The sequence below is a fragment of the Streptomyces sp. NPDC090108 genome (assembly GCF_044747185.1).
GTDB lineage: Bacteria > Actinomycetota > Actinomycetes > Streptomycetales > Streptomycetaceae > Streptomyces.
Map to the genome: position 1 here is coordinate 1 of NZ_JBIVDQ010000012.1, position 55,564 is coordinate 55,564.

Annotated in this window: 55 protein-coding genes (1 of these 55 cut by a window edge); 25 read left to right on the forward strand and 30 right to left on the reverse strand. The window is 72.9% G+C overall.

What is annotated here, in order from left to right; all coding sequences use genetic code 11:
• Positions 1–363: 363 nt before the first annotated feature.
• Positions 364–1,005, reverse strand: coding sequence for a DNA-3-methyladenine glycosylase (locus tag ACIPRD_RS31575; RefSeq protein WP_401568057.1), 642 nt, complete (start codon positions 1,003–1,005; stop codon positions 364–366).
• Positions 1,006–1,105: 100 nt separating this feature from the next.
• Here ACIPRD_RS31575 and ACIPRD_RS31580 point away from each other — a divergent pair, with 100 nt between their 5' ends.
• From ACIPRD_RS31580 to ACIPRD_RS31590, 3 genes are all read left to right on the forward strand, one after another.
• Positions 1,106–1,888: a sporulation protein gene (locus ACIPRD_RS31580; RefSeq protein ID WP_401568059.1), complete on the forward strand. Its 783-nt coding sequence runs from the start codon at positions 1,106–1,108 to the stop codon at positions 1,886–1,888.
• A 75-nt stretch (positions 1,889–1,963) separates the two neighbouring features.
• Positions 1,964–2,503 (forward strand): YbhB/YbcL family Raf kinase inhibitor-like protein, encoded by a 540-nt coding sequence (locus tag ACIPRD_RS31585; protein ID WP_401568061.1) that lies wholly within the window; start codon positions 1,964–1,966, stop codon positions 2,501–2,503.
• Positions 2,504–2,671: 168 nt separating this feature from the next.
• Complete coding sequence (locus tag ACIPRD_RS31590) at positions 2,672–3,178, forward strand: HNH endonuclease (RefSeq protein ID WP_356411461.1); 507 nt, start codon at positions 2,672–2,674, stop codon at positions 3,176–3,178.
• Between the two features lie 80 nt (positions 3,179–3,258).
• On the opposite strand, the gene ACIPRD_RS31595 is transcribed toward ACIPRD_RS31590, so the two are convergent.
• The 3 genes from ACIPRD_RS31595 to ACIPRD_RS31605 all read right to left on the reverse strand — a co-directional run bounded on the left by ACIPRD_RS31595 (position 3,259) and on the right by ACIPRD_RS31605 (position 5,640).
• The gene (locus tag ACIPRD_RS31595; protein ID WP_356411458.1) at positions 3,259–4,224 is read right to left on the reverse strand and encodes an SPFH domain-containing protein; all 966 of its coding nucleotides are present in this window, start codon (positions 4,222–4,224) and stop codon (positions 3,259–3,261) included.
• A 110-nt stretch (positions 4,225–4,334) separates the two neighbouring features.
• Positions 4,335–4,766 (reverse strand): NfeD family protein, encoded by a 432-nt coding sequence (locus ACIPRD_RS31600; RefSeq protein WP_356411455.1) that lies wholly within the window; start codon positions 4,764–4,766, stop codon positions 4,335–4,337.
• A gap of 82 nt (positions 4,767–4,848) precedes the next feature.
• Positions 4,849–5,640 carry an ABC transporter ATP-binding protein gene (locus ACIPRD_RS31605; RefSeq protein ID WP_356411452.1) on the reverse strand — a complete coding sequence of 264 codons (792 nt, stop codon included), beginning with the start codon at positions 5,638–5,640 and terminating at the stop codon, positions 4,849–4,851.
• Positions 5,641–5,790: 150 nt separating this feature from the next.
• On the opposite strand from ACIPRD_RS31605, the gene ACIPRD_RS31610 reads away from it, so the two are divergent.
• The gene (locus ACIPRD_RS31610; RefSeq protein ID WP_356411449.1) at positions 5,791–6,579 is read left to right on the forward strand and encodes a hypothetical protein; all 789 of its coding nucleotides are present in this window, start codon (positions 5,791–5,793) and stop codon (positions 6,577–6,579) included.
• Positions 6,580–6,735: 156 nt separating this feature from the next.
• On the opposite strand, the gene ACIPRD_RS31615 is transcribed toward ACIPRD_RS31610, so the two are convergent.
• The 3 genes from ACIPRD_RS31615 to ACIPRD_RS31625 all read right to left on the reverse strand — a co-directional run bounded on the left by ACIPRD_RS31615 (position 6,736) and on the right by ACIPRD_RS31625 (position 8,926).
• Positions 6,736–6,975, reverse strand: a complete 240-nt coding sequence (locus ACIPRD_RS31615) for a chaplin (RefSeq protein WP_356411446.1) — start codon at positions 6,973–6,975, stop codon at positions 6,736–6,738.
• Positions 6,976–7,146: 171 nt separating this feature from the next.
• Complete coding sequence (locus ACIPRD_RS31620; RefSeq protein WP_356411443.1) at positions 7,147–7,788, reverse strand: response regulator transcription factor; 642 nt, start codon at positions 7,786–7,788, stop codon at positions 7,147–7,149.
• The gene (locus tag ACIPRD_RS31625; RefSeq protein ID WP_356411440.1) at positions 7,781–8,926 is read right to left on the reverse strand and encodes a GAF domain-containing sensor histidine kinase; all 1,146 of its coding nucleotides are present in this window, start codon (positions 8,924–8,926) and stop codon (positions 7,781–7,783) included. Before ACIPRD_RS31625 ends, ACIPRD_RS31620 begins: the two co-directional genes overlap by 8 nt.
• A 244-nt stretch (positions 8,927–9,170) precedes the next feature.
• Between ACIPRD_RS31625 and ACIPRD_RS31630 the strand changes: the two genes are divergently transcribed.
• The 3 genes from ACIPRD_RS31630 to ACIPRD_RS31640 all read left to right on the forward strand — a co-directional run bounded on the left by ACIPRD_RS31630 (position 9,171) and on the right by ACIPRD_RS31640 (position 11,990).
• Entirely contained in the window at positions 9,171–9,866 is a 696-nt protein-coding gene (locus ACIPRD_RS31630) for an SDR family NAD(P)-dependent oxidoreductase (protein ID WP_401568065.1), read from the forward strand.
• The gene (locus ACIPRD_RS31635; RefSeq protein WP_356411434.1) at positions 9,863–11,014 is read left to right on the forward strand and encodes an S-adenosylmethionine:tRNA ribosyltransferase-isomerase; all 1,152 of its coding nucleotides are present in this window, start codon (positions 9,863–9,865) and stop codon (positions 11,012–11,014) included. Before ACIPRD_RS31630 ends, ACIPRD_RS31635 begins: the two co-directional genes overlap by 4 nt.
• Before the next feature lie 280 nt (positions 11,015–11,294).
• Complete coding sequence (locus ACIPRD_RS31640; protein ID WP_356411431.1) at positions 11,295–11,990, forward strand: transglycosylase SLT domain-containing protein; 696 nt, start codon at positions 11,295–11,297, stop codon at positions 11,988–11,990.
• A gap of 89 nt (positions 11,991–12,079) precedes the next feature.
• On the opposite strand, the gene ACIPRD_RS31645 is transcribed toward ACIPRD_RS31640, so the two are convergent.
• A complete protein-coding gene (locus tag ACIPRD_RS31645; protein ID WP_401568067.1) occupies positions 12,080–14,638 on the reverse strand; it encodes an FHA domain-containing protein in 2,559 nt (852 codons plus the stop codon).
• 242 nt (positions 14,639–14,880) lie between these two features.
• Here ACIPRD_RS31645 and ACIPRD_RS31650 point away from each other — a divergent pair, with 242 nt between their 5' ends.
• Positions 14,881–17,247, forward strand: coding sequence for a streptophobe family protein (locus ACIPRD_RS31650; protein ID WP_401568070.1), 2,367 nt, complete (start codon positions 14,881–14,883; stop codon positions 17,245–17,247).
• A gap of 481 nt (positions 17,248–17,728) precedes the next feature.
• On the forward strand, positions 17,729–18,937 hold the full coding sequence (gene serB / locus ACIPRD_RS31655) for a phosphoserine phosphatase SerB (RefSeq protein ID WP_356411422.1): 1,209 nt from the start codon (positions 17,729–17,731) through the stop codon (positions 18,935–18,937).
• A 66-nt stretch (positions 18,938–19,003) separates the two neighbouring features.
• On the opposite strand, the gene ACIPRD_RS31660 is transcribed toward serB, so the two are convergent.
• The 4 genes from ACIPRD_RS31660 to ACIPRD_RS31675 all read right to left on the reverse strand — a co-directional run bounded on the left by ACIPRD_RS31660 (position 19,004) and on the right by ACIPRD_RS31675 (position 21,864).
• Positions 19,004–19,522, reverse strand: coding sequence for a SixA phosphatase family protein (locus ACIPRD_RS31660; RefSeq protein WP_401568073.1), 519 nt, complete (start codon positions 19,520–19,522; stop codon positions 19,004–19,006).
• Between the two features lie 115 nt (positions 19,523–19,637).
• Entirely contained in the window at positions 19,638–19,844 is a 207-nt protein-coding gene (locus ACIPRD_RS31665) for a hypothetical protein (protein ID WP_401568076.1), read from the reverse strand.
• Between the two features lie 197 nt (positions 19,845–20,041).
• Entirely contained in the window at positions 20,042–20,161 is a 120-nt protein-coding gene (locus tag ACIPRD_RS31670) for an SGM_5486 family transporter-associated protein (protein ID WP_356411413.1), read from the reverse strand.
• Between the two features lie 179 nt (positions 20,162–20,340).
• Entirely contained in the window at positions 20,341–21,864 is a 1,524-nt protein-coding gene (locus ACIPRD_RS31675) for a CynX/NimT family MFS transporter (RefSeq protein ID WP_401568183.1), read from the reverse strand.
• 73 nt (positions 21,865–21,937) lie between these two features.
• Between ACIPRD_RS31675 and ACIPRD_RS31680 the strand changes: the two genes are divergently transcribed.
• A complete protein-coding gene (locus tag ACIPRD_RS31680; RefSeq protein ID WP_401568078.1) occupies positions 21,938–22,630 on the forward strand; it encodes a FadR/GntR family transcriptional regulator in 693 nt (230 codons plus the stop codon).
• Here the strand turns inward: ACIPRD_RS31680 and ACIPRD_RS31685 are convergent.
• The 3 genes from ACIPRD_RS31685 to fabG form a co-directional block, all read right to left on the reverse strand.
• Complete coding sequence (locus ACIPRD_RS31685) at positions 22,608–22,952, reverse strand: hypothetical protein (RefSeq protein WP_401568081.1); 345 nt, start codon at positions 22,950–22,952, stop codon at positions 22,608–22,610. The genes ACIPRD_RS31680 and ACIPRD_RS31685 overlap by 23 nt on opposite strands.
• Positions 22,953–23,190: 238 nt before the next feature.
• Entirely contained in the window at positions 23,191–23,958 is a 768-nt protein-coding gene (gene fabI, locus ACIPRD_RS31690) for an enoyl-ACP reductase FabI (RefSeq protein ID WP_356411401.1), read from the reverse strand.
• Positions 23,959–23,963: 5 nt separating this feature from the next.
• The gene (fabG, locus tag ACIPRD_RS31695; protein WP_356411398.1) at positions 23,964–24,683 is read right to left on the reverse strand and encodes a 3-oxoacyl-[acyl-carrier-protein] reductase; all 720 of its coding nucleotides are present in this window, start codon (positions 24,681–24,683) and stop codon (positions 23,964–23,966) included.
• A 248-nt stretch (positions 24,684–24,931) separates the two neighbouring features.
• Here fabG and ACIPRD_RS31700 point away from each other — a divergent pair, with 248 nt between their 5' ends.
• The 3 genes from ACIPRD_RS31700 to tyrS are packed head-to-tail and all read left to right on the forward strand — an operon-like array spanning position 24,932 to position 29,171.
• On the forward strand, positions 24,932–26,455 hold the full coding sequence (locus tag ACIPRD_RS31700) for a TldD/PmbA family protein (protein WP_401568084.1): 1,524 nt from the start codon (positions 24,932–24,934) through the stop codon (positions 26,453–26,455).
• A complete protein-coding gene (locus ACIPRD_RS31705; RefSeq protein WP_401568086.1) occupies positions 26,452–27,846 on the forward strand; it encodes a metallopeptidase TldD-related protein in 1,395 nt (464 codons plus the stop codon). Before ACIPRD_RS31700 ends, ACIPRD_RS31705 begins: the two co-directional genes overlap by 4 nt.
• A 56-nt stretch (positions 27,847–27,902) precedes the next feature.
• Positions 27,903–29,171: a tyrosine--tRNA ligase gene (gene tyrS, locus ACIPRD_RS31710; RefSeq protein ID WP_401568089.1), complete on the forward strand. Its 1,269-nt coding sequence runs from the start codon at positions 27,903–27,905 to the stop codon at positions 29,169–29,171.
• Between the two features lie 175 nt (positions 29,172–29,346).
• Here tyrS and ACIPRD_RS31715 read toward each other — a convergent pair whose 3' ends face one another.
• Positions 29,347–29,625 carry a GlsB/YeaQ/YmgE family stress response membrane protein gene (locus ACIPRD_RS31715; RefSeq protein WP_356411386.1) on the reverse strand — a complete coding sequence of 93 codons (279 nt, stop codon included), beginning with the start codon at positions 29,623–29,625 and terminating at the stop codon, positions 29,347–29,349.
• Between the two features lie 253 nt (positions 29,626–29,878).
• On the opposite strand from ACIPRD_RS31715, the gene ACIPRD_RS31720 reads away from it, so the two are divergent.
• Together ACIPRD_RS31720 and ACIPRD_RS31725 are read left to right on the forward strand one after the other, a co-directional pair.
• A complete protein-coding gene (locus tag ACIPRD_RS31720) occupies positions 29,879–30,304 on the forward strand; it encodes a DUF3099 domain-containing protein (protein ID WP_356411383.1) in 426 nt (141 codons plus the stop codon).
• Between the two features lie 281 nt (positions 30,305–30,585).
• Positions 30,586–30,837: a hypothetical protein gene (locus ACIPRD_RS31725; RefSeq protein ID WP_356411380.1), complete on the forward strand. Its 252-nt coding sequence runs from the start codon at positions 30,586–30,588 to the stop codon at positions 30,835–30,837.
• On the opposite strand, the gene moaA is transcribed toward ACIPRD_RS31725, so the two are convergent.
• From moaA to ACIPRD_RS31740, 3 genes are all read right to left on the reverse strand, one after another.
• Positions 30,820–31,809, reverse strand: a complete 990-nt coding sequence (gene moaA / locus ACIPRD_RS31730; protein WP_356411376.1) for a GTP 3',8-cyclase MoaA — start codon at positions 31,807–31,809, stop codon at positions 30,820–30,822. The genes ACIPRD_RS31725 and moaA overlap by 18 nt on opposite strands.
• A 217-nt stretch (positions 31,810–32,026) precedes the next feature.
• Entirely contained in the window at positions 32,027–33,652 is a 1,626-nt protein-coding gene (locus tag ACIPRD_RS31735; protein ID WP_356411373.1) for a cation acetate symporter, read from the reverse strand.
• A complete protein-coding gene (locus ACIPRD_RS31740; RefSeq protein WP_356411371.1) occupies positions 33,649–34,005 on the reverse strand; it encodes a DUF485 domain-containing protein in 357 nt (118 codons plus the stop codon). The genes ACIPRD_RS31735 and ACIPRD_RS31740 overlap by 4 nt, the downstream gene beginning before the upstream one ends.
• A 303-nt stretch (positions 34,006–34,308) precedes the next feature.
• Between ACIPRD_RS31740 and ACIPRD_RS31745 the strand changes: the two genes are divergently transcribed.
• From ACIPRD_RS31745 to ACIPRD_RS31755, 3 genes are all read left to right on the forward strand, one after another.
• Entirely contained in the window at positions 34,309–35,862 is a 1,554-nt protein-coding gene (locus ACIPRD_RS31745) for a S8 family peptidase (protein ID WP_401568092.1), read from the forward strand.
• Positions 35,863–35,943: 81 nt separating this feature from the next.
• The gene (locus tag ACIPRD_RS31750; RefSeq protein WP_356411364.1) at positions 35,944–37,485 is read left to right on the forward strand and encodes a S8 family serine peptidase; all 1,542 of its coding nucleotides are present in this window, start codon (positions 35,944–35,946) and stop codon (positions 37,483–37,485) included.
• 136 nt (positions 37,486–37,621) lie between these two features.
• Positions 37,622–39,004, forward strand: coding sequence for a CoA transferase (locus ACIPRD_RS31755; RefSeq protein ID WP_401568095.1), 1,383 nt, complete (start codon positions 37,622–37,624; stop codon positions 39,002–39,004).
• 71 nt (positions 39,005–39,075) lie between these two features.
• On the opposite strand, the gene ACIPRD_RS31760 is transcribed toward ACIPRD_RS31755, so the two are convergent.
• Together ACIPRD_RS31760 and ACIPRD_RS31765 are read right to left on the reverse strand one after the other, a co-directional pair.
• Positions 39,076–40,122: a zinc-dependent alcohol dehydrogenase family protein gene (locus tag ACIPRD_RS31760; RefSeq protein WP_356411358.1), complete on the reverse strand. Its 1,047-nt coding sequence runs from the start codon at positions 40,120–40,122 to the stop codon at positions 39,076–39,078.
• 76 nt (positions 40,123–40,198) lie between these two features.
• Positions 40,199–41,053: a sterol desaturase family protein gene (locus ACIPRD_RS31765; protein WP_401568097.1), complete on the reverse strand. Its 855-nt coding sequence runs from the start codon at positions 41,051–41,053 to the stop codon at positions 40,199–40,201.
• Positions 41,054–41,420: 367 nt separating this feature from the next.
• Here ACIPRD_RS31765 and ACIPRD_RS31770 point away from each other — a divergent pair, with 367 nt between their 5' ends.
• The 5 genes from ACIPRD_RS31770 (at position 41,421) to ACIPRD_RS31790 (ending at position 46,232) form a co-directional block, all read left to right on the forward strand.
• Positions 41,421–42,407 (forward strand): DEDDh family exonuclease, encoded by a 987-nt coding sequence (locus ACIPRD_RS31770; protein ID WP_401568100.1) that lies wholly within the window; start codon positions 41,421–41,423, stop codon positions 42,405–42,407.
• 79 nt (positions 42,408–42,486) lie between these two features.
• The gene (locus tag ACIPRD_RS31775; RefSeq protein WP_356411349.1) at positions 42,487–42,720 is read left to right on the forward strand and encodes a hypothetical protein; all 234 of its coding nucleotides are present in this window, start codon (positions 42,487–42,489) and stop codon (positions 42,718–42,720) included.
• A 34-nt stretch (positions 42,721–42,754) separates the two neighbouring features.
• Positions 42,755–43,570 carry an SURF1 family protein gene (locus ACIPRD_RS31780; protein ID WP_401568102.1) on the forward strand — a complete coding sequence of 272 codons (816 nt, stop codon included), beginning with the start codon at positions 42,755–42,757 and terminating at the stop codon, positions 43,568–43,570.
• Between the two features lie 80 nt (positions 43,571–43,650).
• A complete protein-coding gene (locus ACIPRD_RS31785) occupies positions 43,651–45,471 on the forward strand; it encodes a glycoside hydrolase family 15 protein (RefSeq protein WP_401568103.1) in 1,821 nt (606 codons plus the stop codon).
• A 5-nt stretch (positions 45,472–45,476) separates the two neighbouring features.
• Positions 45,477–46,232: an SDR family oxidoreductase gene (locus tag ACIPRD_RS31790; protein WP_356411343.1), complete on the forward strand. Its 756-nt coding sequence runs from the start codon at positions 45,477–45,479 to the stop codon at positions 46,230–46,232.
• 100 nt (positions 46,233–46,332) lie between these two features.
• Here the strand turns inward: ACIPRD_RS31790 and amaP are convergent, their stop codons facing one another.
• The 8 genes from amaP to abc-f form a co-directional block, all read right to left on the reverse strand.
• On the reverse strand, positions 46,333–46,914 hold the full coding sequence (gene amaP / locus ACIPRD_RS31795; RefSeq protein WP_401568105.1) for an alkaline shock response membrane anchor protein AmaP: 582 nt from the start codon (positions 46,912–46,914) through the stop codon (positions 46,333–46,335).
• Between the two features lie 5 nt (positions 46,915–46,919).
• Positions 46,920–47,555 carry a DUF6286 domain-containing protein gene (locus ACIPRD_RS31800; RefSeq protein WP_356411336.1) on the reverse strand — a complete coding sequence of 212 codons (636 nt, stop codon included), beginning with the start codon at positions 47,553–47,555 and terminating at the stop codon, positions 46,920–46,922.
• Positions 47,552–47,974 carry a hypothetical protein gene (locus tag ACIPRD_RS31805; protein WP_401568108.1) on the reverse strand — a complete coding sequence of 141 codons (423 nt, stop codon included), beginning with the start codon at positions 47,972–47,974 and terminating at the stop codon, positions 47,552–47,554. The genes ACIPRD_RS31800 and ACIPRD_RS31805 overlap by 4 nt, the downstream gene beginning before the upstream one ends.
• Before the next feature lie 6 nt (positions 47,975–47,980).
• Entirely contained in the window at positions 47,981–48,175 is a 195-nt protein-coding gene (locus tag ACIPRD_RS31810; protein WP_356411333.1) for a hypothetical protein, read from the reverse strand.
• 90 nt (positions 48,176–48,265) lie between these two features.
• Positions 48,266–48,742, reverse strand: a complete 477-nt coding sequence (locus ACIPRD_RS31815) for an Asp23/Gls24 family envelope stress response protein (RefSeq protein WP_356411330.1) — start codon at positions 48,740–48,742, stop codon at positions 48,266–48,268.
• Positions 48,743–48,918: 176 nt separating this feature from the next.
• Positions 48,919–49,722 carry an enoyl-CoA hydratase/isomerase family protein gene (locus ACIPRD_RS31820; protein ID WP_401568110.1) on the reverse strand — a complete coding sequence of 268 codons (804 nt, stop codon included), beginning with the start codon at positions 49,720–49,722 and terminating at the stop codon, positions 48,919–48,921.
• Between the two features lie 128 nt (positions 49,723–49,850).
• A complete protein-coding gene (locus ACIPRD_RS31825) occupies positions 49,851–50,072 on the reverse strand; it encodes a helix-turn-helix domain-containing protein (protein WP_004002281.1) in 222 nt (73 codons plus the stop codon).
• A 335-nt stretch (positions 50,073–50,407) separates the two neighbouring features.
• Entirely contained in the window at positions 50,408–52,006 is a 1,599-nt protein-coding gene (abc-f, locus tag ACIPRD_RS31830) for a ribosomal protection-like ABC-F family protein (RefSeq protein ID WP_356411324.1), read from the reverse strand.
• Between the two features lie 366 nt (positions 52,007–52,372).
• On the opposite strand from abc-f, the gene ACIPRD_RS31835 reads away from it, so the two are divergent.
• Both ACIPRD_RS31835 and ACIPRD_RS31840 read left to right on the forward strand, forming a co-directional pair.
• Positions 52,373–53,260 (forward strand): neutral zinc metallopeptidase, encoded by an 888-nt coding sequence (locus tag ACIPRD_RS31835; protein ID WP_356411320.1) that lies wholly within the window; start codon positions 52,373–52,375, stop codon positions 53,258–53,260.
• A gap of 128 nt (positions 53,261–53,388) precedes the next feature.
• The gene (locus ACIPRD_RS31840; protein ID WP_356411317.1) at positions 53,389–53,805 is read left to right on the forward strand and encodes a VOC family protein; all 417 of its coding nucleotides are present in this window, start codon (positions 53,389–53,391) and stop codon (positions 53,803–53,805) included.
• 418 nt (positions 53,806–54,223) lie between these two features.
• Here ACIPRD_RS31840 and ACIPRD_RS31845 read toward each other — a convergent pair whose 3' ends face one another.
• Positions 54,224–55,564, reverse strand: partial view of a hypothetical protein gene (locus ACIPRD_RS31845; RefSeq protein WP_356398979.1) — the 3' portion only. It continues 69 nt past the right edge of the window; 1,341 of the gene's 1,410 nt are visible here — the last part of the coding sequence; the start codon falls outside the window, past its right edge — the gene reads right to left on this strand; its stop codon occupies positions 54,224–54,226.

The window sequence follows — 55,564 nt, forward strand, 5'->3', positions numbered from 1 at the left end:
CGACTCTATCAGATCGTTTTCCGATCCGATTTCCTCGGTGCTTTCCAGGTCTTCGCTCTCGCGTTTCCCTTTCCGGCGGTTCCGACTCTATCAGACCCTTTCGGCGTCCGATTCCCAGTCAGCGGGATTTGTCTGGGGCTTTCAGCTTTCGCCTGTCGGCCTTTCGACATTCACTACGCTAGCCGATTCCCCCGGCGGATTCATAATCGAGTCCCGCGGGTTCGGAATTCGGGCATGCGAGCACGCCGAATGGACCCCCGCTGAGGGATGTCGTAGGTAGTGGGTTGACCGCTTCCGGCTGCAGACGACTGTCGTACCCGGTTCAAGCGGCTCGGAGAACATTACGCAGGTCTGAGGGCCGAGTCAACGTGACCTGCGTCTCGGCACATGCGCCCGGTACGGGCTCACCGTCGGGTCGTCGGCGATCCAGAAGCGCCAGGGGTGGATCCCGCCGTCACCGGACACTCCGGTCCGGGGACCGTTGCACACCTGGTCGGCGGTGACGGGAGCGCCGGCGAGGATCCGCAGCGGCGACCCGGTGACAGCACAGGCGTCCACGCCGTCGAGGGAGCGGTCGACGTCCAGGGCCGTGGCCAGCCGGGCCGGCCCTTTGGCCAGTTCCTTGTCGCTCCGGGCCGAAAGCCGACGTTTACGGGCGGGCCCGGCGCCTTCGACGATCTCGCCCGCCCGCAGCAGCACGGCGCTCGCGTCGCCCACGGGCCCGCAGACGAGGTTCATGCAGTGCCACATGCCGTAGGTGAAGTAGACGTAGACGTGTCCGGGGGGTCCGAACATCACGTCGTTGCGGGGAGTGCGTCCGCGGAAGGCGTGCGAGCCGGGGTCGTTCGCGCCGTCGTACGCCTCCACCTCCGTGAGGCGTAGCGCGATCGGCCCGTCGGGGGTCTCGCGGACCAGCACACGGCCGAGGAGATCGGGGGCGACGTCCAGGACAGGCCTGTCGAAGAAGTCTCGGGGCAGTGGCATACGGTCCGGGGGCGCGATCATGCCCTCCGAGCGTAGTCCAGACGCGTCTCGGTCACGGCGGAACCGGTTGCGCCCGGTTCGCGTTTGTACGGACCGAGGATCCAATCGTCAAGGGAGAGTCATGGCGTTCAAGAAGCTGCTCGCGAGCCTCGGAGCCGGCGGGGCTTCGGTCGAGACGGTGCTGACCGAGGTCAACGTCGTGCCCGGCGGGGTCGTCCAGGGTGAGGTGCGGATCCAGGGCGGGTCCGTGAACCAGAACATCGAGGGCCTGTCGGTGGGCCTCCAGGCCAAGGTCGAGGTGGAGAGCGGCGACCAGGAGTACAAGCAGGACATCGAGTTCACGAGGGTGCGGCTCGGCGGCGCCTTCGAGCTCCAGGCGGGGGCGGTGCACGCGGTGCCGTTCGGCCTGGACATCCCGTGGGAGACGCCGGTCACGATGATCGACGGTCAGGCGCTGCGCGGCATGCACATCGGTGTCACCACCGAGCTGCAGATCGCCCGCGCGGTGGACTCCGGCGACCTCGACCCGATCAACGTGCACCCGCTGCCGGCCCAGAAGGCCATTCTCGACGCGTTCATCCAGCTGGGCTTCCGCTTCAAGAACGCGGACATGGAGCGCGGCCACATCCGGGGCACCCGGCAGCGGCTGCCGTTCTACCAGGAGCTCGAGTTCCACCCGCCCACGCAGTACCGGGGGCTGAACCAGGTCGAGCTGAGCTTCGTCGCGGACGAGCACGCGATGGACGTCATCCTGGAGATGGACAAGAAGCCGGGTCTGTTCAGCGAGGGCTCGGACACCTTCCGCTCCTTCCAGGTCGGCCTGCACGACTTCCACGCGACCGACTGGGCCGCGTACCTCAACCAGTGGCTCTCCGAGGTCGGCAGCCGCCGCAACTGGTTCTGAGGCCCGGTCCGTGAAGAGCGGGGAGCCGCCCCTTAGGCTCGGACCATCCAAGGGAATCGATCAGGAGGTACCCAGGTGACCGAGCTCGAGCGGCGGCCGCTCCCCCATGACTTCCATCCGCCCGTCCCGTCGTTCACGGTGACGAGCGAGGACATCGAGGAGGGCGGCATCCTGCAGGACGCCCAGGTCTACGCGGAGGGGAACATCTCGCCGCAGCTGAGCTGGGAGGGCTTCCCCGCCGGGACCAAGAGCTTCGCCGTGACCTGCTACGACCCCGACGCGCCGACCGGCAGCGGGTTCTGGCACTGGGTGGTGTTCGACATCCCGGCCTCCGTGACGGAGCTGCCGGCGGGCGCGGGCAGCGGCTCGTTCGCGGGGCTGCCCGCGGGTGCCGTGCAGGTGCGCAACGACTACGGCACGAAGGACTTCGGCGGTGCCGCCCCGCCGCCCGGTGACGGTCCGCACCGGTACGTGTTCACGGTGTACGCGGTCGACGAGGAGAAGCTGGGGCCGGACGCGGACGTGTCGCCCGCCGTCGTCGGTTTCAACCTCCGCTTCCACGCGATCGCGCGCGGACAGCTGATCGGGGAGTACGAGAACCCGCAGAAGGGCTGACGGCCCGCGGTCACCCCCGGCCGAGCGTTCACGGAACGTTTGCCCGCCTCTGGTCCTGGAAGAGATCGGAGGCGGGCACTTTTTATTGCGTTGTCCATCCCGGCGCGCCCGTACAGAGTTGATCCGTGCCCGCCGGGGGCGGGCGGTCGCACACGGGAGGTGGGCTGGATGCGTGACACGCTGGTGCTGAACGCGAGTTTCGAGCCGCTGTCGACAGTGACTCTGAACCGGGCGGTCGTCCTGGTGCTCCAGGACAAGGCCGTGGTCGAACAGGCCCATCCCGATCTGCGTCTGCGGGGCGCCGAGGTGGACATACCCGCGCCCCGGGTGATCAGGCTCTGCCGTTACGTACGGGTGCCCTTCCGAAGACAAGCACCATGGTCGAGGCGAGGGGTGCTGGTCAGGGACCGGCACCGGTGCGCGTACTGCGGGAACAGGGCGACGACCGTGGACCATGTGGTGCCGCGGTCGCGGGGCGGGCGGGACACGTGGCTGAACACGGTCGCCGCGTGCGCGCAGGACAATCACCGCAAGGCCGACCGGACGCCGGAGGAGGCGGGCATGACGCTGCTGCGCGGCCCGTTCGAACCGACGCCCCAGGACGCGATGCTGCTCGCGCTGGGGCGCGACGGCTACGACGCGCTGCCGGAGTGGCTCTCCCGGAGTGCCGCGTAGCGGATACGTGAGAGGGGCCCGCCTTCCGTGGAAGGCGGGCCCCTCTGCGTGCGGGTGCGCGGTGTCGTACGCGCGGGCCGTCAGTCGATCGAGGGCTTCTCGCGGCGCTCCGTGCCCGGGGCGTTGCCCTGGGTCGGGACGGAGCCGCCGCGGCCTCCGGAGCCGCCGGCGAAGGGGCCGAAGTTGCCCATCGCGCCGGACAGTCCCTTGAGGGCGTCGCCGATCTCGCTGGGGACGATCCAGAGCTTGTTGGCGTCGCCTTCGGCGATCTTCGGGAGCATCTGGAGGTACTGGTAGGAGAGGAGCTTCTGGTCCGGGTCGCCGGCGTGGATCGCCTCGAAGACCGTACGGACCGCCTGGGCCTCGCCCTCGGCGCGGAGCGCGGCGGCCTTGGCCTCACCCTCGGCGCGCAGGATCTGGGACTGCTTCTCGCCCTCGGCGGTGAGGATCGCGGCCTGGCGCGTGCCTTCCGCGGTGAGGATCGCGGCGCGCTTGTCACGGTCGGCGCGCATCTGCTTCTCCATCGAGTCCTGGATGGAGGTGGGCGGCTCGATGGCCTTCAGCTCGACGCGGTTGACGCGGATGCCCCACTTGCCGGTGGCCTCGTCGAGGACGCCGCGCAGGGCCGCGTTGATCTCCTCACGGGAGGTGAGGGTCCGCTCCAGGTCCATGCCGCCGATGATGTTGCGCAGGGTGGTGACGGTGAGCTGCTCGATCGCCTGGATGTAGCTGGCGACCTCGTAGGTGGCGGCCCGCGCGTCGGTCACCTGGTAGTAGATGACGGTGTCGATGTTCACGACCAGGTTGTCCTGGGTGATCACCGGCTGGGGCGGGAACGGCACGACCTGTTCACGCAGGTCGATGCGGTTGCGGATGGTGTCTATGAACGGGACGACGATGTTGAGGCCCGCGTTCAGCGTGCGTGTGTAGCGGCCGAAGCGCTCGACGATCGCGGCGCTGGCCTGTGGGATGACCTGGATGGTCTTGATCAGGGCGATGAAGACCAACACCACCAGAATGATCAGGACGATGATGACCGGTTCCATCGTGGTCCCCGTACCCCTCTCCGCCTCGGCGCATCGGCAGATCTCTCGGTTGTCGAAGATCTTGCTGGTCGAGTCTGACAGACCGTCGTGCAACTCGGGGGGCAGATGCCTCAGATGACGATCGCGGTGGCCCCCTCGATCTCCACGACGTCCACCTCCTGGCCGGCTTCGTAGGCGCGCCGGGTGTCGAGCGCGCGGGCCGACCAGACCTCTCCGGCGAGCTTGATCCGGCCTCCCGATCCGTCGACGCGTTCCAGGACGACGGCCTGCCTGCCCTTCAACGCGTCCACCCCGGTGGCCAGTCCGGGGCCGCGACGGGCGTGCCGGTTGGCGAGGGGACGGACGACGGCGATGAGGGCGACCGAGACGACGATGAAGGTGAGGACCTGGACGACGGCACCGAAGCCGAGGCCGGCGGCGACGGCGGCCGCGACGGCTCCCACCGCCAGCATGCCGAACTCCGGCATCGCCGTGACCACGAGCGGGATGCCGAGCGATGCCGCACCGACGAGCCACCACACCCATGCGCCGATGTCGTCCACGAAGGTCATGGTAGGGCGGGGCCGGGGCGGCCGACAGGGGGCGAACCGGGACGGAGCGGTACCGGGGCCGGGCCGGGGGGCGTCAGGAGAGGGGCAGCCCGTGCGCGGTCCAGCGGTCGCCGACCTGCTCGACGACGAGGGGGAGGCCGAAGCAGAGGGAGAGGTTGCGGGAGCTGAGCTCCAGCTCGATCGGACCGGCGGCCATGACCTTGCCCTGGCGGATCATGAGGACGTGGGTGAAGCCGGGGGCGATCTCCTCGACATGGTGGGTGACCATGATCATCGAGGGGGCGATGGGGTCGCGGGCCAGCCGGCCGAGGCGGCGGACCAGGTCCTCGCGGCCGCCGAGGTCGAGGCCCGCGGCGGGCTCGTCGAGCAGGAGCAGCTCGGGGTCGGTCATCAGGGCCCGGGCGATGAGGGTGCGCTTGCGCTCGCCCTCGGAGAGCGTGCCGAACTTGCGGTCCAGGTAGTCGCTCATGCCGAGCCGGTCGAGGAAGGCGCGGGCGCGCAGCTCGTCGACCGCCTCGTACTCCTCCTGCCAGTGGGCCGTCATGCCGTAGGCGGCGGTCAGGACGGTCTCCAGGACGGTCTGGCTCTTGGGGAGCTTCTCCGCCATGGCGATGCCGGCCACGCCGATGCGCGGGCGCAGCTCGAAGACGTCGACCTTGCCGAGGGTCTCGCCGAGGATGCTGGCGGTGCCCTTGCTGGGGAAGAGGTAGCTGGAGGCGACGTTGAGGAGGGTGGTCTTGCCGGCGCCGTTGGGGCCGAGGATGGCCCAGCGCTCGCCCTCCTTCACCGACCAGGAGACCTGGTCCACGAGAGCCCGGCCCTCACGGACCACGGATACGTCCTGAAGCTCCAGAACATCGCTCATGAGCGCGTTGTCTCCCCTTGCAGTGTGCCGGTCTCGGCTGTCGCGTACGCCTGTGGGCTCGGTCCGCCGCGCCGTGGGCGCAGCCCCCTATGAAATCTACGCCACGCGTACACCGCTCCATCCCATCGGTCCGGTCCTTAGGGTGGGGGCATGCTCTCGGAACCACGTTCAGGACGCCTCGCCGCTTGGGGAAATGCCCTATTGGCCGGATTTGCCTCCCCCGACGACGCCGCGCTCGCCATCGTCGGCGAGGACGCGGTGCACCGGGTGGAGGGGCTGCCGGGCGAGTCCGCCCCGGTCGGGCTGACGCTCGCCCTGGGGCGGTTGCGGGCCCTGGGGGCGACGGGGCTCAGGGTGGCGCTGCCCGTGCCGGGGCATCCGCTGGGGCTGAGCGGTCCGCCGGAGTTCAACGCGCGGGCGCTGGAGGCCGAGGAGGCGGTGATCTGCTTCGGTGCCGCGTTCGGGCTGGTGCCGGAGGTGTCCGAGGCGGGGCCCGCGGGCGATGTGCACGTCGAGGTGGTCTGGCACGTGCTGCCGGTGCGGGAGGCGCCGCCCGCCGACGTGCCCTCGCTGGGCGAGGCCGAGCGGGAGCTGGCGGAGGCCCTGCGGGAGGCGACCGTGGTGCTGTCGCGGCTGGACGTGGCCGGGTCGGGTCCGGTGGCCGAGGCCGCGATCGACGCGTACCGGGCGCGGGCCGCGCACGGCCGGGAGGTGCTGGCGCCGGGATATCCGCCGCGGGCGGTACGGGTGCTGGAGCTGGCGCAGCGGGTCGGGCTGCTGGTGTCCTTGGCCTACGACAACGGGCACGGGGGCGCGGTCAGTTCGGGCGAGATGGCGGCGCGGGCCGAGGCTCTGCGGCCGGTGGAGCGCACGGCGCGGCGGGCGTTGGTGGCGGCGTACAACTCCGCCGTGGAACAGCGGGAACGCGGCGCTCGCTGAGCACCGCGCTTCCGGAAGTGGTGAGGGCGAAGCGGGTCTTCGCCGGGTCGCGTCGCGTTCCCGGGCGCCGGGCGGGCTGGGGGTGGCCGCCCGGCGCCGGAAGGTGTTCCCCGGTCCGGCCTCAGTGGCCGGGGCCGGAGGCGACGCGGTCCGGGCTCAGCCGTTGAGGCCGATGTTGCCGAAGGCCGGGTTCAGCAGGCCGATGACGTTCACGCTGTTGCCGACGGCGTTGACCGGGACGTGCACCGGGACCTGGACGACGTTGCCCGAGACGACGCCCGGGGAGTGCTTGGCCTCGCCGCCGGACCAGGAGTCGGCGGAGGCCATCCCCGCGCCCGCGGCCATCAGGCCCGTGGCCACCATCGTCACGGCCGCGGCCTTCTTCAGGTTCTTCACTGTCCAACCCCTCCTAGGCGTTCACCGCGGCGGTTCGCCGCGGCACGCACTGGAGAACGGCCGTGACCGCCGGAGGATGCGCCGTACGGGTGACATTCCCACGACGGTATGAATCTCAGACCGGAATAAAAACCTCCGAATTGCCGTGCGGGTGACGGCGGTTCCGGTGTTTCAGCCGGTCACCCCGTGCCGTACGGCCCACAGCGCGGCCTGGGTGCGGTCGGCGAGGTCGAGCTTCATCAGGATGTTCGAGACATGCGTCTTGACGGTCTTCTCCGACAGCACCAGGGCGCGGGCGATCTCCCGGTTGGAGCGCCCGTCGGCTATCAGGCCGAGCACCTCGCGCTCCCGTTCGGTGAGCGAACTCCCCCTGCCGTGGCCGGAACCGGTCTCCTCCTGGGAGAGCAGTGCGCCGGCCACCTCGGGCTGGAGCAGGATGTGCCCGGCGTGCACCGAACGGATGGCGCCGGCCAGCGCGTCGGGGTCCACGTCCTTGTAGACGTATCCGGCGGCGCCCGCGCGCAGGGCCGGGACGACCGTGCGCTGTTCGGTGAAGCTGGTGACGATCAGCACCCGTGCGGGGTTGTCGAGCGCGCGGAGCCTGCGCAGGGCCTCGATGCCGTCCATGCCCGGCATCTTGACGTCCATGAGGACGATGTCGGGGCGCAACTCCTCGGCGCGGGCGACTCCTTCGGCGCCGTCGGCGGCCTCGCCGACGACCTCGATGTCGTCCTGGACCTCCAGGAAGGTGCGCAGCCCCCGGCGGACGACCTGGTGGTCGTCGACGATGAGCACCTTGATCGGGTCAGCCACCGGGCACCTCCATCTCGATCGTGGTGCCCTTGCCGGGCGCCGATTCCACGGTCAGTGTGCCGCCCACCCCGCTCGCCCGGTCCCGCATGGAGACGAGGCCCAGGTGGCGTCCGGCGCGGCGGACCGTCGTGGGGTCGAAGCCGCCGCCGTCGTCCGCGACGCGCAGGACGGCGCCGGCGCCGCGCCGGCCGACGGTGACCTCGACGTGCTCCGCGCCGGAGTGGCGCAGGGCGTTGTGCAGGGCCTCCTGGGCGACCCGGAGCAGGGCCTCCTCCTGGGCCGCGGGCAGCGCGCGGAAGCCGGTGGCGGCGAACGTCACGCGTGCGGAGTGGGCGCGGTCGAGCACCTGGATCTGGGTGCGCAGGGTGGCGAGGAGGCCGTCCTCGTCGAGTGCGGCGGGGCGCAGTTCGACCACGGCGGAGCGCAGTTCGTCGGCGGCCTCGGCGGCGAGCGCGGCCACCTGGTGCAGTTCGCGCTTGGCGCGGACGGGGTCGCGGTCGACGAGCGCGGCGGCGGCCTGGGCGGTCAGGCGCAGGGAGAAGAGCTTCTGGCTGACCGCGTCGTGCAGTTCGTGGGCGAGCCGGGAGCGTTCCTCGGAGATGGTCAGTTCGCGGCTGCGCTCGTAGAGCCGTGCGTTGGTGAGGGCTATGGCGGCGTGCTGGGCGAGGATGGCGAGCAGTTCCTCGTCCTCCTCGGTGAAGCCGCAGCTCCCCTCGGGCTTCGGGCAGTTCTTGTTGGCGAGGAAGAGGGCGCCGATGACCTCGTCCCCGTCGCGCACGGGCAGGCCGAGGAAGTCGACGAGGTCCGGGTGGGCGTCGGGCCAGCCCTCGAAGCGCGGGTCCTTGCGGACGTCGGCGAGGCGCTCGGGCCGGGCCTCGTGGAGCATCGCGGCGAGGATGCCGTGCTGGCGGGGCAGCGGGCCGATGGCCTTCCACTGGGCGTCGCTGACGCCGTCGACGACGAACTGGGCGAAGCCGCCGTGGTCGTCGGGGACGCCGAGGGCGGCGTACTGGGCGTCGAGCAGTTCGCGGGCGGAGGCGACGATCGTCTTGAGGACGTCGCGCACCTCCAGATGCCTGCTCATGGCCAGCAGCGCGGCGCTCACCGCGGCGAGGCCGGACCGGGGACCGTGACTCATGTCCTCACGGTACCGGCGGGGTACGACAGCGCGGATCGGGCCCGCGGCGGCCCTTCGCGGTCCGCCCGGCCTAGGTCCGGCGGAGTAGGCCGCGGGCCGGGACGTACGTCGTGGGGCCCGGGGCGCGCGGCGTACGCCGAAGGGCCCCGGCGTTCTGCGGCCCGGGGCCGAGGCGGTGCGGCGGCCCGCGTTCCTACCGTGTGGTCACCGCCCGCCGGGGCGGCAGGACGAGGGGACGGTTGCCATGCCGGTAGCGATCATCACGGGGGCTTCGAAGGGGCTGGGGCGGGCGCTGGCCGGGGCGCTGGCCGCGCGGGGCTGGGATCTGGTGCTGGACGCCCGGGGCGCGGCGGCGCTAGAGGAGGCGGCGGGGGCGGCGGCCGGGCACGGGGCGCGGGTGACGGCGCTCGCGGGGGACGTGACGGACGCCGGGCACCGGGCGGAGCTGGTGGCGGCCGCCCGGAAGCTGGGCGGGGTGGATCTGCTGGTGAGCAACGCGAGCGCGCTGGGTGCCGAGCCGCTGGTGCGGCTGGCGGAGCTGCCGCTGGAGGGGCTGCGGCGGGCGCTGGAGGTGAACGTGGTGGCGGCGCTCGGCCTGGTCCAGGAGGCGCTGCCGCTGCTGCGGGAGTCGCCGGCCGGGGCGGTGCTCACGGTCAGCTCGGACGCGGCGGTGGAGGCGTACGGGACGTGGGGCGGGTACGGCGCCTCGAAGGCCGCGCTGGACCGGCTGGCGGCGGTGCTGGGGGTGGAGGAGCCGGGGCTGCGGGTGTGGGCGGTGGACCCCGGTGACATGGCGACGGACCTGTACGCGGCGGCCGTACCAGACGACGACGGGGCGCGGCCGGCGCCGGAGTCGGTCGTACCGGCGTTCCTGCGGCTGCTCGACGAGCGGCCGGCCGGCGGGCGCCGCACGGCCGGGGATCTGGCGGAGGGGCGATGATCACGGGGCTGAGGGTTCCCGGGGAGCTGCTGGCGCGGGTGCCCGCCGAGCAGCGGGGTCCGGGGCGCGGGCGGGACTCGGTGCGGCTGCTGGTGTCGCGGGGCACCGAGGTGGAGCACCACGTGTTCCGGGAGCTGCCGCGGCTGCTGCGGGCCGGGGACCTGCTGGTGGTGAACACCTCGCCGACGCTGGCCGCGGCGGTGGACGGGCGCGTCGGGCACGCGCGCGTGGTGGTGCACTTCTCCACGCGCGGGGACGACGGGCGCTGGGCGGTGGAGCTGCGGGTGCCCGACGGACGGGGTGCTACGCGCGCGTGGGCGGGTGGGCACGCGGGGGCGGGCGCGGGCGGGCCCGCAGGGGTAGGGGTGCGGTTGCCGGGCGGGGCGCGGCTGGTGCTCCAGGAGCCGCTGAGCGGGCGCGGCGACCGGCTGTGGTGGGCGCGGCTGTCGGGCGCGGAGGCGGTCGGGCTGCTGCGGGAGCACGGGCGGCCCATCCGCTACGCGTACACGGAGCGGGACCAGCCTCTCTCGGCGTACCAGACCGTGTTCGCGCTGGCCGCGGCGGACGGGGCGGGCAGTGCGGAGATGCCGAGCGCCGCGCGGCCGTTCACCGCGTGGACGGTGACGGAGCTGGTGAGCCGCGGGGTGGGGTTCGCGCCGGTGACGCTGCACACGGGGGTGGCGTCGGCGGAGGCGCACGAGCCGCCGTACCCGGAGTGGTTCTCGGTGCCGGAGACGTCGGCGCGGCTGCTGAACGCCGCGCGGGCGGAGGGCCGCAGGGTGATCGCGGTGGGGACGACGGCCGTGCGGGCCGTGGAGTCGGCGGCGGGGGCGGACGGGGTGGTGCGGGCGGCCGAGGGGTGGACGGATCTGGTGGTCACGCCGGGGCGGGGGGTGCGGGTGACCGACGGGCTGCTGACGGGGCTGCACGAGCCCGAGGCCTCGCATCTGCTGATGCTGGAGGCGGTGGCGGGCAGGGCCGCGGTCGACCGCGGCTACGAGGAGGCGCTGCGCGGGCGGTATCTGTGGCACGAGTTCGGGGACGTGCACCTCCTGCTCCCGGCGGACGGACCCCGCTCCCGCCGGACCGAGCTCACCCAGAGCATTGCGTCAGCAACTCGCAGTGAGACGGATCTCCGGCCCATGTGAGGCCGCACATAGGGTGCACATCACGTACGAACGGACATAGGAGATAAAGCCTCCCCACGCGAACGGGACAGACGCACCTATCTGTCCCGTTTTGTCCTTCCCCGATCCACTACCCGGGATCGTACGTCACACCTTTGCCAGGGCATTTTGCTCCCGCTAAGAATTGCTCTCGTCGCTCAGCGCCGTGGGGTTCCCCCCTCGGCGTTCGTGTGGGAGGAGCCGATTCCCCCGGCGGACGCAGGAGCGACCTCCGCGCTTCATCACGAGAGGTCCATCAGCTATGCCCGAGAACATCCTCAGCCGTCTCCATCGCCGCGGCCGCCCCATGACCAAGCACCAGAAGACCGCCCTCGCGGGTGTCAGCGTGCTCGGCGCCGCCGCGATCGCGCTGTCGGCCGTCCCCGGTCACACCGGCACCGCCACCACCGGTTCCACGGCGGCCCCCGCCGCGGCCTCCGTGCAGTACCAGGGCGCCCCGGTCAAGGCCGTCAAGGGCACCCTCACCGACCAGCTCGCCGCCCGGACCGTCAAGCTGGACACCATCGAGGCGCACACGAAGGCCGACGCCAAGAAGGTCACCGAGGTCCGCACCGAGCAGGCCGCGAGCCGCTCCGCGGTGCGTCTGCCGATGCAGACCGTCGCCGCGAAGACCTACTCCAACAGCCTCGACGGCTGGATCCGCCACTCCCTGGACATCATGCACGCCAAGGGCATCCCGGGCAGCTACTCGGGCCTGCACCGCAACATCATGCGGGAGTCCTCCGGCAACCCGATGGCCATCAACGGCTGGGACATCAACGCGATCAACGGCATCCCGTCGAAGGGCCTGCTCCAGGTCATCCAGCCGACCTTCAACACGTACCACGTCTCCGGCACCTCGTGGAACATCTACGACCCGGTCGCGAACATCACCGCCGCCGCCAACTACGCGGCTCACCGGTACGGTTCGATCGACAACGTCAACAGCGCGTACTGAGGCCTGCGCGGACCTCTCGCCGACGCGCGAAGGGCGGCACCCCCACAAGGGGTGCCGCCCTTCTCGTCATGGCGCCGCGCCGGCCGGCGCTACTTCCGCATGACCTCCGGCTCGTGCCGCCGCAGGAAGCGGGCGACGAGGAAGCCGCAGATCACACCGAGGACGATCAGCACCGCCATGTCCAGGCCCCAGGCGGACGCCTGGTGGTCCCAGAGCGGGTCCGTGCTGCCGGGGTCGTCGGTGTTCGGGGCGATGTTGTTGAAGTCCAGCGTCGTGCCCGCGGCCGCGACCGCCCAGCGCGACGGCATCAGGTACGAGAACTCGTTGACGCCGATCGTGCCGTGCAGGGTGAACAGGCAGCCGGTGAAGACGACCTGGATGATCGCGAACATCACCAGCAGCGGCATGGTCTTCTCGGCGGTCTTCACCAGCGAGGAGATCACCAGGCCGAACATCATCGAGGTGAAGCCGAGCGCCATCACCGGCAGGCACAGCTCCAGCAGGGTCGAGCCGCCGAGGACCAGGCCCCGGTCGGGGATCTCCCGGCTGGAGAAGCCGATCAGGCCGACCATCAGGCCCTGGAGCACGGTGACGGCACCGAGGACGACCACCTTCGACATCAGGTACGCCGACCGGGACAGGCCCGTCGCGCGCTCCCGCTCGTAGATGACCCGCTCCTTGATCAGCTCACGGACCGAGTTCGCCGCGCCCGCGAAGCACGCGCCGACCGCGAGGATCAGCAGGACGGTGGTCGCCGTGCCGTTCGGCACGGGGAACCCGGTCTTGGCGTTGACGGGGTTCACCAGCAGACCCCTGTTGTGGTCGATCAGCAGGCTGACCGCGCCCAGCACCGCCGGCAGGATCACCGTCAGCGCCAGGAAGCCCCGGTCGGAGCCGATGACCGCCACGTACCGCCGTATCAGCGTGAGCAGCTGCGAGCCCCAGCTCTGCGGCTTGGGCGGCTTGACGGCCTGCGGCGGAGGCATGTGTACGGACTGCGGGGCGACCGCGTCGATGTCCGCGGCGTACATCTGGTAGTGCTGCGAGCCCTTCCAGCGGCCGGCCCAGTCGTAGTCGCGGTAGTTCTCGAAGGCGGAGAAGACGTCGGCCCAGCTGTCGTAGCCGAAGAAGTTCAGGGCCTCCTCCGGCGGACCGAAGTAGGCGACCGCACCGCCCGGCGCCATCACCAGCAGCTTGTCGCACAGGGCGAGCTCGGCCACCGAGTGGGTGACCACGAGGACCGTACGGCCGTCGTCGGCCAGGCCCCGCAGCAGCTGCATGACATCGCGGTCCATGCCCGGGTCCAGGCCCGAGGTCGGCTCGTCCAGGAAGATCAGCGACGGCTTGGTGAGCAGCTCCAGCGCCACCGAGACCCGCTTGCGCTGGCCGCCGGACAGGGAGGTGACCTTCTTGGCCTTGTGGACGTCCAGCTTCAGCTCGCGCAGCACCTCGTCGATGCGGGCGTCGCGCTCCCCCGGCGTGGTGTCGGCCGGGAAGCGCAGCTTGGCCGCGTACTTCAGGGCCTTTCTGACGGTCAGCTCCTTGTGCAGGATGTCGTCCTGCGGGACCAGACCGATGCGCTGGCGCAGCTCGGCGAACTGCTTGTAGAGGTTCCTGTTGTCGTACAGGACCTCGCCCTGGTTGGCGGGCCGGTAACCGGTGAGCGCCTTCAGCAGCGTCGACTTGCCGGAACCGGAGGGGCCGATCACCGCGATCAGCGACTTCTCCGGGACACCGAAGGAGACGTCCTTCAGGATCTGCTTGCCGCCCTCGACCTCGACGGTCAGATGCCGGGCCGAGAAGGAGACCTCGCCGGTGTCGACGAACTCCTCCAGCCGGTCGTCGACGATCCGGAACGTGGAGTGCCCGACACCGACGATGTCGTTCGGGCCGAGCGGCGTCGTGCTGCCCTTGGCGATCGGCTGACCGTTGACGAACGTGCCGTTGTGCGAGCCGAGGTCGCGGATCTCGAAACGGCCGTCGGGCGTCGACTGGAACTCGGCGTGGTGCCGGGAGACCTGGAGGTCGGAGACGACCAGCTCGTTGTCCAGCGCACGGCCGATGCGCATCACGCGGCCGAGCGAGAACTGGTGGAACGTCGTGGGACTGCGGTCGCTGTGGACCGGCGGCGGCACCGGGCCGTCCGCGGGCACCTTCTGGATGTACTGCTCGCCCGGACCGCCCTGCTGCTGCGGGAACGGCGCGGGCTGCTGCTGCCAGCCGGCCTGCGGTGCCTGCTGGTGGGCGGCGGCCTGGTACGGCTCCTGCTGCTGCGGCGCCTGCTGCGCCCAGCCCGCCCCCGCGCCCTGCGCGGCGTACGGTGCCGCCTGCTGCGGGGCCTGCGCGGCCGGGTGGGCGGCACCGGACAGGTTCAGGCGCGGCCCGTCGTTCGCGTTGCCGAGGTGCACCGCCGAACCGGGGCCGATCTCGGTCCGCTGGACCCGACTGCCTTCCAGGAACGTGCCGTTGGTGCTGCCGTGGTCCTCGATGACCCAACTGCGGCCGTCGAAGCTGACCGTGGCGTGGCGCCAGGACACCCTGGCGTCCTCGAAGACGATGTCACCCTGCGGATCGCGTCCGAGAGCGTAGGACCTGGACGGGTCGAGCGTCCACGTCCGTCCGTTTGTTTCCAGTACGAGTTCAGGCACTCCATGCCCCACTGAGTTGTCCCCCGAATTACCCCCGTCATGGGGAGTCTAGGGATGTCGAACATCGTGGGGAACTATTCCAGGCCCCGCCTCCTGACCGAAAGCCGGGCCTTGCGCGGAGCGCCCGCGCACGCTTCGACTCGCCCCCGTTGACGGGGTTGAAACCGGGCCGGAGAGTGGTAATCCACCGCGAGGGGGACAAGCGCGGCCAGGAGACCGCATCGCGGATCGGGGGGTCGGCCATGGGTTCGGCGACAGGCACCAGGGTTGTACGGCAAGGGACTTCGCTCCCGTGGGGGAACGTCCTGCTGTCGGCGGTCGCCGCGGTCAGCTGGGCGCTGATCGGGATGGCGGCCACGGCCGCGCTCGGACTCCATCTGCTGGGAGCGGACGCGAAGGCCTCACTGGGCCCCATGACAGCGGCAGTTGTGGCCCTCGGGGCGGGTGGTTCGGTCTCGACGTCCGGAGACGTCTCCGCGTTCGGGCTGAAGGGCGCCGAGGCGCACACCGCCGTCGACATCACGCCACTGGGGGTGGGGCTGGCCGGCGCCCTGCTCCTGTCGTGGCTCTTCCTGCGGTCCCTGCGCGCGGCCGGGGCCGTGATCCGACCGGCCGAACTCCTCGCCCGCGCGGGGACGGTGACCGTGCTCTTCGCGGCGATGCTCGCCGGGCTGTCCTCGGCCGGGCACGACGTCATCACCCTGGACGGCGGCGCGCTCGGCCTCGACCGGCTGACCGGCGGAGGCGGCAAAGGCGGGGGCGGCGGCGGAGGGTTGCACATCCCCGGCGTCGGCGATCTCGGAGACCTCGGGAAGATCGGGGGCATCGGGGACCTCGGGGACCTCGGCGGGCTGCTGCCGGACCGGATCGGCGGCCTGATCCACGCCAAGGCGGCCGTCGCCTTCACCGTCGACACCGTGCCCACGGTCCTCGGTGCCGCCGCCTGGTCCGCCGGGGTCCTCCTGATCGCCCTGCTCGCCTCCCGCCGCACTCCCCTGCCGGCCGCCTGGGACGCCGTGCACCGGGTGGTGCGGCCGGCCTGTTCCGCTCTCGTCACCGTGCTGCTGGCCGCCGTCGTGGCCGGTCTCGCCGCCGCGGCGTACGCGGCCGTCGGCGACGACCACCCGCGGCGGATCGCCGGCGCGGCCCTGCTCGGCGCGCCCGACGGGGTCTGGCTCGGGGTCCCGCTCGGTCTCTTCGTCCCCTGGGACGGCAGGGCCACCGGGGTACTGGCCACCCTGCTCCCCCACCCGCTCGACCAGCTGCTGAGCGGCGGCTCCGGCCGGCCCGTCACCGTGGGCCGGCTGGCCGCACTGGACGGGCGGGTGTGGCTGCTGGCGGTGGCGGCGGCGCTCGCGATGCTGCTGGCGGGCGTACTGACCGCGGTACGGACGCCGGTGCCCGTGCCGGAGCCTGGCTTGGGGGCGCGGGGGCAGGGGGCGCGCGCGTCGGGGGCGCGGGGGCTGGGGGCGCGGAGGCAGGGGGGCCGTGCGCTGAGGGCTCACTCTCCGGGGGCGGGGGCTCCGGGCGCCGGTCTGCGCTTCGCCGGGCACTGCGCGGTGCGGCTCGGCGCCGTGACGGCGCTCGCGCTGCCTCTGCTCACCTGGCTGACGGACGTCTCGGTGAAGGCCTCGCTGTCCGTGCTCGGCTTCGACGCCTTCGGGGCCGGTGTCACCCTGCACGGCCGGCTCGGCACGGCGTTCCTGCTGGGCGCCGTGTGGGGCGCGGCGGCGGGAGCGGCGGGAGCGCTGCTGGCCGTCCTGACCGGCACTGCGGGGACCCGGGCGATACGTCCGCCGCGGGCCGGCCTCACGGCGGAGCCGGGGGCGGGTACCGCGGTGGAGCCGGGGGCCGCGGTGGAGGCGCCGGCCGGTGGGAGCGGCCCCGGTGAGGGCGGCCCGTACGGCCCGTACGGCGGGTACGTCGAGTACGGCGGTGAGGGCAGGCGCGGCGAGTACGCCGATTACGGCGGTGGGGGCGAGCGCGGCGAGTACGCCGACTACGGCCGCGAGGGCGGGGCTCCTCGGTACGGCGGCGTGGGCGGGCCGTACACACCGGGCACGCCGTACCGGCCGCCGAACCCGGACACGAACCCCTACCTCCGGGTGCCGGAGGAACTGCGCGAGGGCCCGCGGGACGCCCGTCCGCCGTCACACCGGGGGCGGCGTGGGGCGGATGCGGGAGGGGCCGAGGAGCGCGGGGGGTCCGAGGCCCGCAGGCGCGGCGGGCCCGGGAGCGCGGGAGGGCCTGCCGGGCAGGGCGGTCGGGGTGGGCAGGGCGGGCCACGTGGTCAGGGCGGTTCAAGTGGGCCAGGCGGCGGCACGGGTGCCGGAGGCGCCCCCGGACCCTCCGGGAACCCCGGGAACCCCGGGAACCCCGGGAACCCCGGGAACCCCGGGAACCCCGACGATGATGTGTACGGCGCCCCCACGATCGCCCGTCCCCTCGGCCCGCTTCCGCCCGTGCCCCGGAACCGACCCGGCGGCCGGCCCGGTGGCCGGCCCCGCGACGGCTCGCGGAACCCGCCGGACGGGCCGGACGACGGGCCGCCGCCTCCTCCCCCGCCACCCCCGATGCCGCCCCCTCCGTCCGGGAGGCCCAGGCGGTGAGTCCGGGCGGGCACGCGGAAGTCGTGACAGGGCCCGGCGGCGGCACAGCTCGCCAGGCGGTCGCCGCCGCCGTCTCCTCTGTCGTTGTGCCACGGACGGAAGCGCACTGGAGCCGGCGGAGGCGGACGGGGTGGGCCGTCGCCGGACCGGGCAAGCAGGCGCCGCCGGAGGCGGCAGGGCGGGCCGCCGTCGCCGGAGCGGGCAAGCAGGTGCCGCCGGACGCAGCCGGACAAGCTCTCGCAGAGCCGGGCAAACCGGTGCCGCCGGACGCAGCCGGGCGGGCCCCTGCCGGACGGGCGGACCGTCGGCGCCGGAAGCGGACCTTCGGCGCCGGAAACGGGCGGACGGGCCGTTGCCGGACAGCGGCGAACCGTTGCCGGGAGGCAAGGTCGCCTCCACCGGCCGGACACCCATTGTTCCGTGTCCGTCAGACGGACCGCTCAGGCGAAAGGCACGGGGTGCCGGATACGGTGGTGACACCATGAGCGCTTCGCAGACCCCCGAGGTCCCCACTCTCCTCGTCAAGATCTTCGGCAAGGACAGGCCGGGCATCACGGCCGGCCTCTTCGACACCCTTGCCGCCTACGTCGTCGACGTGGTCGACATCGAGCAGGTCGTCACGCGGGGGCGGCTGGTGCTGTGCGTGCTGATCACCCCGCCGCCCGCCGGGCTGGAGGGCGACCTGCGGGCCACGGTGCACAGCTGGGCCGAGTCGATGAAGATGCAGGCGGAGATCATCTCCGGCCACGGCGACAACCGGCCCCGCGGTCTCGGGCGCTCGCTGGTGACCGTTCTCGGACACCCGCTGACCGCCGAGTCGACGGCCGCCATCGCCGACCGGATCGCGAAGGCCGGCGGCAACATCGACCGCATCTTCCGGCTCGCCAAGTATCCGGTGACCGCGGTGGAGTTCGCGGTGTCCGGCGTCGGGACGGAGTCGCTGCGCACGGCTCTGGCGTCGGACGCGGGGGCACTCGGTGTCGACATCGCCGTCGTCTCGGCCGGTCTGCACCGCCGGGCCCAGCGGCTGGTGGTGATGGACGTCGACTCCACCCTGATCCAGGACGAGGTCATCGAGCTGTTCGCCGCGCACGCGGGCTGCGAGGACGAGGTCGCCGCGGTGACGGCGGCGGCGATGCGCGGGGAGCTGGACTTCGAGCAGTCGCTGCACGCGCGGGTGGCGCTGCTGAAGGGGCTGGACGCCTCGGTGGTGGAGAAGGTGCGTGCCGAGGTCCGGCTGACCCCGGGCGCGCGGACCCTGATCCGGACCCTGAAGCGGCTCGGTTACCAGGTCGGCGTGGTGTCCGGCGGGTTCACGCAGGTCACGGACGATCTCAAGGAACGGCTCGGGCTGGACTTCGCCCAGGCCAACACGCTGGAGATCGTCGACGGCAAACTGACCGGAAGGGTCACCGGCGAGATCGTGGACCGGGCGGGCAAGGCGCGGCTGCTGCGCCGGTTCGCCGCGGAGGCGGGAGTGCCGCTGGCGCAGACGGTGGCGATCGGTGACGGTGCCAACGATCTGGACATGCTGAACGCGGCGGGTCTGGGTGTCGCCTTCAACGCGAAGCCGGTGGTCCGCGAGGCGGCGCACACGGCGGTGAACTTCCCCTTCCTGGACACGGTCCTGTATCTGCTGGGCATCACCCGCGAAGAGGTCGAAGCCGCGGAGACCCACGACGAGGACTGAGGCGGACCCGGACGAAAGAGGCACCCGGCACCGTCGCGGTGCCGGGCGCCGCTGCCGGGCGGCGGGTCACTCGGAGGGCTCCCAGTAGTCCGTGAGCGTGGCGGTGCCCGGTTCCAGGCCTTTCCAGCTGCCGTCGTAGGCCAGCACCGCGAAGCCGGCGGCGGGGAAGCCGCGACGCCTCATCCGCTCGCGGGAGTCTCCGTCGGACTCGCCGGCCAGGATGTCGGCCACGCCGTGCATCCCGGGGTTGTGACCGATGAGGATCACATGGCGCACGTCGTCGGGGATCTCGTTCAGCAGGGCGATGAGTTCGCCGGGCGAGGCCTCGTAGGCCCGCTCCTCGTAGACGGTTTTCGGCCGGTGCGCGAGCTCGGGGACGGCGAGCTTCCAGGTCTCCCGGGTCCGGACGGCGCCGGAGCACAGGGCCAGGTCGAAGGGGATGCCGGTGCCGGCGAGTGCCCGTCCGGCCACCGCGGCGTCCTTGCGTCCCCGCTCGGCGAGCGGGCGGTCATGGTCGGACACCTGCGGCCAGTCGGCTTTCGCATGCCGGAAGAGGACGATCTTGCGGGGTTCTGCGACGCTCATGCGACCCAGCTTCGCATGAAACAGGCCACCCGGCGCAGGGAGTTGACATGCGGATTCACTCCATGGAGACAGCGCCGCGGCCCCGGTGCGACGGCCCGGGCGCGAGGGGCCGCGTTCAGCGCGTCACGAGCTGCCGGACGTGCGTGAGGAGCTGGGCGACCGCCGGGGTGCCGCTCGCCGCGTGCGCGTCCGACGGGTTGAGTATCAGCGCGAACAGGGCGGCGAAGGCGAGCGCGGGCAGGGCGAGCGCCCACCAGGGCAGCCGGATGCCGACGCCGTCCGTGATCGCCGGGTGGGGCCGGGTGTGCGTTCGGGCCCGCATGGCCGCCTCCGTGGGTCTCCGGGTGGTCCCACGGCCCTCTGCCGCGGTCACTCCTCGAAGCTACGGCCTCCGGAGACGTCAACCCATCCGGAAAGCCACCCACTTGACCCTGATCCTCGCCCCCTAGGGGACAGGGGGGCAGGCCCCGTGAAGGACAGGGGGCAGACCCCACCCCGGAGAGGCGGGCGGCACCCGGGTCAGGGCGAGGCGAGCGTCGCGATGATGCCGATGATCACGAAGATGGCGAAGAACGAGCCGAAGACGATCAGCATCTTCTTCTGGCCGTTCTGCGGATTCGGGTCGAGCACAGGCTGCATGCGCCCAGTCTCGCACCCTTCGTCCGGAACGGACGCGGCGGGGCCGTCCGGTGCGTCGCGGCCGCCGGGCCGTACAGCGGGCCGGTCCGTACGGCGGGCGGACCACCGGCACGGACCAGCGGCACGGACCACCGGCACGGACCGGCCGCACGGACCGCACGCACGGACCGGCCGCCGGGTCAGCGGCGGGCCGCCTCGTCCTCGACCGTGCGGGGGCGGCCCGCCAGGAAGCCGACCGCCATCTGCGGCAGCATCAGGGCCGCCATGAGGCCCAGCGGCAGCCCCCAGCCGCCGCTGTGCTGGTAGAGCACGCCGACCAGCAGCGGGCCGGGGATGGAGATCAGATAGCCCGTGCTCTGCGCGAAGGCGGACAGCTGGGCCACGCCCGGACCGGTCCTGGCCCGCATGCCGACCATCGTCAGGGCCAGCGGGAAGGCGCAGTTGGAGATGCCCAGCAGCAGGGCCCAGACCCACGCGCCGGACGCCGGGGCGAGGTACAGGCCGGTGTAGCCGGCGAGGCCGCAGACGCCCAGGACCAGCACGATGGGGCCCTGATGGGGCAGCCGGGTGGCGAGCCGCGGGATGACGAACGCCAGCGGGACGCCCATGACCATGGTGACCGCGAGCAGCACGCCCGCCGTGCCGGCCGGGACGCCCGCGTCGCGGAAGATCTGCGGCATCCAGCCCATCGTGATGTAGGCGGCGGTGGCCTGGAGCCCGAAGAAGACGGCGAGCGCCCAGGCGGTGCGGCTCCGGGTGATGCGCGGCGCGGGCTGCTCCGCCCCGGCCGACGCCGTGAAGCCCTGAGCCGCGAGGTCCTGAGCCGCGTGCTCCTGTGGCATGCGGTCCTGAGCCGCGAGGTCCCGGGCGGCCTGATCGCGGGCCGTGTGGTCCCGGGCGGCCGGGACGGACTCCGGGGCCGGTCCGGCGCCCCGTTCGCGCACCAGGGGGATCCAGGGCAGCACGGCGAGCCCCGCGAGCCCGGCCCACACCGCGAGCCCGGCCCGCCAGCTGCCGCCCATGGCGTCCGTCATGGGCACGGTGACGGCGGCGGCGAGGGAGGTTCCGAGGGCGAGGGCCATCGAGTACAGGCCGGTCATGGAGCCGACCCGGTCCGGGAACCAGCGCTTGACGATGACCGGCATCAGCACGTTGCTGACGGCGATGCCCATGAGGGCGAGCGCGCTGGCGCCCAGGAATCCGGCCGTTCCGCCGGCGAAGGGGCGTATCAGCAGGCCGGCGGTGATGGCGGCCATCCCGGCGCACACCACGGCCCCCGTGCCGAAGCGGCGGGCCAGCCGGGGTGCGGTGATGCCGAAGACGGCGAAGCAGAGCGGCGGCACGGAGGTGAGCAGTCCGGCGACGCTGCCGCTCATGCCGAGTCCGTCACGGACCTCCTCCATGAGGGCGCCCAGGCTGGTGATGGCCGGGCGGAGGTTCAGCGCGGACAGCACGATGCCGACGACGACCAGCCGGACCGCCCACGCGCGCGGGGCGGTGCCCGGGGTACGGGACACGCCGGACGCGGTCCGCGACGGGCCGGCCGTGGACACCGCGGCCGCACCGCTCGCCCCGGACGGCACGCGCGCGGGCGTCTCCCGCGCCGCCTCCTCGGTCGGCGCGACGGCGCTCTCGGCGTCCTGGGCGGACTTCTCCGTACGGGTTTCCACGGTCCGGGTCTCCTCACTGGCCATGCCGACCATCATAGAATCATGGGATGATTGGTTGTACATCCCCGGGGCGCCCCGGACCGGTCCCCCCGTGCGAAGGTGTGCCATGCCCCTGAGCCACCCACGTCGTTCGGCACTGTCCGAGCAGGTCATCTCCGCACTGCGCCAGCAGATCACCTCGGGCGAGTGGCCGGTCGGCGCGCGCATCCCGACCGAGCCGGAGCTGGTCGAGCAGCTCGGCGTCGCCCGCAACACCGTGCGCGAGGCCGTACGGGCGCTCGCGCACAACGGCCTGCTGGACATCCGCCAGGGCTCCGGCACCTATGTGGTGGCCACGAGCGAGCTGGCCGGGGTGATGCAGCGCAGGTTCGCGGGCGCGGACACCCGGCACATCGCCGAGCTGCGCTCCACGCTGGAGTCGGCGGCGGCGAAGCTGGCCGCCGAGCGGCGCACCGAGAAGGACCTCAAGCAGCTGGAGGTGCTGCTGCTGCGGCGCGAGGAGGCCTGGGAGAGCGGGGACGCGGAGGCCTTCGTGACGGCCGACGCGACGTTCCACCTGGCCGTGGTCGCCGCCTCGCACAACGACGTCATGACGGCGATGTACGCCGACCTGGGCGAGGTGCTCCGGGACTTGCTGCGCGCGGACGTGGGCACGCGGCTGACGCCCAGGGCGTACATGGACCACACGCGGCTGATGGACGCGATCCGCGCGGGTGACGCGGAGGCGGCCGCGGCGGAGGCGGCGGGCTACCCGTTCCTGTGCCGTCCGGACAGGTTCAGCGTTCCTTCTGGTGACTGATCCAGACCGAGCGGACTTCCTTCCAGCAGCGGCCGGTCAGGGTGACGGTCATGGCCGCCGCGGCGTCCACCGGGGCGCTGTCGGTGTCGATGTCCCACCAGCGGGCGCACTCGATGTGCAGGCGCACGCGGTCCGTGTCCACATAGGGGTTGTGGCAGTGGGCCACGACGTGGGAGCCGTCCACGGCGGTGCGGCAGGCGGCGCCGAACGGCGCGGGCGGTCTGCCGTCGTCCACGCGCGCGTGGGACACCGCGTCGCACGGCAGGGACAGGACGAGGGCCACGGCCGCGGTCACCGGGATCAGGCTGCGCGACAGGCGCACAGGGGAACCTCCTCGGCAGGCGGCGGAGGGAGACGCTCCTTGGAGGGGTGCGTGGTCCAGCGTGCGCGGCGGGGGCGGTGATCACCCGGCCGGTGGGCCGAACGGGTGACGGCCACCCGGGCCAGGACGGGCCGGAACGGGGCGGAGCGGGGCGCGACGAGGAGGAGCATCCCGGAACGCGCCGGGGCCCGCACCCCCGGAAGGGTGCGGGCCCCGGCGCGGTGCCGAGCCTCGTCGGTCAGGCGCCGATGGCGTGCAGGCCGCCGTCCACGTGGACGATCTCGCCGGTGGTCTTCGGGAACCAGTCGCTGAGCAGGGCGACGACGCCCTTGCCGGCGGGCTCCGGGTCCTTCAGGTCCCACTCCAGCGGGGAGCGGCTGTCCCACACGGCGGCCAGGTCGCTGAAGCCCGGGATGGACTTCGCGGCCATGGAGCCGAGCGGGCCCGCCGAGATGAGGTTGCAGCGGATGTTCTGCTTGCCCAGGTCGCGGGCGATGTAGCGGCTGGTGGCCTCCAGGGCGGCCTTGGCCGGGCCCATCCAGTCGTACTGCGGCCAGGCGAAGGACGCGTCGAAGGTGAGGCCGACGACCGAGCCGCCGTTCTGCATCAGCGGCAGGCAGGCCATGGTCAGGGCCTTCAGGGAGAACGCCGAGACGTGCATGGCCGTGGAGACCGACTCGAACGGCGTGTTGAGGAAGTTGCCGCCGAGCGCGTCCTGCGGGGCGAAGCCGATGGAGTGCACGACGCCGTCGAGGCCGCCCAGCTCCTCACCGACGACGTCGGCCAGGCGCGCGAGGTGCTCCTCGTTGGTGACGTCCAGCTCGATGACCTTGGCCGGCTTCGGCAGCTTCTTGGCGATGCGCTCGGTCAGCGTGGGCCGCGGGAACGCCGTCAGGATGATCTCGGCGCCCTGCTCCTGGGCCAGCTTGGCCGCGTGGAAGGCGATGGAGGACTCCGTCAGCACACCCGTGATCAGGATGCGCTTGCCCTCGAGGATTCCACTCATGGTGATCAGTGACCCATTCCCAGTCCGCCGTCAACGGGAATGACGGCTCCAGTGATGTACGAGGCGTCGTCCGAGGCGAGGAACCGCACCGTCGCGGCGATCTCCTCCGGCTGCGCGTAACGGCCGAGCGGCACCTGGGAGACGATGCCGGCGCGCTGCTCGTCGGTGAGGGCGCGGGTCATGTCGGTGTCGACGAAGCCGGGGGCGACGACGTTGAACGTGATGTTGCGCGATCCCAGCTCACGGGCCAGGGAGCGCGAGAAGCCGACCAGGGCGGCCTTGGAGGCGGCGTAGTTCGCCTGGCCCGCGGAGCCCAGCAGTCCGACCACCGAGGAGATCAGGACGACACGGCCCTTCTTGGCGCGCAGCATGCCGCGGTTGGCACGCTTGACGACCCGGAAGGTGCCGGTGAGGTTGGTGTCGATGACCGAGGTGAAGTCCTCCTCGGACATGCGCATGAGCAGCTGGTCCTTGGTGACGCCGGCGTTGGCGACGAGGACCTCGACCGGGCCGTGCTGCTCCTCGATCTCCTTGTAGGCCTGCTCCACCTGCTCGGCGTCGGTGATGTCGCACTTGACGGCGAGGCAGCCCAATTCCGTCAGGGCGGCCGGCGGCTCACCCGAGCGGTACGTGATCGCGACCTTGTCGCCGGCGTCGGCGAATGCGCGGGCGATGGCGAGGCCGATGCCCCGGTTGCCTCCGGTGACGAGAACCGAGCGGCTCAACGGATCACCCTTTCGATAGCTGACTGCTGCGTTCCGACAACCCGCCCGGACACCTCGATGACAGGCGGCTTCATCGAAAACCTATCGGTAGTGCCGCTTCCCGGGGCAAGCGGGCACCGACAGTGGCGCGAGTGTGTCCCTGTCGGATCCCTACAGAAAGCACCGGTGCCCGGCGCAAAGCTGTGGTCCGGCGTACGGCTCCCGCGACATGATCTGACGCGACAGGCGACGACAGCAGGGAGACCTCCGTGCCCCATTCCATCGACGAAGCGTTCACCGCGCTTCCGCTACGACCTCTGGCCGACGCCGCGCTGGCACGCGCGCGTGCGCTGGGCGCCGAGCACGCGGACTTCCGGTTCGAGCGGGTGCGCAGCGCCTCCTGGCGGCTGCGGGACGCCAAGCCGGCCGGGTCGTCGGACACCACCGATCTCGGCTACGCGGTCCGGGTCGTGCACGGCGGCACGTGGGGCTTCGCGTCCGGGGTGGACCTGACCATGGACGCGGCGGCGAAGGTCGCCTCGCAGGCGGTGGCGATGGCGAAGCTCTCCGCGCAGGTGATCAGGGCGGCGGGCTCGCAGGAGCGCGTGGAGCTGGCGGACGAGCCGGTGCACGCGGACCGGACGTGGATCTCGTCGTACGACGTCGATCCGTTCTCGGTGCCGGCCGAGGAGAAGGCCGCGCTGCTCGCGGACTGGAGCGCGCGGCTGCTGGCCGCGAAGGGCGTGGACCATGTGGACGCCTCGCTGCTCACCGTGCACGAGAACAAGTTCTACGCCGACACCGCGGGCACGGTGACCACGCAGCAGCGGGTACGGCTGCACCCGCAGCTGACGGCCGTGTCGGTGGACGAGTCCAGCGGCGAGTTCGACTCGATGCGGACCATCGCGCCGCCCGCCGGACGGGGCTGGGAGTACCTGACCGGCACGGGCTGGGACTGGGACGGCGAGCTGGAGCGGATCCCGGGACTGCTGGCCGAGAAGATGCGCGCGCCGAGCGTCGAGCCGGGGCTGTACGACCTGGTGGTCGACCCCTCCAACCTGTGGCTGACCATCCACGAGTCGATCGGCCACGCCACCGAGCTGGACCGCGCGCTCGGCTACGAGGCCGCCTACGCGGGCACCTCCTTCGCCACCTTCGACCAGCTCGGCAGGCTGCGCTACGGCTCGGAGCTGATGAACGTCACCGGTGACCGCACCGCCGAGCACGGCCTCGCGACCGTCGGCTACGACGACGAGGGGGTCGAGGCGCAGTCCTGGGACCTGGTGAAGGACGGCACGCTCACCGGCTACCAGCTGGACCGCAGGATCGCGCGGCTGACCGGGCTCGGGCGGTCCAACGGGTGCGCGTACGCCGACTCGCCCGCGCACGTGCCGGTGCAGCGGATGGCCAACGTGTCGCTGCGGCCGGACCCGGCCGGGCTGTCCACCGAGGACCTGATCGGGGGCGTGGAGCGGGGCATCTACGTCGTCGGCGACCGTTCCTGGTCGATCGACATGCAGCGGTACAACTTCCAGTTCACCGGGCAGCGCTTCTTCCGCATCGAGAACGGGCGGATCACCGGTCAGCTGAAGGACGTCGCCTACCAGGCGACGACCACCGACTTCTGGGGCTCGATGACCGCCGTGGGCGGTCCGCAGACCTATGTCCTGGGCGGCGCGTTCAACTGCGGCAAGGCCCAGCCGGGCCAGGTCGCCGCCGTCTCGCACGGCTGCCCCTCGGCCCTCTTCCGGAGCGTCAACATTCTGAACACCACGCAGGAGGCCGGCCGATGAGCCCCCGTACCAGCAAGCCGCACGAGATCGTCGAGCGGGCGCTCGCGCTGTCCCGGGCCGACGGCTGTGTCGTCATCGCCGACGAGCAGTCGACCGCCAACCTGCGCTGGGCCGGCAACGCGCTCACCACCAACGGTGTCACCCGCGGCCGTACGCTCACGGTGATCGCGACCGTGGACGGCCGGCAGGGCACGGCCGCCGGTGTCGTGTCGCGGTCGGCGGTGACCGCGGCGGAGCTGGAGCCGCTGGTGCGGGCGGCCGAGGCCGCCGCGCGCGGGGCGGAACCGGCCGAGGACGCGCAGCCGCTGGTCGGCGGGGTGCCGGAGTCCCCCGACTTCACGGACGCGCCCGCCGAGACCTCCTCCGCGGTGTTCGCCGACTTCGCCCCGGCGCTCGGTGAGTCCTTCGCACGCGCGCGTGGGGGCGGCCGCGAGCTGTACGGCTTCGCCAACCACGAGATGGTGTCGACGTACCTGGGCACGTCCACCGGGCTGCGCCTCAGGCACGACCAGCCGACCGGCACGCTGGAGATGAACGCCAAGTCGCCGGACCGTACGCGCTCGGCGTGGGCGGGCCGTTCCACGCGGGACTTCAAGGACGTCGATCCCGGCGCCATGGACGCGGAGCTGGCGGTGCGGCTGGGCTGGGCCGAGCGGCGCGTGGAGCTGCCCGCGGGCCGCTACGAGACGCTGCTGCCGCCGACCGCGGTCGCCGACCTGCTGATCTACCAGCTGTGGTCGGCCTCGGGGCGGGACGCGGCCGAGGGCCGGACGGTGTTCTCCAAGCCCGGTGGCGGCACCCGTGTCGGCGAGCGGCTGACCGAGCTGCCGCTGAGCCTGCGCAGCGACCCGGACGAGCCGGGCCTGGAGTGCTCGCCCTTCGTGGTGGCGCACTCCTCCGACGGCGACCAGTCGGTGTTCGACAACGGGCTGCCGGTGCGTTCCACCGAGTGGATCGGTGACGGTGTGCTGCGGAACCTGACCACCACCCGGCACAGCGCCGCCCTGACCGGGCTGCCCGTCGCCCCCGCGCTCGGGAACCTGATCCTGGACGGCGGCGAGGACCGCTCCCTCGAGGAGATGACCGCCGCCACCGAGCGCGGTCTGCTGCTGACGTGCCTGTGGTACATCCGCGAGGTGGACCCGGCGACGCTGCTGCTCACGGGCCTGACCCGGGACGGTGTCTACCTCGTGGAGAACGGCGAGGTGACCGGCCAGGTGAACAACTTCCGGTTCAACGAGTCGCCGGTGGGCCTGCTCGGCCGGGCCTCGGAGGCGGGCCGTACGGAGCAGACGCTGCCGCGGGAGTGGAGCGACTGGTTCACCCGTGCCGCGATGCCCGCGCTGCGGATCCCGGACTTCAATATGAGCTCTGTCAGCCAGGGCGTATAACCTCGTAGTCGGCTGTCACCCGACTGCCGACTGATCATCGAGGAGACGCGAGAACCGTGACGGACATCGTCGACGAGCTGAAGTGGCGTGGGCTGTTCGCCCTGTCCACCGACGAGGACGCCTTGCGCAAGGCGCTCGCGGGCGGTCCCGTCACGTTCTATTGCGGTTTCGACCCGACCGCGCCGTCGCTGCACGTGGGGCACCTGGTGCAGGTGCTCACCGTGCGCCGGCTCCAGCAGGCCGGGCACCGGCCGCTGGCGCTGGTCGGCGGCGCGACGGGCCAGATCGGTGACCCCCGCCCCACCGCCGAGCGCACGCTGAACGACCCCGAGACGGTGGCCGGCTGGGTGAACCGGCTGCGCTCGCAGATCGAGCCGTTCCTGTCCTTCGAGGGCGAGAACGCGGCGGTCATGGTGAACAACCTCGACTGGACCGCGAACCTCACCGCGATCGAGTTCCTGCGGGACATCGGCAAGCACTTCCGTGTCAACAAGATGCTTACGAAGGACTCCGTGGCCCGCCGCCTGGAGTCCGACCAGGGCATCAGCTACACCGAGTTCAGCTACCAGCTCCTCCAGGGCATGGACTTCCTGCAGCTGTACCGCCGCTACGGCTGCACGCTGCAGCAGGGCGGCAGCGACCAGTGGGGCAACCTCACGGCCGGTCTCGACCTGATCCACCGCCTGGAGCCGGAGGCGGAGGCGCACGCGCTGGCCACGCCGCTGATGACCAAGGCGGACGGCACCAAGTTCGGCAAGACCGAGGGCGGCGCCATCTGGCTCGACCCGGAGATGACGACGCCGTACGCGTTCTACCAGTTCTGGCTGAACGTGGACGACCGGGACATCACCAAGTACATGCGGATCCTGTCCTTCCGTTCCCGTGCGGAGCTGGAGGAGCTGGAGAAGCAGACCGAGGAGCGTCCGCAGGCCCGTGCCGCGCAGCGCGCGCTCGCCGAGGAGCTGACGACCCTGGTGCACGGCGCCGGCCAGACGGCCGCCGTGATCGCCGCGTCCAAGGCGCTGTTCGGCCAGGGCGACCTGGCGGAGCTGGACGAGCGGACGCTGGCGGCGGCGCTGTCCGAGGTGCCGCACATCCAGGTCGCCGAGCTGGGCCTGGTGACCGATCTGCTCGCCGAGTCCGGCCTGGTCGCGAGCAAGTCGGCCGCGCGCCGGACGGTCAAGGAGGGCGGCGCCTACGTGAACAACGCGAAGGTCACCGCCGAGGACGCGGTCCCGGCCGTCGAGGACCTGATCCACGGCCGCTGGCTGGTGCTGCGCCGGGGCAAGAAGAACCTGGCCGCGGTGGAGGTCAAGGGCGCCTGACCCGGGCGGCCCGGGAACACCGGGGGCGGCTTCCCGATCGCGGGAAGCCGCCCCTTCGCCGTACCCGCACGCGTACGGCCGCTGTATCCGCACGCGTACGGCCGCTGTGCCCGGGCGCTTACGGCCGCTGTGCCCGGGCGCGCCGCCTGACCGGGGCGGCCGCCCGCGTGCCGCCTCAGGCGTGCTGCCGGCGCTTGCCCAGCGTCTCCCGGTAGACGATGTCGACGACGAACACGAGGACGATCGCCGCGACGAGCTGGAAGAAGTGCCGGCTCCAGTCGATGCCGCGGGTCTCCCCGACGCCCGCCGCGCGGGCGATCGCGTTGCCCACGAGCCCGCCGACGGTCCCGCAGATGGTCGTCAGCCACAGCGGGCTGTGCTGCTTGCCGGGAAGCACCGCCTTGGCGACGACACCCAGCACGAATCCGACGATGATCGCCCACAGCCAGCCCATGACCGCCTCCTCGTACGGCTCGGCACGGGCAGCGCGAGCACTGGTGCCAGTCTGGGCGCGAGTGCCGTACGGCGCCTGCCGGGTTCACCCGTACGTACCCCGGCCGACGGCGTTCGCGCAGGCGGACGGCCACCCGGTCTCGTGGGCGGCACGGGCGCGGCGTACCGTGGAAGTGTTCCGGCCCGGTTCCCCGCCAGGCCTGGACGTCGATGCGGGCCGGGGAGAGTCCGATGCGGGCGAATGGTGGAATGTGATGCGGAAGCAGCACGGTGGCGGCGCCCAGGTCTTCCGGATCACCGGTGCGCGGACCGGACTCGCCGAGGACGTGCGGGGCCGGCAGCGGCGGTACGTCATCTCGATGTCGATCCGCACCCTGTCGGTGATCCTCGCGGCCTCGCTGTGGAACGTGGAGCGGTACGTCGCGATCGTCGCGCTGGTGCTGGGCGCGCTCCTGCCGTACGTCGCCGTCGTGATCGCGAACGCCGGCCGTGAGCGGCCCCCGTCGCTTCCCTCGACCTTCGTCACCGTGCCGATGAAACCGATGCTCGCTCCGCCGCGCGCGGAGGAGGCGCGGACGGCACAGGCGGAATCCGGAACGGAGGACGCGCCGCCGGACCCGGCCGCCGGAGCGGGCGGCACGGCCGGGAGGGGCCCGACCGGGCCCGACCACGGAGCGTGAGGCAAGCGGAGCGCCCGTTCCCGCCAAGCTCAGGAAAAGCTCAGATCGATCGTGCAGTTCCGGTGCCGGGTGGCGGGTGACCCGTGACATACTGCGTACGCGCTCCGCATCCCCCGTCGGAGCGACGGACCGACGCCGGGCAGCTCCCCCCGTGGCTGCTCGGCGTCGCCTTGTTCGGGCCCTTTTCCGCACGGGGCAGCCCGTTCTCCGGGCCCCGGGCTCCACGCCCGCAACCCTCTTCCGTTGCCGTCAGCCGTTCCCGTTCCCTGTGAGACGAAGCCGTGAGTGAGACGCCGATCTGTTCCGCCAAGGGGTGCCGTGCCGACGCCGTGTGGGTGCTGGCGTGGAACAACCCGAAGATCCACACGCCGGAGCGGCGCAAGACGTGGCTCGCCTGCGAGGAGCACCGCGAGCACCTGTCGCAGTTCCTGGGCGTCCGGGGGTTCCTGAAGGACACCGTCGCGCTGGCGGAGTGGGAGGCGGCGGACGCCGCGGGCCCGGCCGGCGGGGCGGGCTCAGCCGCCGATCGCTGACATGGGCCGGTCCGGCTGCACGAACGACGGATCGTCCAGGCCGGCGCCGGCCTTCTTGCCCCACATCGCCTGACGCCAGATACGGGCGATCTCCTCGTCGGGCGCGCCCGAGCGCAGGGCCGTGCGCAGGTCGGTCTCCTCCCTGGCGAAGAGGCAGGAACGTATCTGCCCGTCGGCGGTGAGGCGGGTGCGGTCGCAGGCCGCGCAGAACGGCCGGGTGACCGAGGCGATCACACCGACGCGCTGCGGTCCGCCGTCGACCAGCCAGCGCTCCGCCGGTGCCGAGCCGCGCTCGTCCGTGCCCTCGGGGGTGAGTGCGAACCGGGTGCGCAGGGACGCCAGGATGTCGCCGGCGGTGACCATGCCCTCGCGCTTCCAGCCGTGCTGGGCGTCCAGGGGCATCTGCTCGATGAACCGCAGTTCGTACGCGTGCTCCAGGGCCCAGGCCAGCAGGTCGGGGGCCTCGTCGGCGTTGAGGCCGGGCATCAGGACCGTGTTGACCTTGACCGGGGTCAGGCCGGCGTCGCGGGCGGCCAGGAGGCCGTCGAGGACGTCCTTGTGGCGGTCGCGGCGGGTGAGGGTCTTGAAGACGTCGGGGCGCAGGGTGTCGAGGGAGACGTTGACCCGGTCGAGGCCCGCTTCCTTGAGGGCGGCGGCGGTCCGCTTGAGGCCGATGCCGTTGGTGGTGACCGACATCCGGGGGCGCGGGGCGAGGGCCGCGACGCGCTCGACGATGCCCACGATCCCGGGGCGCAGCAGCGGCTCGCCGCCGGTGAAGCGGACCTCCTCGATGCCGAGCAGGCGGACCGAGATGTCGATCAGGCGGACGATCTCGTCGTCCGTGAGCAGATCGGGCTTGGCCAGCCACTGCAGCCCCTCTTCGGGCATGCAGTAGGTGCAGCGCAGATTGCACCGGTCGGTCAGCGAGACCCTCAGGTCGGTGGCCACCCGGCCGTACGTGTCGACGAGCACGTGGGCCCCCTCCCTCGTTCCTCGGTACGGAGTGTTCATCTCCTGTCACCTGCGAGCCTACGCGAGACCACCGACATCGACAGCCGCTCACGTCCCGCGAGGCCGTGACGGGGAGGCGAGGCGGCCGTGGCCGGAAGCCATGACGGGGTACGGCGGGACACGGCGAGGCCGCGCCGCGGGGACCGTCCGGTCCCGCGCGGCGCGGCCTCGTGGTGGCTCAGTGCGCTCCGGTGCCGGTCAGGGACCGCACCTCCAGTTCGGCGTACTTCCCGGCGTCCGGGACCTCCTTGGACAGCAGGGTCCCCACGACGCCCAGCAGGAAACCGACCGGGATCGAGATGATGCCCGGGTTCTCCAGCGGGAACCAGTGGAAGTCGGCGTCGGGGAACATCGAGGTGGGCTTGCCCGACACCACCGGCGAGAACAGCACCAGGCCGACCGCGGTGACCAGGCCGCCGTAGATCGACCACAGGGCGCCGGAGGTGGTGAACCGCCTCCAGAACAGGCTGTAGAGGAGGGTCGGCAGGTTCGCGGAGGCGGCGACCGCGAAGGCGAGGGCCACCAGGCCCGCCACGTTCAGGTCGCGGGAGAGGGCGCCCAGGACGATCGAGACGGCGCCGATGCCGACGGTCGCGTAGCGGGCCGCGTTGATCTCCTGCTTCTCGCTCGCCCGGCCCCGCTTGATGACGTTGGCGTAGATGTCGTGGGCGAAGGACGAGGACGAGGCCAGGGTGAGGCCGGCGACGACCGCGAGGATGGTGGCGAAGGCGACGGCCGAGATGGTGGCCAGCAGGACGGCGCCCCAGTCGGAGTCCACTCCCCCGAGGTGCAGGGCGAGCAGCGGGGCGGCGGTGTTGCCGGCCTTGTTGGAGCCGATGATCTCCTCAGGCTTGATCAGCGCGGCCGCGCCGAAGCCGAGGGCGAGGGTCATCAGGTAGAAGGCGCCGATCAGGCCGATCGCCCAGATCACGGACTTGCGGGCGGCCTTGGCGGTCGGGACGGTGTAGAAGCGGATCAGGATGTGCGGCAGGCCCGCGGTGCCGAGGACCAGGGCGAGGCCGAGGGAGAGGAAGTCCAGCTTGGTGGTGCCGGTGGCGCCGTACTTCAGGCCGGGCTCCAGGAACGCCGAGCCCTTGGCGCTGTTGTCGGCGGCCTTGCCGAGCAGGTCCGAGACGTTGAAGTGGAACTTCAGCAGGACCAGGAAGGTCAGCAGCAGGGCGCCCGCGATCAGCAGGACGGCCTTGACCATCTGCACCCAGGTGGTGCCCTTCATGCCGCCGATGGTCACGTACACGATCATCAGGACACCGACCAGGGCGACGATGCCGATCTTGCCGCCGTCGCTGGTGATGCCCAGCAGCAGGGACACGAGGACGCCCGCGCCGGCCATCTGCGCGAGCAGGTAGAAGATCGACACCACGATGGTGGAGACACCGGCGGCCGTGCGCACCGGGCGCTGGCGCATCCGGTAGGCCAGGACGTCGCCCATGGTGTAGCGGCCGGAGTTGCGCAGCGGCTCGGCGACCAGGAGCAGGGCGACGAGCCAGGCGACCAGGAAGCCGACGGAGTAGAGGAAGCCGTCGTAGCCGAAGAGGGCGATGGCGCCCGCGATGCCGAGGAAGGACGCGGCGGACATGTAGTCGCCGGAGACGGCGAGGCCGTTCTGGAAGCCGGTGAACTGGCGTCCGCCGGCGTAGAAGTCGGCGGCGTCCTTGGTCTGGCGGCCGGCCCACACGGTGATCACGAGGGTGGCGGCGACGAACACCGCGAACAGGGTGATGATCAGCGGCCGGTGCTGGCTCGCCTCGCCGGCGGCGAGCAGGGTGTGCGGTGCGGGGCTCATGCGCCGCCCTCCATCCGGGACTTGATGGCCTCGGCCCTGGGGTCGAGCTTGGCCGCGGCGTGGCGCGCGTACCACCAGGCGATGAGGAACGTGGTGAGGAACTGCGCGAGGCCCAGGACGAGGGCCACGTTGACGTTGCCGGCCACCTTGGTGCCCATGAAGCCGCCCGCGTAGTTGCAGAGCAGCACGTACAGCAGGTACCAGCTGACGAAGGCGATGGTCAGGGGGAAGGCGAAGGAGCGGTGCGCACGGCGCAGTTCACCGAACTCCGCGCTGTGCTGCACCTCGGTGAACTCCTCGGTGGAGGGAAGGTGGGCCGTCGATTCGGCGGGGGGCGGTGTCTCGGTAGCCACGGAGTCTCCTCGTGTCACGGACATGCGCTGTCTTGGCTTCGCTCGGACAGGGATCACGCTACCGGGAGTGACCGTCCGGATTCCGGCGGTGACCCCGGTGGGGGGCCGCGAGCCTTGTCGGACCCCCCGTCCACGGTCACGGCGCCGCGCGCGGACGGGTTCACGTCCGCGCGACTCTTTCCGATGGACCCTTTCGTGGATCAGCCCGTACAGATAGCTTCGCCTTCTGCGCCACCCGTCATGTACCTGCCCAAGCGCCATCGCGCCCGGCGGGTCCCGTAGTTCGGATGATGTGGAGATCCCATGGCTCATCTGCGTTCCAGACGCCGGCTCGCGCCGGCCGTGCCGGTCGTGCTGTCGCTCACCGCCTCGCTCGGCCTCCTCCCGACGGCGGCCTCGGCCGCTTCGGCGGCCCCGTGGAGTCCGGCGGCCCCGGCGGTGAGCGCGTCGGCGCGGGTGGTGGAAGGGCCGCAACTCGCCTATGTGGTCAACACCAGGACGGACCATCACACGATCGAGTCGGTCCTGCGCGCGGTCGTCCGCAACGGCGGAACCGTCGTGGCGGGTTACGACCGCATCGGCGTGATCGTCGCGCACTCGGCGGACCCCGGATTCGGCGCGCGGATGCGCGCGGTGCGCGGCGTCGACTCCGCGGGCGCGACGCGCACCGCACCGCTGGCGGCGGCCGGGACCACGGACGAGGGCGCCGTGCAGGTCCTGTCGAAGGCCCAGGCGGCGAAGCTCGCCGGGAAGGCGACGGCGGGTCAGGAGCCCCTGGAGGCCGACCAGTGGGACCTCCGGGCGATCGGCGCCGACAAGGCGGCCGCCGTCGACCCGGGCAGCCGGAGCGTGACCGTCGGCGTGATCGACACGGGCGTCGACGACACCCACCCGGACATCGCCCCGAACTTCTCCCCCTCGCAGAGCGCGAGCTGCGTCAGCGGCAAGGCGGACACGACCTACGGCGCCTGGCGCCCGGCGGACGCCGACCACTACCACGGCACGCACGTGGCCGGGGAGATCGCCGCGGCCCGCAACGGCATCGGCGTGGCCGGCGTGGCCCCCGGGGTGAAGGTCGCGAGCATCACCGTGGCCCAGCCCGACGCCACCTCGCTGTTCTACCCGGAGAGCGTGGTCTGCGCCTTCGTGTTCGCGGCCGACCACGGCATCGAGATCACGAACAACAGCTACTACGTGGACCCGTGGCTGTACAACTGCATGGACGACCCCGATCAGCGGGCCATCGTGGACGCGGTCGACAGGGCGCAGCTGTACGCGCAGCGCAAGGGCACCCTCAACGTGGCCTCGGCGGGCAACTCCAACGACGACCTCGACTCGCACGCGCTCGTGGACGACTCCAGCCCGGACGACTCCACCGCCGGCACCCGGACGGTCGACCCGCACACCTGCTTCGACATCCCGACCCAGCTGCCCGGCGTGGTCACCGTGAGCGCGGTGGGCGTCAAGGGCACCAAGTCGTACTACTCCAGCTACGGCCGGGGCGTCGTCGACGTGGCGGGTCCGGGCGGCGACAAGTTCCAGATCCCCGACACGCCGTCGAAGAACGGCCGCATCCTGTCCACGCTGCCGAACGGCCAGTACGGCTTCCTCCAGGGCACCTCGATGGCGTCCCCGCACGTGGCCGCCGTGGCCGCGCTGCTGAAGTCGGCCCACCCGCACGCCACCCCGGCCCAGCTGCGGGCACTGCTGAAGGCCCAGGCGGACAACCCGGGCTGCCCGGCCGCGCCCTACGACGGTGACGGCGACGGGGTCGTGGACGCGACCTGCGCCGGCAACGCCCGCGTCAACGGCTTCTACGGCTTCGGGGTCGTCGACGCCCTGCGCGCGGTCGAGTAGACCGCCCGGGCCGCCCAGGCCGCCCCGCACGGCTTCCCGCACGGCACGTCCGTACCGCGAACGAATCGGAGAGACAGACACATGACAGCGCCCCAGCAGCGCTTCCGCCGCGCCCTGGTCATCCCGGTCGGGATGGCCGTGGCCACGGCTCTCGCGTTCCTGCCCGACGCCACCGCCTCCGCGGCCGACGGCGCGTCCCCGGCCCCGGCCGTCCGCGCCGCGGCCGCCGACGGACCCACGCTCAGCTACGTCGTCAACGTCCGCCCGGGACACGGCGTCTCCGCGCGCGTGCGGAAGGCCGTCGCCGAGGCGGGCGGGTCGGTGGTGATCGCGTACGACCGGATCGGCGTCCTCGTCGTCCACTCCGCGAACCCGGACTTCGCCGGGACCGTCCGCCGGGTCCCCGGGGTGGAGTCGGCCGGCGCCACGCGCAACGCGCCGCTGCCCGCCCAGTCCACCGCCGACATGGGCACGCCGAAGGTGCTCGGCGCCGGGGAGATCGCGGCGGCCGGCGGACGCGCCGCCGCCGGGCAGGACCCGCTGGAGCCGCTCCAGTGGGACCTGCCGGCCATCAAGGCGGACAAGGCGCACGAGAAGACCCTGGGCAGCCGGGACGTCACGGTCGCCGTCATCGACACGGGCGTCGACGACACCCACCCGGACATCGCGCCCAACTTCGACCGCGCGGCCTCCGCCAACTGCGTGTCGGGCAGGCCGGACACGACGGACGGCGCCTGGCGCCCGAGCGCGTCGGAGAGCCCGCACGGCACGCACGTGGCGGGCGAGATCGCGGCCGCGAAGAACGGCGTGGGGGTCACCGGTGTCGCGCCGGGCGTGAAGGTGGCCGGCATCAAGGTCGCCAACCCGGACGGGTACTTCTACACCGAGGCCGTCGTCTGCGGCTTCGTGTGGGCGGCCGAGCACCACGTGGACGTCACCAACAACAGCTATTACACCGACCCCTGGTACTTCAACTGCACCACCGACCCGGACCAGAAGGCGCTGGTCGACGCGATCACCCGGGCCTCGCGGTACGCGGAGAGCAAGGGCACGGTCAACGTCGCGGCGGCGGGCAACGAGAGCTACGACCTCGCCGCCCGCTCGATCACCGACCCGGTGTCCCCGAACGACGGCACCCCCTCGGACCGGGTGATCGACCCGCGCAAGTGCTTCGACATACCGACCCAGCTGCCCGGCGTGGTCACCGTGTCGGCGACCGGCGCGAAGGGCCTGAAGTCGTCCTTCTCCAACTACGGCCAGGGCGTCATCGACATCGCCGCGCCCGGCGGCGACTCGACGGCCTACCAGAAGCCCGAGCCCCCGGCGACGAGCGGCCTCATCCTGGGCCCGCTGCCGGGCGGCAAGTGGGGCTACATGGCCGGTACCTCGATGGCGACGCCGCACGTCGTCGGCGTCGCCGCATTGATCAAGTCGACCCATCCGCACGCCTCGGCCGCGCTGGTCAAGGCGCTGCTGTACGCCGAGGCGGACGCCACGCCGTGCGGGGACCCGTACGACATCGACGGCGACGGCAAGGTCGACGCGGTGTGCCAGGGGCCGAAGAACCACAACGGCTTCTACGGCTGGGGCACGGCGGACGCGCTGGCCGCGGTGACGCATTGACCGGACGGCCGCATTGACCGGACGAACGCGTTGACCGGACGAACGCGTCGACCGGACGAACGCGTCGACCAGGCTGACGCGTTGGCCAGGCGGACGCATTCACATGTTGATTCAGTCAATCATGCATAGTGCAGTCATGACTGACATCGAGTTCGCATGGTCGGCGCTGGGCGGGGACCCCGCCCTCGCCGGACGGGTCACCACCGTGGAGCGGGAGGGCGCGCTCGCCGCGCGCCTTCCGGTGCGCCGGCTGGCGCGCGCGTGCGTGGGCGCGTGCGCGCTGGCCGCCGCCGAGCTCGGGGCGCTGCGGGCGGGTCTCACCGTGCCCCCTCCGGTCGTCGTGGACGACGGCGCGGTCGCCGCCGCCTTCCACAGCGAACGGCTGCTGCGCGTCGACGGGCGGCAGCCGGTCTCCTTCGCGCCGCTGTCCGGCTTCTGGCGGACGTCCGACGGCTGGGTGCGCACCCACGCCAACTACCCGCACCACCGGGCCGCGCTGCTGGCCGCGCTGGACCTGCCCGAGGACGCCGCCGTGGAGGACGCGGCCGCCCGGCTCGCCGGGCGCACCGCCCTGGAGGCGGAGGAGGCCGTGTACGGCGCCGGCGGCCTTGCCGTGGCCCTGCGCACCCCCGCCGAGTGGGCGGCCCACGAGCAGAGCGCCGAACTGGCCCTGCGGCCGCTGGTGGAGAGCGGGCGGCTCGGCGAGGCGCACGCGCGCGTGCTCCCGCCGCTCGACGCGGCCGGGGCCGGGCTGCTGCCCGCCGCGGGACTGCGCGTCCTGGACCTGACGCGGGTGCTGGCGGGCCCGGTCGCCACCCGCACCCTCGGGTTCCTCGGCGCGGACGTCCTGCGCCTGGACGCCCCGCACCTGCCCGAACTGGCCGACCAGCACGCGGACACGGGCTTCGGGAAGCGGTCGGCGGTGCTGGACCTGGCCACCGCCGCGGACACCTTCGAGAAGCTGCTCGACTCGGCGGACGTCGTGGTCACCGGCTACCGGCCGGGCGCCCTCGACCGGTTCGGGCTCTCTCCCGAGGCGCTGGCCGAGCGGCGGCCGGGGCTGATCGTGGCGCAGGTCTCGGCATGGGGCGCGTACGGGCCGTGGCGCGGGCGGCGCGGCTTCGACAGCCTCGTGCAGGTCGCGACCGGCATCGCGGCGACCGAGGGCTCGCCCGGCGCGCCCGGGGCGCTGCCCGCGCAGGCGCTGGACCACGGCACGGGGTATCTGCTGGCGGCGGCCGTGCTGCGGGCGGTGACCGAGCGGTCGTACGACGGGTACGGCCGGTGGGTGCGGCTGGCGCTCGCCCGGACCGCGCGCTGGCTCACCGAGGAGGCCGGGCCCGCCGGGGCGGCGGGCGCGGCGGCCGGGTACGAGGGGCCGGACGCGTGGCTGGCGGAGACGGACAGCCGGGTCGGGCGGCTGCGGTACGCGCTGCCGCCGGTGTCGTTCGCGGGCGGGCCCGCCGACTGGTCGCGGACTCCGGTGCCGTGGGGTTCGGACGCGCCGGCCTGGAGCTGAGCGCGCGGACGGCCGGACCGTGCGGGGTGCCGCACGGTCCGGCCGTCACCGGTGCGCCGGGAGGCGCCGGCTCAGTCGTTGGTGACGAGCACCTTGAGCGCGGTGCGCTCGTCCATCGCCTTGTAGCCGTCCGGCACGCCCTCGATGCCGACGGTCATGTCGAACACCGGCGAGGGGTCGATCGTGCCGTCGAGGACGTCGGGCAGCAGCTCCGGGATGTAGGTGCGGACCGGGGCGACGCCGCCGCGCAGGGCGATGTTGCGGTCGAACATGACGCTGAGGTCCAGGCCGGTGCCGCTGCCGTGGGGCACGCCCACGAAGCCGATGGCGCCGCCGTCGCGGGTGATGTTCACGGCCGTCCGCATGGACTGCTCGGTGCCGACGGCCTCGACGACGGCGTGCGCGCCCTGGCCGCGGGTCAGCTCGCGGACGGCCGCGACGGCCTCCTCGCCGCGCGCGGCGACGACGTCGGTGGCGCCGAAGCGGCGCGCGATGTCGGTGCGGACCTCGTGGCGGCCCAGGGCGATGATCCGCTCGGCGCCGAGGCGCTTGGCGGCCAGGACGGCGCACAGGCCGACGGCTCCGTCACCGACGACGGCGACCGTGGCACCGGGGCGGGCGCCGGCGCCGAGGGCGGCGTGGTGGCCGGTGCCGAGGACGTCGGAGAGGGTCAGCAGGGCGGACAGCAGGTGGTCGTCGGAGGCCGCCTCCTTGGGCAGCTGGACGAGGGTGCCGTCGGCGAACGGCACGCGGACGGCCTCGCCCTGGCCGCCGTCGTAGCCCACGGAGCCCCAGAAGCCGCCGTGCTCGCAGGAGGTGGTCAGGCCCTCGCGGCAGTAGTCGCAGACGCCGTCGGACCACATGAAGGGCGCGACCACCAGGTCGCCGCGCTTGAGGGTGCTCACCTCGGAGCCGGTCTCCTCGACGATGCCGAGGAACTCGTGCCCGATGCGCTGTCCGGCCTCACGGGCCGCCTCGCCGCGGTAGGCCCACAGGTCGCTGCCGCAGATGCAGGAGCGCAGCACGCGCACGACGGCGTCGGTGGGCAGCTGCACCACGGGCTCGGGGACGTCCTCCACGCGCATGTCGAACGGGGCGTGGATGGTGGTGGCGCGCATGGCGAGGATCCTTCTCGTGCGGTGTCGTGCGGTGCGCCCGCGGGGTGGGCGGGCGCACTTCACGGTACGCCGTCGTTCACTCGGGCCGCGCGCCGAGGGGGGCCGCGGGCTGCCAGCCCGGTCCCCGGAACACCCGTCCCGCCCGCTCCCGCCAGCCCGAGGCCTTCCGCAGGTCGCGCAGGATGGCCGCGTACTCGTGGGTGGCCACCCTGACCGGGTTGAACGTGTCGATGTTCTTCGTCAGCCCGTAGACGGGCCGCTCCGTCTCCGCGGTGAAGGTGCCGAAGAGGCGGTCCCAGACGATCAGGATGCCGCCGAAGTTCCGGTCGAGGTAGCCGCCCTGGGAGGCGTGGTGCACCCGGTGGTGGGAGGGCGTGTTGAGCGCGGCCTCGAACCAGCGGGGCATCCTGTCGATCCGCTCGGTGTGGATCCAGAACTGGTAGACGAGGTTGGCGGAGGAGCAGAAGGCGAGCGCGGCCGGATGCACGCCCGCGGCGACGAGCGGGACGTAGAACGGCCAGACGGTCAGCGAGGTCCAGGGCTGGCGCAGCGCGGTGCTGAGGTTGAACTTCCGGCTGGAGTGGTGGACGACGTGACAGGCCCAGAGCAGGCGGATCATGTGGTGGCCGCGGTGGGACCAGTAGTACAGGAAGTCCTGTGCGAGCAGCATCAGCGGGAGCGTCCACCACAGGACGGGCACGCGCAGCGGGGTGAGCGCGTACACGGCCGTGTAGACGGCGACGACGGGGATCTTCCACAGGGCGTCGAAGGCGAGACTGCCGAGCCCCATGGACATGCTCGTCGCGGTGTCCTTCGCCTCGTACCCGGCCGAGTCCTCGTCGGGATGGAGACGGACGCCGATCACCTCGACGACGGTCAGCAGCAGGAAGGCGGGTATCGACCAGACCACGGCATCGGGGAGGTTCGGCATGGGTGCACCGTAGAGCCGCCGGCCGGCCGCGAACAGGGGTTGTTACCCATAAGTATGGGCGGCCCGCGCGGCCCGGCCCGTGGCCTCCCGGCCAACCGTGAACGACAAAGCGGGCATTACTCCCAATAAGCAGTCCAACTGCCCATAAGCCGCACAGTGGACCTGTCGCCCCCGCCCCGGACCGTCCACCGCGGCACCCCCGGACGCGCGGTCACCGCGGGCCGCCGCACGGCCCGAACAGGCCTGCGGATCCGCCGCCTTGGGATCCACACACGCGTACGGGAAACAGGCGCGGAGCCGCCGCACAGGGGGTCGTACGGCCCCTCAGGGGCGGCCCTGTCGGCCCGGGCCCGTATCCTCAGTGACCATGCTCGAAGACCGTGCGACCGCAGTGTCCTCCCCCACCCAGTGGCCGGCCGCGTACCCGAAGGGATACGCGGTCGTTGACGTGGAGACCACCGGCCTGGCCCGGGACGACAGGATCATCTCCGCGGCCGTGTACCGGCTCGACGCGCGCGGCGAGGTCGAGGACCACTGGTACACGCTGGTCAACCCGGAGCGCGATCCGGGACCCGTGTGGATACACGGGCTGACGAGCGACGTCCTCGAAGGGGCGCCGCTCTTCACCGAGGTGGCGGAGGAGTTCGCGGCCCGCCTGGACGGCCGGGTGCTGGTCGCGCACAACGCGGTCTTCGACTGGCAGATGATCGCCCGCGAGTACGCGCGCGCCGCGCGCGAGGCACCGGTGCGGCAGCGGCTGTGCACCATCGCGCTGTCCAAGGAGCTGGCGCTGCCGCTGCCCAACTTCAAGCTGGAGTCGCTCGCGGCGCACTTCGGGGTCGTGCAGCAGCGGGCGCACCACGCGCTGGACGACGCGCGCGTGCTCGCGGAGGCGTTCCGGCCCAGCCTGCGGGCCGCCGCGTCCGCCGGGGTCCGGCTGCCGCTGCTGGAGTGCCGCCCGCTGACGGAGTGGGCGGACTCGCCCCGGATCGGCCGCCAGGCGAGCGGGGGCTACGACTCCCAGCGGCAGAGCGGCTGGCGCCCGTCCCGGAAGCGGCCGGCCTGCCCCTACCCCAACCCGGGGCGGTACGAGGACGGCAAGCCCCTCAAGCAGGGCATGCGGGTGGCGTTCTCCGGCGACACCTCCACCGAGCGGGAGCTGCTGGAGGACCGGGCGACCGAGGCCGGCCTCCATGTGGCGACCAGCGTGTCCCGGCTGACCAGCCTGCTGGTCACCAACGACCCCGGATCGGGCACCTCGAAGGTGGTCAAGGCCCGCCAGTTCGGCACCCCCGTCGTGGACGAGGCCGCCTTCGGACAGCTGCTGCGGGATGTCGAACCCGCCGCCGGGTGACCGTACGGACGGGTGATTCCGGGCGACTCGCCCCGCCGCCCGCTCGCCCGGGACCCGGCGACGGCTCACCCTGTGGCGCATGGCGAGATGCGAAGTCTGCGGCAATGACTACGGAATGACCTTCGAGGTCCACGCACAGGGCGCTGTGCACGTGTTCGACTGCTTCTCCTGCGCGATCCACCGCATGGCCCCGATCTGTGAGCACTGCCGGGTGCAGATCATCGGGCAGGGCGTGGAGGTCGAGGGCCACTGGTACTGCGGCGCCCACTGCGCGCGGGCCGAGGGGAAGTCGGGGGTGGTGGACCGGGTGTGACCCGGTACCCGCCCGAATGCACCCCACGGCCCGGATGTACCGTCGTGGGGTGCACCGCTACCGCTTCCTGCTGACCGTCCAGTGGGTGATCCTCACACTCGTCTCGATCGCCCTGATCCCGACGATGATCAAGCTCGGTTTCTGGCAGCAGCACCGGTACGAGGAACGCACGGCCCGCAACGACCTGGTCACCAGTGCGCTGCGCGCCGAGCCCGTCCCCGTGGAACGGCTCACCTCCCCCGGCCACGCCGTGACCCGCTCGGAGCGGTACCGCACGGTCACCGCGACCGGCTCCTTCGACACCGCCCGCGAGGTCGTCGTCCGCCGCCGCACCAACGCCGACGACCAGGTCGGCTTCCACGTCCTGACCCCGTTCGTGCTGGCGGACGGCCGGGTGCTGCTGGTCAACCGCGGCTGGATCCCGGCGGACGGGGCGCAGACCGCCTTCCCGCGGATCCCCGCCCCGCCGGCCGGCCGCGTCACCATCACCGGCCGGCTGAAGCCCGACGAGACCACCGCGGCGAGCGGCATCAAGAACGTCGCGGGCCTGCCGCCCCGGCAGATCATGCTGATCGACAGCGCGGAGCAGGCGCGGCGCCTCGGCGCGAAGGTCCTCGGCGGCTACGTCGAGCAGACCGCGCCGGAGCCGAAGGGCGACTCGCCGGAGCAGATCTCCGACCCCGGCAGCGAGGACGCCCCGCTGAACTACGCGTACATGATCCAGTGGTGGCTGTTCGCCGCGGCCGTCCCGGTCGGCTGGTGGTTCCTGGTCCGCCGCGAGCTGCGCGACCGGGCGGAGACGGCGGCGGCCGAGGGCGCGCCGGAGGAGACGGAGCCGGCCGCCGTGTGACGGCCGCCGGCACCCCGCGGGCGTCACTCCCCCGGCGCACCACCTGATTGGCCCCCAGGGTCGCAGGGAAGCCGCATCCCGTGAACGCGCGCATCGAGGACTACGCCCTGATCGGCGACGAGCAGACCGCGGCCCTGGTCGGACGGGACGGGTCGATCGACTGGCTGTGCCTGCCCCGCTTCGACTCCGGCGCCTGCTTCGCCCGGATCCTCGGCGACGAGGACAACGGCCACTGGCGGATCGCCCCGAAGGGCGCGGACGTCTGCACACGCCGCGCCTACCGCTCCGACACCCTGGTCCTGGACACCGAGTGGGAGACCGCCGAGGGCACGGTCCGCGTCACCGACCTGATGCCGCAGCGCGAGCGCGCCCCCGACGTCGTCCGCATCGTCGAGGGGGTCAGCGGGCGGGTCACCGTGCGCAGCACGCTCCGGCTGCGCTTCGACTACGGCTCGGTCATGCCGTGGGTGCGCCGCGCGAACGGCCACCGGGTGGCCGTGGCCGGACCGGACTCGGTGTGGCTGCGCACCGAGCCGCACGTGCGTACCTGGGGCGAGGACTTCGGCACCCACGCGGAGTTCACCGTCGGCGAGGGCGAGCGGGTCGCGTTCGTGCTGACCTGGCACCCCTCGCACGAGCCGCGCCCGGCGCTGATCGACCCCTACGCGGCGCTGAGCAGCAGCGTGCGGGACTGGCGGCGCTGGACGACCCGCTGCCGCTACCGGGGGCCGTTCCGGGACGCCGTCGTACGGTCCCTGCTCACGCTGAAGGCCCTCACCTACCGCCCGACCGGCGGGATCGTCGCGGCGGCCACCACCTCGCTGCCCGAGGAGATGGGCGGGGTGCGCAACTGGGACTACCGCTACTGCTGGCTGCGCGACTCCACCCTCACCCTCGGCGCGCTGCTGGCCGCCGGCTACGAGGAGGAGGCCGAGGCCTGGCGCGACTGGCTGCTGCGCGCGGTCGCGGGCGACCCGGCGGACCTCCAGATCATGTACGGCCTCGGGGGCGAGCGGCGGCTGCCCGAGTGGGAGGTGCCGTGGCTGTCCGGCATGGGCGGCTCCAGCCCCGTGCGGGTCGGCAACGGGGCCGTCGACCAGCTCCAGCTGGACGTGTACGGCGAGGTGATGGACTCGCTGTACCTGGCCAGGGAGACGGGTCTGAGCACCAAGCCGCACATGTGGTCCCTGCAGTGCGCGCTGATGAAGTTCCTGGAGTCGGCGTGGCGGCAGCCCGACGAGGGCCTGTGGGAGGTGCGCGGCGGCAGGCGCCAGTTCGTGCACTCCAAGGTGCTGGTGTGGGTGGCGGCCGACCGGGCCGTGCGGACGCTGGAGCAGAACCCCGGGCTGCCGGGCGACCTGGACGCCTGGCGGACGATGCGCGACGAGGTGCACCGCGAGGTGTGCGAGCGGGGCTTCGACCACCGCCGCAACACGTTCACCCAGTACTACGGCTCACGCGAACTGGACGCCTCCGCGCTGCTGATCCCCCGGTTCGGCTTCCTGCCGCCCGACGATCCGCGGGTGATCGGCACGGTCGACGCGATCCGCTCCCACCTGGGCCACGACGGACTCGTGCGCCGCTACGACACCGACGCGGTCGGCGTCGACGGGATGCCCGGCGGCGAGGGCGCCTTCCTCGCCTGCTCGTTCTGGCTGGCGGACGCCCTGCACATGACGGGCCGCACGGCGGAGGCGCGGAAGCTGTTCGAGGGCCTGGTGGGCCTGACCAACGACGTGGGCCTGCTCGCCGAGGAGTACGACCCGGTGGCCGGCTGCCAGCTCGGCAACTACCCGCAGGCCTTCAGCCACATCGCCCTGGTGAACACGGCCCTCACCCTGTACGGCGACGAGGCCGCCCAGGGGGCGGCGGAGGGCCCGGACGGGCAGGGGGCAGGATAGGGTCCATGGATCTTGGACTGAAGGACCGGGTGTACATCGTCACCGGCGCCACGCGCGGGCTGGGCAACGCCACCGCGCGGCAGCTGGTGGCCGACGGCGCGAAGGTGGTCATCACCGGGCGCGACGGCAAGCGGGTGGCCGACGCGGCCGCGGAGCTGGGCCCGGACGCGGTGGGCGTGGCCGCCGACAACGGCGACGCCTCGGCGCCCGAGCGGCTGATCGCGGCCGCCCGGGAGCACTTCGGCCGTTTCGACGGCATCCTCGTCAGCGTCGGCGGGCCGCCGCCCGGGTTCGTCGCCGACAACACCGACGAGCAGTGGCTGACCTCGTTCGAGACGGTGTTCCTCGGTGCCGTGCGCTACGCCCGTGCCGCCGCGGCCGAGCTGGAGCCGGGCGGGGTCATCGGGTTCGTGCTGTCGGGTTCGGTGCACGAGCCGATCCCGGCGCTGACGATCTCCAACGGGCTGCGGCCGGGCCTCGCCGGTTTCGCCAAGTCCCTCGCGGACGAACTGGGGCCCCGGGGCATCCGGGTGCTGGGGCTGCTGCCGGCGCGCATCGACACGGACCGCGTGCGCGAGCTGGACGGCATGTCGGCCGACCCCGAGGCGACCAGGGCGGCCAACGAGTCCCGGATCCCGCTGCGCCGGTACGGGACGCCGGAGGAGTTCGGGAAGGTGGCCGCGTTCGTGCTGTCCCCCGCCGCCTCCTACCTGACCGGGATCATGGTGCCGGTGGACGGCGGTATGCGCCGCGGGTTCTGACGGCCCGGTGGGCCCCCGCCGCGGGAACACGCCCGGCGGGGGCTCACCCATGTGTCCGGCGGGCCCCCGGTGACGCGCGCGGCCGCGGTGTCCCGGGTGCTCAGGTCACGCGTTCGGCGCGGTGTCTGACGGCCTTCAGCCGTACCTCCGCCGGGAGGGACGGGAGGCCCGCCGACTCGCGGGCACGGGCCAGCGCCTGGTCCGTGAACTCGGCCAGCACCGCGCGCGGTTGCGCGTCCGGCTCCAGCCGGAGCCGTGCGCGGACCCCCGGGGCCTTGCGGCGGCCGGCCAGGACGACCGAGGCGGAGGCCACGCCCCGCGGGCGGGCCGCGTCCTCGGCGACGGCGGCCTCCAGGGTCCTGCCCCGCAGCAGGGCGCCGTCCCCGTCGCCGGTGTCGATCAGGATGTCGGCCGGCCGGCGGCGGCGCAGGGCCGCCGTCAGCCACCACAGGGCGAGCAGGACGAGGACGGCGAGCCCGCCGATGACCGCGGGCCACCACCAGTCGGTGTGCTCCCAGCGGGTGCGCTCGGCCTCGGTGAGCAGGGCGTCGTGCGGGCCGGAGTGGATCCACCAGCGGGGCGGGGGCGCCCCGAGGCCGACGGCGAGCACCGCGCCGCCGAGCGCGAGCAGCAGCAGACCCACGACAGCGAGCAGGACGCGGTTGACGGTTCCTCCGCGCACGGTCCTCACCGTTCCTTCCGTCCGGGGCGCCGGACCCGCACCGACAGCGCGGGCGGCCGGGCCAGGCCGAGTGCCCGGACCGCGTCGGCGAGCGTGGTGTCCAGGTCGGCGCGGACGTCGTCGAGGTCGCGGAAGTGCGCGACCGCCCGGACGTCGGCCTTCGCGCGGCGCACCCGCACCCGTGCCTGTCGTACCCCGGAGATCTCCGTGGCCCGGTCGCGCAGCACCAGGGCGGCCGCCTCGCGCGCCAGCGCGGCGCGCACCTCGGGGCGCGGGCGCTGCATGGGCAGCAGCCTGCGCAGCCCGGGGGTGACGGCGAGGACGATCAGCCAGAGGCCGAGGGCGGCGGCGAAGGCGGCCCCGGCCAGCACCCAGGTGTCGTCCAGGGGGCGCCCGGCGAGCTGCCGGGCCAGTTCGCGGCGCCAGTACATCGCGGGGTGACCCGTCCGGGTGGCGCAGATGTCGTACAGGAAGAGGCCGGCGCCGCCGAAGAGGAGCAGGGCGGTGACGGCCGCCGGGACGCGGCGCGGCGACCAGAAGCGGCCGCTGCCGGCGGGCGGCGGGGGTGCGGGGGGCCCGCCCGGGTCCTCGACGACGGGCAGCGGCCGGGTGGGAGGCCCGGACGGCGGGTGGTCGGTCATGACGTCCTCCCGTGCGGATCACCGGATGCCGGGACCGGATGCAGTCGCTCCACCTGGATGACGACCTCCGGCACCGCCATGCCGGTCAGGGCGCCCACCCGCTCCACGACGTGCCGCCGTACGGCCGCGCAGCGGGCGCCGATGTCGCAGGGGTGGGCCAGTTCGAGCTGGACGCGGACACGGGCCGTGGCGACGGGGGTGCCCGCCGCCCGCCCGCGCCCGGGAGCGCGATGCCGTACGACGACGGTGGCGTGCGGGGGTGCGGCGCCGCCGGGCAGCGGGGCGATCGCCTCGCGCGCCGCCTGTGCGGCGATCTTCGCGACGACCCGGTCGGCGATCCGGGTCGCGCCGCGCTCCGCCGCCGGCACGTCCTCCGGCGACGGCCGGGCCGCACCGGTCTCCGGGTTCACCGCGGTCACGGCGACTCACCCCCGCCGGTCGCGGCGGTCGCCCCGGGCATGGAGGAAGTCGCCCAGCTCCAGGTCGCCCTCCACGAACCGGCCGGCCACGAAGCCGACGGCCCCCAGGGCGGCCACCAGCAGGAACGCCCCGAACCCGCCGAAGTATCCGGCGAAGCCCAGCGCCATTCCGGCGATCATGCCGACCACGGCCATGCTCATTGCGCGCTCCTCAGCTCGTCAGACCGGCCCGTCGGGCATGCCGTGCCGGATGCCCGTGCCCCCTCCGTGGTACCCCGTCCGCCGTGTCCCTCACTGGATGCGGGGATGCTCGGGTTGTTCCTCGTCCTCCTCGTCCGGGAGCTTCACGTCGCTCACGGCGATGTTGACCTCGACCACCTCGAGGCCGGTCATGCGCTCCACGGCGTCGATCACGTTCTCGCGCACGGCGTGGGCGACGTCGCCGATGGAGACGCCGTAGTCCACGACGATCTCCAGGTCCAGCGCCGTCTGCACCTCGCCGACCTCGGCCTTCACACCCCGGGTCACCGCCTTGGAGCCCCCGGGCACCCGGTCGCGCACGGCCCCGAAGGTGCGGGCCAGGCCGCTGCCCATGGCGTGCACGCCGAGCACGTCACGGGCCGCCATTCCGGCGATCTTCTCGACGACACCGTCGGCGATGGTGGTCCGCCCGCGGGTCGCCGGGTCGCCGCCGCCGCGCCGGGTGGTCTGGCGGACGGAGGCCCGCGGCTCGGTGGCGCTCTCCGTGGGCGTTGTGTTCTCGGTCATCGCGGTACGTCCCTTTCGGTCGTCCTTCGCGACCACCGTAAGCACGCTTTCCCCGTCGCGCGCCGGAGATGCGGCAGGGTGGCGCAACGACGGCGACCCGGTCCGCCTCCCCGGCACGGCGGCGGAAGGAGGCGGACCGGGTCGCGGAAGGTGCCGGTCGCGGTGGCGCGGACGGGTCAGTCGCCGATGCCGGCCAGGTCGCGCAGACGCCGGGCCTGGGCGGCGCGTTCGGCGGTGCGCTGCTCCTCGAACGTGCGGTCGCCGGCGCCGCGCAGCAGCGCCTTGGTCTCCACCACGGCGTCGCGCGGCGCGGCCAGCAGGGCCGTGACCAGGTCGTGCACGGCGGCGTCGAGCTCCTCGACGGGCACGGAGAGGTTGGCGAGGCCGGAGGCCACCGCTTCACAGGCCTGGACGAAGCGGCCGGTCACGCAGATCTCGAGCGCGCGGGCGTACCCCACGAGACCGACCAGCGGGTGCGTGCCGGTCAGGTCGGGGACGAGGCCCAGGCTCGTCTCGCGCATGGCGAACTGCACGTCGTCGGCGACGATGCGCAGGTCGCAGCCGAGCGCGAGCTGGAAGCCGGCGCCGACGGCATGCCCCTGGACGGCGGCGACGGACACGATGTCGCTGCGTCGCCACCAGGTGAACGCCTCCTGGTACCCGGCGATGACCTCGTCGATCCCGGCGTCGTCACGGCGCGCGAGGTCGATGAAGGTCGGCTCGCCCGCGATCCCCTCGGGGGTGAACATCTGCCGGTCCAGGCCCGCGGAGAAGGACTTGCCCTCACCGCGCAGCACGACGACACGGACGGACCCCGGCAGCAGCCGGCCCGCCTCGGCGAGCGCGCGCCACAGAGCGGGGCTCTGCGCGTTGCGCTTGGCCGGGTTGGTCAGCGTCACCGTGGCGAGAGCGTCGTCGACGGTGAGCCGTACGCCGTCCTTGTCGAGGACAGGAGCGAGGTCCTGGTGGGGCGAAGCCATGATGGCGCCTCCGATGGGTGCGGTCAGCACGCAGTGCCGTACGGCATGCGAAGTGACTGCACAGTAACCACCCGGCCGATCAGGTCATCGACCGGGTGGCCACCGTCGAAGCCGATGGCCGCCCGGGATCAGGACGACGCGGCCTTCTTGCCGCGCGTCGCGCCGCCACGCCCACGAAGCGTGACGCCCGACTCGCTGAGCATCCGGTGCACGAAGCCATACGAGCGGCCGGTCTCCTCGGCCAGCGCTCGGATGCTCGCACCGGAGTCGTACTTCTTCTTCAGGTCTGCCGCGAGCTTGTCGCGCGCGGCGCCGGTCACCCGGCTGCCCTTCTTCAGAGTCTCGGCCACCCGTGCCTCCTCATGGGAAGTGCGCTCTGGTCTCCTCATGATCACCCCTCCGGGGCGTGATGGCCACCCATTCGGCAAGGTCCGTGAGACATCGTTGTGACGACAGGAGCGCGTCCCCACATACGGAATTGCCTATTCCATGGCGCGGCGTCCGCACGGCCGAACGGGTGGATCCACGAAGTGCCAGGTCAGGAACGCGAAACGGCCGACCCCTTGGGGCCCAAGGGGTCGGCCGCGAAATCCGTGTAGGACACACCTCGATACGAGGAGATCTCACACAGATGATGGATCACGGATCGGCTGAATGATCCATACGCCGTGGATCAGGCGTTCGATCAAGCCAGGGCGACGAGATCCGCGTAGTCGGAGCCCCACAGGTCCTCCACGCCGTCCGGCAGCAGGATGATCCGCTCCGGCTGGAGCGCCTCCACGGCGCCCTCGTCGTGGGTGACCAGGACGACCGCGCCCTTGTAGGTGCGCAGCGCGCCGAGGATCTCCTCGCGGCTGGCGGGGTCGAGGTTGTTGGTGGGCTCGTCGAGCAGCAGCACGTTCGCCGAGGAGACCACCAGCGTGGCCAGGGCGAGGCGGGTCTTCTCGCCGCCGGAGAGGACCCCGGCGGGCTTGTCGACGTCGTCGCCGGAGAACAGGAACGAGCCGAGGGTCTTGCGGACCTCGACCAGGTCGAGGTCGGGGGCGGCGGAGCGCATGTTCTCCAGGACCGTGCGCTCGGGGTCCAGGGTCTCGTGCTCCTGGGCGTAGTAGCCGAGCTTGAGGCCGTGGCCGGGGACGACCTCGCCGGTGTCGGGCTGCTCCGCGCCGCCGAGCAGGCGCAGCAGGGTGGTCTTGCCGGCGCCGTTGAGGCCGAGGATGACGACCCGGGAGCCCTTGTCGATGGCCAGGTCGACGTCGGTGAAGATCTCCAGCGAGCCGTACGACTTCGACAGGCCCTCGGCCATCAGCGGGGTCTTGCCGCAGGGCGCGGGCTCCGGGAAGCGGAGCTTGGCGACCTTGTCGGACTGGCGGACCGCCTCCAGGCCGGAGAGCAGCTTGTCCGCGCGCTTGGCCATGTTCTGCGCGGCGACCGTCTTGGTGGCCTTCGCGCGCATCTTGTCGGCCTGCGAGTGCAGCGCGGCGGCCTTCTTCTCGGCGTTGGCGCGCTCGCGCTTGCGGCGCTTCTCGTCGGCCTCGCGCTGCTGCTGGTAGAGCTTCCAGCCCATGTTGTAGACGTCGATCTGGGCGCGGTTGGCGTCCAGGTAGAAGACCTTGTTCACGACCGTCTCGACCAGGTCGACGTCGTGGGAGATCACGATGAAGCCGCCGCGGTACGTCTTCAGGTAGTCGCGCAGCCAGGCGATCGAGTCGGCGTCGAGGTGGTTGGTGGGCTCGTCGAGGAGCAGGGTGTCGGCGTCCGAGAACAGGATGCGGGCCAGCTCCACGCGGCGGCGCTGACCGCCGGAGAGGGTGTGCAGCGGCTGGCCGAGGACGCGGTCGGGCAGGTTGAGCGCGGCGGCGATGGTGGCGGCCTCGGCCTCGGCGGCGTACCCGCCCTTGGTGAGGAACTCGGTCTCCTGGCGCTCGTACTGCCGCATGGCCTTCTCGCGGGTGGCGCCCGAGCCGTTGGCGATGCGCTGCTCGTTCTCGCGCATCTTGCGGATCAGCACGTCGAGGCCGCGCGCGGACAGGATGCGGTCGCGGGCGAGGACGTCGAGGTCGCCGGTGCGGGGGTCCTGCGGCAGGTAGCCGACCTCGCCGGAGCGGGCGATCTGCCCGGCCGCCGGGATGCCCTCGCCTGCGAGGCACTTGGTGAGGGTGGTCTTGCCTGCGCCGTTGCGGCCGACGAGGCCGATGCGGTCGCCCTTGGCGATGCGGAAGTTGGCGTTCTCGATGAGGACGCGCGCACCGGCGCGCAGCTCGATACCGGAGGCGGAGATCACGGACAGACTCCAGGGCGTACAGGGTGGGCGGTGGGCGGCTGAGGACGTTCCCGCCGTCTAATGCGCGAGGAGAATGGCCATGGGCCAAGTCTAACGGGGCCGTGCAAGCGGTTTTCCGTGCGCCCGCGCGTCTGCGGGGGCCGGCGGGGCGGTCGTTCCTGGTGGCGCGGGGTCCGCGGGCCGCCGGAGCGGGGCGTTGTGGTGTACGGCACGCCGGGGCGGGCGGCAGGCGGGGGCGGGCCGCGCCGGGCGCGCGGCGGCGTACCCCGTTCGGGCGTCCGTCCGGCGGTCCGGCGGGGGCGGCCGGGTAAGGATGACACCAGGACGCGGGCGACGGGCGCGGCGCGGGCAGAGGACGGTGGACGCGTGCAGTTCGACGACGACGCGAATCTGGACACCTCCGAGGTCCAGGACTCCCGCGGGAGCCGGATCCCGGGCGGCCGGGCGACCATCGGCGGCGGCGTCGTGGGCCTGGTCGGCCTGCTGCTGGCGCTCTTCCTGGGCGTCGGCCCCGACCAGCTGGGCCTGACCGACGGAGGGCCGCCCGCGGCGTCGTCCTCCTCGCTCGCCCAGGTCCAGCAGACCTGCCGGACCGGGCGCGACGCGAACACCCGGGACGACTGCCGGGTGGTGGCGGTGGTCAACAGCGTGCAGGACTACTGGTCGCAGGAGTTCCGGCAGCACGGGGCGCGGTACACCCCGTCGCCGACCGTCTTCTTCAGCGGGCAGGTGAACACGGCCTGCGGCACGGCGACCTCGGAGGTGGGGCCGTTCTACTGCCCCCGGGACCGGAAGGTCTATCTGGACCTGGGCTTCTTCGACGACCTGCGCACGAAGTTCGGGGCGAGCGGCGGGGCGTTCGCGCAGGCGTACGTCGTGGCGCACGAGTACGGCCATCACGTGCAGGACCTGATGGGCACCCTGCGCAGCACCCAGGACGGGCTGACCGGCGCGAACAGCAACTCGGTGCGCACCGAGCTCCAGGCGGACTGCTACGCCGGGGTGTGGGCGCACCACGCGACGACGACCCCGGACGAGTCGACGGGCCGGCCGCTGATCACCAGCCTGACGCAGGCAGACATCCAGGACGGTCTCGACGCCGCGGCGGCCGTGGGCGACGACCGGATCCAGGAGCGGTTCCAGGCGAGGGTGCGGCCGGAGACGTGGACGCACGGCTCGGCGCGGCAGCGGCAGCAGTGGTTCGAGCAGGGGCTGCGGACCGGCGACCCGGCCCGGTGCGACACGTTCCGCTGAATCCGGCACGTTCTCCTGAGGCCCGGTCAGGGGCGGCTGCGAGACTGGGCGGTGAGCCGCGGCGGATCATGACGGGCCGGCGCGGTTCGCGGCGAGTCTCCACGGACCGGCACGAAGGAGTGAGCGGCATGGCGGGCACGGGCGGTGGACGGCCGAGCGTCTATCCGGCGCTGCTGTACAGGGACGCGCGGGCGGCGATCAGACAGCTCACCGAGGCCTTCGGCTTCACGGAGCTGTCGGTGTACGAGACGGAGGACGGCACCGTGCTGCACGCCGAGCTCGTCCAGGGCGACGGCGCGGTGATGGTCGCCTCGCGGGGGCGCGGCGGTGTCTTCGACACGATGATGAAGGACGCGGGGCCGGCGGGGGTGTACGTCGTCGTGGACGACGTCGACGCCCACCACCAGCGGGCCGTGGAGCACGGCGCCGAGATCGTCACGCCGCCGACCGACCAGGACTACGGCTCGCGGGACTACCTGGCCAGGGACGCCGAGGGCAACGTCTGGAGCTTCGGCACGTACGCCCCGCAGATCGACGGCGTCTGACCAGCCCGGCGCGGGCGGCGCGGGCCTGCGGCGCGCCCGTGGCGCGGCCGCCGGTGCGGCTGAGGCCGCACGCACGCGCCGCCCCCTGCGCGGGCCCGCGACCCCCGCTCCCGGGCTCGCCGGGCCGCTCCCGGGCCCGCCGGGCCGTTCACGGGCGGCCGAGCAGCTCCTGGGCGGCGCCGCCCGTCGTTCGCCGGGCGCCGCTGTCCCCGTCCCCGGGCCGTCTGGCCGTTCCGGGCCGACACTGGGCGGCACCGCGTGGCCGGGCAGGCGGCGGCTGTAGTGCTCCGGGCCCGGCGCGCGGTGCCGGGCGGGCGGTGCCGGGCGCGCGGTGCCGGACGGGCGGTGCCGGACGGGCGGGCGGTCCGCGCCTGCCCGGGCGGCCGGCGGCTGCCGTGCTCCGGGCCCGGCTATCCGGCTATCCCCCGGTGTGGACCTGGAAGGCGGCGCGGCGGACGGCCTTGGCGAGGGCCGGGTCGGGGTGGGCGGCGGCGAGCGCGACCAGGACCTGCACGGTGCGCGGGTGACCGACGGCGCGCACCTCCTCCAGCAGCGCCGGCACGGTGGGCTGCACCGCGGCCTCCAGGTGCCGTACCAGCACGTCCGTCTCGCCGTGGTCGGCGACGGCGGCGGCCGTGTCGACCCACAGCCAGGTGGCTTCCTCGCGGGTCAGCACCTCGTGGGCGTCCTCGGGGTCGACACCGTCGTGCTCGGCGAGCCACAGCAGGGCGTACGGCCGCAGCGCCGGCTCGTCCAGCACCGCGCGCACGTCGGGCTCGGCGGGGGCGCCGACCGCGCGCAGCGCCTCGAAGGCGAGGCCGCGCAGCAGGGCGTCCTCGCCCCGGGCGGCGTGGATGAGTTCACCGACGGCGCTGCCGACGGGGCGGGCGGCGAGCCAGGCGCGGTACTCGGCGCGGGCCGCGTTGGGCCGGAGCTGGGCGCAGCCGCGGAGCATGTCCTCGGCGGACTGCTCGATGTTGCCTGCGGGGCTCTGGGCGGCCACGCAGATCTGCTCCAGCTTGACCCAGACCGCCCAGCTGCCGAGCGGGGTGAGCGTGGCGTGGCCGTCGCCGTGGGTGAGGGCGCCGACGGCGGCGAGCGCCCGCACGGCCCAGTCCAGGAGCGGGGCGAGCGGGGTGCCGGGCGCGGGCGGCGCCTCGGCCGGGCCGACCGGCTCGGCGGAGCCCGGCGCGTAGGTGACCTCGCAGCGGGCGGTGCGCAGTTCGATGACCCGCTGCCGGAGCAGGTCGAGCAGCTGCTCGACCGGGACGGGCCCGGCGGAGAGCTGGAGGAAGGAGAGCACCTGCGGCATGGCCGAGACCACTTCGGCGACGGCGGCCGGTTCGTGGTCCTCGGGCTCCGGCCGCGCGAGGGACCAGGCGTCGAAGAGGGCGACCCAGCCGCGCAGCACGGCGCTGTCGTCGCGGTCCCAGGCGCGCAGGCGCCAGCTGGGGCGGGCGGTGTCCCCGTGCACCTCGACGAGGCCGGCGAGCCGGGCGGTGTCCCATTCGGCGCGGACCTGGGAGGCGCTCAGGCCGAGTTCGACGGCGGCGAGTTCGGCGGTCGCCGCGGAGAGGGTGGCCTTGCCGTCGGCGGTGGCGCCGGCCCGGCCGGGGCCGAGGGCGGCATCGGCCCAGCGTGCGACGCGGACGGCGCCGAGCAGGCCGGTGCGTGCCATTCTGGCCAGTTCGGACGGGGCCGGGGTGCCCTCCGGAGGCCGGGGGGCGGGGCGCCGAGGGCGCCGCTGGTTCACAGCTCG

Bases quoted from the DNA above. Each gene is read 5' to 3' on its own strand.
- ACIPRD_RS31705 (WP_401568086.1), top strand. From the start codon at position 26,452: ATGAGCCCCCGTACCAGCAAGCCGCACGAGATCGTCGAGCGGGCGCTC.
- ACIPRD_RS31775 (WP_356411349.1), top strand. From the start codon at position 42,487: ATGGCGAGATGCGAAGTCTGCGGCAATGACTACGGAATGACCTTCGAG.
- ACIPRD_RS31745 (WP_401568092.1), top strand. From the start codon at position 34,309: ATGGCTCATCTGCGTTCCAGACGCCGGCTCGCGCCGGCCGTGCCGGTC.
- ACIPRD_RS31670 (WP_356411413.1), bottom strand. From the start codon at position 20,161: ATGCAGCCTGTGCTCGACCCGAATCCGCAGAACGGCCAGAAGAAGATG.
- ACIPRD_RS31735 (WP_356411373.1), bottom strand. From the start codon at position 33,652: ATGAGCCCCGCACCGCACACCCTGCTCGCCGCCGGCGAGGCGAGCCAG.
- ACIPRD_RS31590 (WP_356411461.1), top strand. From the start codon at position 2,672: ATGCGTGACACGCTGGTGCTGAACGCGAGTTTCGAGCCGCTGTCGACA.
- ACIPRD_RS31755 (WP_401568095.1), top strand. From the start codon at position 37,622: ATGACTGACATCGAGTTCGCATGGTCGGCGCTGGGCGGGGACCCCGCC.
- ACIPRD_RS31625 (WP_356411440.1), bottom strand. From the start codon at position 8,926: ATGAGTCACGGTCCCCGGTCCGGCCTCGCCGCGGTGAGCGCCGCGCTG.
- serB (WP_356411422.1), top strand. From the start codon at position 17,729: ATGAGCGCTTCGCAGACCCCCGAGGTCCCCACTCTCCTCGTCAAGATC.
- ACIPRD_RS31800 (WP_356411336.1), bottom strand. From the start codon at position 47,555: ATGACCGACCACCCGCCGTCCGGGCCTCCCACCCGGCCGCTGCCCGTC.
- ACIPRD_RS31665 (WP_401568076.1), bottom strand. From the start codon at position 19,844: ATGCGGGCCCGAACGCACACCCGGCCCCACCCGGCGATCACGGACGGC.
- ACIPRD_RS31770 (WP_401568100.1), top strand. From the start codon at position 41,421: ATGCTCGAAGACCGTGCGACCGCAGTGTCCTCCCCCACCCAGTGGCCG.
- ACIPRD_RS31635 (WP_356411434.1), top strand. From the start codon at position 9,863: ATGATCACGGGGCTGAGGGTTCCCGGGGAGCTGCTGGCGCGGGTGCCC.
- ACIPRD_RS31660 (WP_401568073.1), bottom strand. From the start codon at position 19,522: ATGAGCGTCGCAGAACCCCGCAAGATCGTCCTCTTCCGGCATGCGAAA.
- ACIPRD_RS31715 (WP_356411386.1), bottom strand. From the start codon at position 29,625: ATGGGCTGGCTGTGGGCGATCATCGTCGGATTCGTGCTGGGTGTCGTC.
- ACIPRD_RS31815 (WP_356411330.1), bottom strand. From the start codon at position 48,742: ATGACCGAGAACACAACGCCCACGGAGAGCGCCACCGAGCCGCGGGCC.
- ACIPRD_RS31750 (WP_356411364.1), top strand. From the start codon at position 35,944: ATGACAGCGCCCCAGCAGCGCTTCCGCCGCGCCCTGGTCATCCCGGTC.
- ACIPRD_RS31810 (WP_356411333.1), bottom strand. From the start codon at position 48,175: ATGAGCATGGCCGTGGTCGGCATGATCGCCGGAATGGCGCTGGGCTTC.
- ACIPRD_RS31650 (WP_401568070.1), top strand. From the start codon at position 14,881: ATGGGTTCGGCGACAGGCACCAGGGTTGTACGGCAAGGGACTTCGCTC.
- ACIPRD_RS31765 (WP_401568097.1), bottom strand. From the start codon at position 41,053: ATGCCGAACCTCCCCGATGCCGTGGTCTGGTCGATACCCGCCTTCCTG.
- ACIPRD_RS31675 (WP_401568183.1), bottom strand. From the start codon at position 21,864: ATGGTCGGCATGGCCAGTGAGGAGACCCGGACCGTGGAAACCCGTACG.
- ACIPRD_RS31630 (WP_401568065.1), top strand. From the start codon at position 9,171: ATGCCGGTAGCGATCATCACGGGGGCTTCGAAGGGGCTGGGGCGGGCG.
- ACIPRD_RS31680 (WP_401568078.1), top strand. From the start codon at position 21,938: ATGCCCCTGAGCCACCCACGTCGTTCGGCACTGTCCGAGCAGGTCATC.
- ACIPRD_RS31595 (WP_356411458.1), bottom strand. From the start codon at position 4,224: ATGGAACCGGTCATCATCGTCCTGATCATTCTGGTGGTGTTGGTCTTC.
- fabI (WP_356411401.1), bottom strand. From the start codon at position 23,958: ATGAGTGGAATCCTCGAGGGCAAGCGCATCCTGATCACGGGTGTGCTG.
- ACIPRD_RS31640 (WP_356411431.1), top strand. From the start codon at position 11,295: ATGCCCGAGAACATCCTCAGCCGTCTCCATCGCCGCGGCCGCCCCATG.
- ACIPRD_RS31790 (WP_356411343.1), top strand. From the start codon at position 45,477: ATGGATCTTGGACTGAAGGACCGGGTGTACATCGTCACCGGCGCCACG.
- ACIPRD_RS31580 (WP_401568059.1), top strand. From the start codon at position 1,106: ATGGCGTTCAAGAAGCTGCTCGCGAGCCTCGGAGCCGGCGGGGCTTCG.
- ACIPRD_RS31605 (WP_356411452.1), bottom strand. From the start codon at position 5,640: ATGAGCGATGTTCTGGAGCTTCAGGACGTATCCGTGGTCCGTGAGGGC.
- ACIPRD_RS31610 (WP_356411449.1), top strand. From the start codon at position 5,791: ATGCTCTCGGAACCACGTTCAGGACGCCTCGCCGCTTGGGGAAATGCC.
- ACIPRD_RS31760 (WP_356411358.1), bottom strand. From the start codon at position 40,122: ATGCGCGCCACCACCATCCACGCCCCGTTCGACATGCGCGTGGAGGAC.
- ACIPRD_RS31820 (WP_401568110.1), bottom strand. From the start codon at position 49,722: ATGGCTTCGCCCCACCAGGACCTCGCTCCTGTCCTCGACAAGGACGGC.
- ACIPRD_RS31840 (WP_356411317.1), top strand. From the start codon at position 53,389: ATGGCGGGCACGGGCGGTGGACGGCCGAGCGTCTATCCGGCGCTGCTG.
- ACIPRD_RS31720 (WP_356411383.1), top strand. From the start codon at position 29,879: ATGCGGAAGCAGCACGGTGGCGGCGCCCAGGTCTTCCGGATCACCGGT.
- ACIPRD_RS31575 (WP_401568057.1), bottom strand. From the start codon at position 1,005: ATGATCGCGCCCCCGGACCGTATGCCACTGCCCCGAGACTTCTTCGAC.
- ACIPRD_RS31780 (WP_401568102.1), top strand. From the start codon at position 42,755: ATGTACCGTCGTGGGGTGCACCGCTACCGCTTCCTGCTGACCGTCCAG.